This is a genomic window from Nocardia aobensis NBRC 100429, from assembly GCF_000308375.1.
GTDB classification, from domain to species: Bacteria; Actinomycetota; Actinomycetes; order Mycobacteriales; family Mycobacteriaceae; genus Nocardia; species Nocardia aobensis.
The window spans coordinates 1-55,792 of record NZ_BAFQ01000073.1 but is presented as its reverse complement, the minus strand read 5'-3'; the positions used below and the strand labels follow the sequence as shown (position 1 = coordinate 55,792).

At 69.0% G+C, this 55,792-nt stretch carries 59 protein-coding genes and 1 tRNA gene (1 of these 60 cut by a window edge); 20 read left to right on the top strand and 40 right to left on the bottom strand.

Going from position 1 to position 55,792, the window contains the following annotated elements; genetic code table 11:
• From RJ03_RS10080 to RJ03_RS10065, 4 genes are all read right to left on the bottom strand, one after another.
• Positions 1–194, bottom strand: partial view of an amino acid ABC transporter ATP-binding protein gene (locus RJ03_RS10080; RefSeq protein WP_036500546.1) — the 5' portion only. The gene continues 595 nt to the left of window position 1, outside the view; the window shows 194 of its 789 coding nt (coding positions 1–194); its start codon is at positions 192–194; the stop codon falls past the left edge of the window.
• Positions 191–1,141, bottom strand: coding sequence for an amino acid ABC transporter permease (locus tag RJ03_RS10075; RefSeq protein WP_036500610.1), 951 nt, complete (start codon positions 1,139–1,141; stop codon positions 191–193). The genes RJ03_RS10080 and RJ03_RS10075 overlap by 4 nt, the downstream gene beginning before the upstream one ends.
• Before the next feature lie 6 nt (positions 1,142–1,147).
• Positions 1,148–2,056: an ABC transporter substrate-binding protein gene (locus tag RJ03_RS10070; RefSeq protein ID WP_245552233.1), complete on the bottom strand. Its 909-nt coding sequence runs from the start codon at positions 2,054–2,056 to the stop codon at positions 1,148–1,150.
• Positions 2,057–2,208: 152 nt separating this feature from the next.
• On the bottom strand, positions 2,209–3,291 hold the full coding sequence (locus RJ03_RS10065; protein ID WP_232329399.1) for an isocitrate/isopropylmalate dehydrogenase family protein: 1,083 nt from the start codon (positions 3,289–3,291) through the stop codon (positions 2,209–2,211).
• Between the two features lie 121 nt (positions 3,292–3,412).
• Between RJ03_RS10065 and RJ03_RS10060 the strand changes: the two genes are divergently transcribed.
• Together RJ03_RS10060 and trxA are read left to right on the top strand one after the other, a co-directional pair.
• Positions 3,413–3,982, top strand: coding sequence for a 2'-5' RNA ligase family protein (locus RJ03_RS10060; RefSeq protein ID WP_232329398.1), 570 nt, complete (start codon positions 3,413–3,415; stop codon positions 3,980–3,982).
• A gap of 76 nt (positions 3,983–4,058) precedes the next feature.
• Positions 4,059–4,424 carry a thioredoxin gene (trxA, locus tag RJ03_RS10055; RefSeq protein ID WP_036500541.1) on the top strand — a complete coding sequence of 122 codons (366 nt, stop codon included), beginning with the start codon at positions 4,059–4,061 and terminating at the stop codon, positions 4,422–4,424.
• A gap of 90 nt (positions 4,425–4,514) precedes the next feature.
• Here the strand turns inward: trxA and RJ03_RS10050 are convergent, their stop codons facing one another.
• From RJ03_RS10050 to RJ03_RS10035, 4 genes are all read right to left on the bottom strand, one after another.
• Positions 4,515–4,943 (bottom strand): 2-isopropylmalate synthase, encoded by a 429-nt coding sequence (locus RJ03_RS10050; RefSeq protein ID WP_036500539.1) that lies wholly within the window; start codon positions 4,941–4,943, stop codon positions 4,515–4,517.
• A 406-nt stretch (positions 4,944–5,349) separates the two neighbouring features.
• Entirely contained in the window at positions 5,350–5,529 is a 180-nt protein-coding gene (locus RJ03_RS10045) for a hypothetical protein (RefSeq protein ID WP_036500537.1), read from the bottom strand.
• Between the two features lie 7 nt (positions 5,530–5,536).
• The gene (polA, locus tag RJ03_RS10040) at positions 5,537–8,347 is read right to left on the bottom strand and encodes a DNA polymerase I (protein WP_083870722.1); all 2,811 of its coding nucleotides are present in this window, start codon (positions 8,345–8,347) and stop codon (positions 5,537–5,539) included.
• A 169-nt stretch (positions 8,348–8,516) separates the two neighbouring features.
• On the bottom strand, positions 8,517–9,143 hold the full coding sequence (locus RJ03_RS10035) for an ANTAR domain-containing response regulator (protein ID WP_036500534.1): 627 nt from the start codon (positions 9,141–9,143) through the stop codon (positions 8,517–8,519).
• Between the two features lie 197 nt (positions 9,144–9,340).
• Here RJ03_RS10035 and RJ03_RS10030 point away from each other — a divergent pair.
• The 5 genes from RJ03_RS10030 (at position 9,341) to RJ03_RS10010 (ending at position 13,101) form a co-directional block, all read left to right on the top strand.
• Positions 9,341–9,427: transfer RNA gene (locus RJ03_RS10030), tRNA-Leu, on the top strand.
• Positions 9,428–9,714: 287 nt separating this feature from the next.
• On the top strand, positions 9,715–11,133 hold the full coding sequence (locus RJ03_RS10025) for a DUF1254 domain-containing protein (protein ID WP_174372285.1): 1,419 nt from the start codon (positions 9,715–9,717) through the stop codon (positions 11,131–11,133).
• 97 nt (positions 11,134–11,230) lie between these two features.
• Entirely contained in the window at positions 11,231–11,812 is a 582-nt protein-coding gene (locus tag RJ03_RS10020) for a phenylacetaldoxime dehydratase family protein (RefSeq protein WP_051024519.1), read from the top strand.
• A gap of 147 nt (positions 11,813–11,959) precedes the next feature.
• A complete protein-coding gene (locus RJ03_RS10015; protein ID WP_036500531.1) occupies positions 11,960–12,589 on the top strand; it encodes an arsenate reductase/protein-tyrosine-phosphatase family protein in 630 nt (209 codons plus the stop codon).
• Positions 12,590–12,696: 107 nt separating this feature from the next.
• Positions 12,697–13,101 (top strand): hypothetical protein, encoded by a 405-nt coding sequence (locus RJ03_RS10010; protein ID WP_036500529.1) that lies wholly within the window; start codon positions 12,697–12,699, stop codon positions 13,099–13,101.
• 11 nt (positions 13,102–13,112) lie between these two features.
• On the opposite strand, the gene RJ03_RS10005 is transcribed toward RJ03_RS10010, so the two are convergent.
• From RJ03_RS10005 to RJ03_RS09965, 9 genes are all read right to left on the bottom strand, one after another.
• A complete protein-coding gene (locus RJ03_RS10005; protein WP_051024518.1) occupies positions 13,113–14,021 on the bottom strand; it encodes an acyl-CoA thioesterase in 909 nt (302 codons plus the stop codon).
• Position 14,022: 1 nt separating this feature from the next.
• A complete protein-coding gene (gene pyk, locus RJ03_RS10000; RefSeq protein ID WP_083870718.1) occupies positions 14,023–15,444 on the bottom strand; it encodes a pyruvate kinase in 1,422 nt (473 codons plus the stop codon).
• A 102-nt stretch (positions 15,445–15,546) separates the two neighbouring features.
• Complete coding sequence (locus tag RJ03_RS38940) at positions 15,547–16,026, bottom strand: TM2 domain-containing protein (RefSeq protein WP_036500527.1); 480 nt, start codon at positions 16,024–16,026, stop codon at positions 15,547–15,549.
• Between the two features lie 31 nt (positions 16,027–16,057).
• Positions 16,058–17,335 carry a prolipoprotein diacylglyceryl transferase gene (lgt, locus tag RJ03_RS09990; RefSeq protein ID WP_083870716.1) on the bottom strand — a complete coding sequence of 426 codons (1,278 nt, stop codon included), beginning with the start codon at positions 17,333–17,335 and terminating at the stop codon, positions 16,058–16,060.
• Between the two features lie 50 nt (positions 17,336–17,385).
• Positions 17,386–18,177, bottom strand: a complete 792-nt coding sequence (gene trpA / locus RJ03_RS09985; RefSeq protein ID WP_036500525.1) for a tryptophan synthase subunit alpha — start codon at positions 18,175–18,177, stop codon at positions 17,386–17,388.
• Positions 18,174–19,448 (bottom strand): tryptophan synthase subunit beta, encoded by a 1,275-nt coding sequence (trpB, locus tag RJ03_RS09980; protein ID WP_036500523.1) that lies wholly within the window; start codon positions 19,446–19,448, stop codon positions 18,174–18,176. Before trpB ends, trpA begins: the two co-directional genes overlap by 4 nt.
• A complete protein-coding gene (gene trpC / locus RJ03_RS09975) occupies positions 19,445–20,269 on the bottom strand; it encodes an indole-3-glycerol phosphate synthase TrpC (RefSeq protein ID WP_036500521.1) in 825 nt (274 codons plus the stop codon). The genes trpB and trpC overlap by 4 nt, the downstream gene beginning before the upstream one ends.
• Positions 20,270–20,420: 151 nt before the next feature.
• A complete protein-coding gene (locus RJ03_RS09970) occupies positions 20,421–21,218 on the bottom strand; it encodes a TIGR02234 family membrane protein (protein ID WP_083870715.1) in 798 nt (265 codons plus the stop codon).
• Positions 21,215–22,792, bottom strand: coding sequence for an anthranilate synthase component I (locus RJ03_RS09965; protein ID WP_373281688.1), 1,578 nt, complete (start codon positions 22,790–22,792; stop codon positions 21,215–21,217). Before RJ03_RS09965 ends, RJ03_RS09970 begins: the two co-directional genes overlap by 4 nt.
• Positions 22,793–22,891: 99 nt before the next feature.
• Between RJ03_RS09965 and RJ03_RS09960 the strand changes: the two genes are divergently transcribed.
• From RJ03_RS09960 to RJ03_RS09950, 3 genes are all read left to right on the top strand, one after another.
• The gene (locus tag RJ03_RS09960) at positions 22,892–23,368 is read left to right on the top strand and encodes a peroxiredoxin (protein ID WP_036500592.1); all 477 of its coding nucleotides are present in this window, start codon (positions 22,892–22,894) and stop codon (positions 23,366–23,368) included.
• A gap of 129 nt (positions 23,369–23,497) precedes the next feature.
• On the top strand, positions 23,498–24,094 hold the full coding sequence (locus tag RJ03_RS09955) for a hypothetical protein (RefSeq protein ID WP_036500519.1): 597 nt from the start codon (positions 23,498–23,500) through the stop codon (positions 24,092–24,094).
• A 150-nt stretch (positions 24,095–24,244) separates the two neighbouring features.
• Entirely contained in the window at positions 24,245–24,769 is a 525-nt protein-coding gene (locus RJ03_RS09950) for a MarR family winged helix-turn-helix transcriptional regulator (RefSeq protein ID WP_232329396.1), read from the top strand.
• A gap of 5 nt (positions 24,770–24,774) precedes the next feature.
• Here the strand turns inward: RJ03_RS09950 and hisI are convergent, their stop codons facing one another.
• The 4 genes from hisI to priA all read right to left on the bottom strand — a co-directional run bounded on the left by hisI (position 24,775) and on the right by priA (position 27,529).
• The gene (hisI, locus tag RJ03_RS09945; RefSeq protein WP_036500517.1) at positions 24,775–25,122 is read right to left on the bottom strand and encodes a phosphoribosyl-AMP cyclohydrolase; all 348 of its coding nucleotides are present in this window, start codon (positions 25,120–25,122) and stop codon (positions 24,775–24,777) included.
• A gap of 61 nt (positions 25,123–25,183) precedes the next feature.
• On the bottom strand, positions 25,184–25,957 hold the full coding sequence (gene hisF, locus RJ03_RS09940) for an imidazole glycerol phosphate synthase subunit HisF (protein ID WP_036500515.1): 774 nt from the start codon (positions 25,955–25,957) through the stop codon (positions 25,184–25,186).
• Positions 25,954–26,796: an inositol monophosphatase family protein gene (locus tag RJ03_RS09935; protein WP_036500513.1), complete on the bottom strand. Its 843-nt coding sequence runs from the start codon at positions 26,794–26,796 to the stop codon at positions 25,954–25,956. Before RJ03_RS09935 ends, hisF begins: the two co-directional genes overlap by 4 nt.
• A gap of 1 nt (position 26,797) precedes the next feature.
• On the bottom strand, positions 26,798–27,529 hold the full coding sequence (gene priA, locus RJ03_RS09930) for a bifunctional 1-(5-phosphoribosyl)-5-((5-phosphoribosylamino)methylideneamino)imidazole-4-carboxamide isomerase/phosphoribosylanthranilate isomerase PriA (protein WP_030514642.1): 732 nt from the start codon (positions 27,527–27,529) through the stop codon (positions 26,798–26,800).
• A gap of 231 nt (positions 27,530–27,760) precedes the next feature.
• Here priA and RJ03_RS09925 point away from each other — a divergent pair, with 231 nt between their 5' ends.
• Positions 27,761–28,237, top strand: coding sequence for a hypothetical protein (locus RJ03_RS09925; RefSeq protein WP_036500511.1), 477 nt, complete (start codon positions 27,761–27,763; stop codon positions 28,235–28,237).
• A gap of 2 nt (positions 28,238–28,239) precedes the next feature.
• Here RJ03_RS09925 and hisH read toward each other — a convergent pair whose 3' ends face one another.
• The 6 genes from hisH to RJ03_RS09895 all read right to left on the bottom strand — a co-directional run bounded on the left by hisH (position 28,240) and on the right by RJ03_RS09895 (position 33,477).
• Positions 28,240–28,869: an imidazole glycerol phosphate synthase subunit HisH gene (gene hisH, locus RJ03_RS09920; RefSeq protein ID WP_036500510.1), complete on the bottom strand. Its 630-nt coding sequence runs from the start codon at positions 28,867–28,869 to the stop codon at positions 28,240–28,242.
• Complete coding sequence (gene hisB / locus RJ03_RS09915; protein ID WP_174372284.1) at positions 28,866–29,498, bottom strand: imidazoleglycerol-phosphate dehydratase HisB; 633 nt, start codon at positions 29,496–29,498, stop codon at positions 28,866–28,868. The genes hisH and hisB overlap by 4 nt, the downstream gene beginning before the upstream one ends.
• On the bottom strand, positions 29,495–30,628 hold the full coding sequence (locus RJ03_RS09910; RefSeq protein ID WP_036500508.1) for a histidinol-phosphate transaminase: 1,134 nt from the start codon (positions 30,626–30,628) through the stop codon (positions 29,495–29,497). Before RJ03_RS09910 ends, hisB begins: the two co-directional genes overlap by 4 nt.
• Positions 30,625–31,962 (bottom strand): histidinol dehydrogenase, encoded by a 1,338-nt coding sequence (hisD, locus tag RJ03_RS09905; RefSeq protein ID WP_036500505.1) that lies wholly within the window; start codon positions 31,960–31,962, stop codon positions 30,625–30,627. Before hisD ends, RJ03_RS09910 begins: the two co-directional genes overlap by 4 nt.
• Positions 31,963–32,125: 163 nt before the next feature.
• Complete coding sequence (locus tag RJ03_RS09900) at positions 32,126–32,413, bottom strand: putative quinol monooxygenase (RefSeq protein ID WP_036500589.1); 288 nt, start codon at positions 32,411–32,413, stop codon at positions 32,126–32,128.
• A gap of 29 nt (positions 32,414–32,442) precedes the next feature.
• The gene (locus tag RJ03_RS09895; protein WP_036500502.1) at positions 32,443–33,477 is read right to left on the bottom strand and encodes an aldo/keto reductase; all 1,035 of its coding nucleotides are present in this window, start codon (positions 33,475–33,477) and stop codon (positions 32,443–32,445) included.
• Between the two features lie 143 nt (positions 33,478–33,620).
• On the opposite strand from RJ03_RS09895, the gene RJ03_RS09890 reads away from it, so the two are divergent.
• Positions 33,621–34,472, top strand: a complete 852-nt coding sequence (locus RJ03_RS09890; RefSeq protein ID WP_036500499.1) for a helix-turn-helix transcriptional regulator — start codon at positions 33,621–33,623, stop codon at positions 34,470–34,472.
• 126 nt (positions 34,473–34,598) lie between these two features.
• Here RJ03_RS09890 and RJ03_RS09885 read toward each other — a convergent pair whose 3' ends face one another.
• From RJ03_RS09885 to RJ03_RS09865, 5 genes are all read right to left on the bottom strand, one after another.
• A complete protein-coding gene (locus tag RJ03_RS09885; RefSeq protein ID WP_036500497.1) occupies positions 34,599–35,204 on the bottom strand; it encodes a maleylpyruvate isomerase family mycothiol-dependent enzyme in 606 nt (201 codons plus the stop codon).
• A gap of 93 nt (positions 35,205–35,297) precedes the next feature.
• Entirely contained in the window at positions 35,298–36,863 is a 1,566-nt protein-coding gene (locus tag RJ03_RS09880; protein WP_036500495.1) for a serine/threonine-protein kinase, read from the bottom strand.
• A 230-nt stretch (positions 36,864–37,093) separates the two neighbouring features.
• The gene (locus RJ03_RS09875) at positions 37,094–38,863 is read right to left on the bottom strand and encodes a penicillin-binding transpeptidase domain-containing protein (protein ID WP_036500587.1); all 1,770 of its coding nucleotides are present in this window, start codon (positions 38,861–38,863) and stop codon (positions 37,094–37,096) included.
• An 82-nt stretch (positions 38,864–38,945) separates the two neighbouring features.
• Positions 38,946–39,812, bottom strand: coding sequence for an arylamine N-acetyltransferase family protein (locus tag RJ03_RS09870; protein WP_036500494.1), 867 nt, complete (start codon positions 39,810–39,812; stop codon positions 38,946–38,948).
• Between the two features lie 102 nt (positions 39,813–39,914).
• Positions 39,915–40,391, bottom strand: coding sequence for a MarR family winged helix-turn-helix transcriptional regulator (locus RJ03_RS09865; protein WP_036500492.1), 477 nt, complete (start codon positions 40,389–40,391; stop codon positions 39,915–39,917).
• 41 nt (positions 40,392–40,432) lie between these two features.
• On the opposite strand from RJ03_RS09865, the gene RJ03_RS09860 reads away from it, so the two are divergent.
• Entirely contained in the window at positions 40,433–41,344 is a 912-nt protein-coding gene (locus RJ03_RS09860) for an alpha/beta hydrolase (RefSeq protein WP_036500491.1), read from the top strand.
• A gap of 9 nt (positions 41,345–41,353) precedes the next feature.
• Positions 41,354–42,523: a winged helix DNA-binding domain-containing protein gene (locus tag RJ03_RS09855; RefSeq protein WP_036500489.1), complete on the top strand. Its 1,170-nt coding sequence runs from the start codon at positions 41,354–41,356 to the stop codon at positions 42,521–42,523.
• A gap of 31 nt (positions 42,524–42,554) precedes the next feature.
• Here the strand turns inward: RJ03_RS09855 and nadC are convergent, their stop codons facing one another.
• The 3 genes from nadC to nadA are packed head-to-tail and all read right to left on the bottom strand — an operon-like array spanning position 42,555 to position 46,286.
• Positions 42,555–43,415: a carboxylating nicotinate-nucleotide diphosphorylase gene (nadC, locus tag RJ03_RS09850; RefSeq protein WP_036500585.1), complete on the bottom strand. Its 861-nt coding sequence runs from the start codon at positions 43,413–43,415 to the stop codon at positions 42,555–42,557.
• A gap of 28 nt (positions 43,416–43,443) precedes the next feature.
• The gene (locus tag RJ03_RS09845) at positions 43,444–45,180 is read right to left on the bottom strand and encodes an L-aspartate oxidase (RefSeq protein WP_036500582.1); all 1,737 of its coding nucleotides are present in this window, start codon (positions 45,178–45,180) and stop codon (positions 43,444–43,446) included.
• A gap of 44 nt (positions 45,181–45,224) precedes the next feature.
• A complete protein-coding gene (nadA, locus tag RJ03_RS09840; protein ID WP_051024517.1) occupies positions 45,225–46,286 on the bottom strand; it encodes a quinolinate synthase NadA in 1,062 nt (353 codons plus the stop codon).
• A gap of 95 nt (positions 46,287–46,381) precedes the next feature.
• On the opposite strand from nadA, the gene RJ03_RS09835 reads away from it, so the two are divergent.
• Positions 46,382–47,158, top strand: coding sequence for an NUDIX hydrolase (locus tag RJ03_RS09835; protein ID WP_036500486.1), 777 nt, complete (start codon positions 46,382–46,384; stop codon positions 47,156–47,158).
• A 129-nt stretch (positions 47,159–47,287) separates the two neighbouring features.
• Complete coding sequence (locus RJ03_RS09830; protein ID WP_036500485.1) at positions 47,288–47,932, top strand: DedA family protein; 645 nt, start codon at positions 47,288–47,290, stop codon at positions 47,930–47,932.
• A gap of 506 nt (positions 47,933–48,438) precedes the next feature.
• On the opposite strand, the gene RJ03_RS09825 is transcribed toward RJ03_RS09830, so the two are convergent.
• The 3 genes from RJ03_RS09825 to bioB all read right to left on the bottom strand — a co-directional run bounded on the left by RJ03_RS09825 (position 48,439) and on the right by bioB (position 50,386).
• Positions 48,439–49,065, bottom strand: coding sequence for a DUF2567 domain-containing protein (locus RJ03_RS09825; protein ID WP_051024516.1), 627 nt, complete (start codon positions 49,063–49,065; stop codon positions 48,439–48,441).
• Positions 49,065–49,289, bottom strand: coding sequence for a biotin synthase auxiliary protein BsaP (gene bsaP / locus RJ03_RS09820; RefSeq protein ID WP_036500577.1), 225 nt, complete (start codon positions 49,287–49,289; stop codon positions 49,065–49,067). The genes RJ03_RS09825 and bsaP overlap by 1 nt, the downstream gene beginning before the upstream one ends.
• Positions 49,290–49,372: 83 nt before the next feature.
• Complete coding sequence (bioB, locus tag RJ03_RS09815; protein ID WP_030514661.1) at positions 49,373–50,386, bottom strand: biotin synthase BioB; 1,014 nt, start codon at positions 50,384–50,386, stop codon at positions 49,373–49,375.
• 172 nt (positions 50,387–50,558) lie between these two features.
• Here bioB and RJ03_RS09810 point away from each other — a divergent pair, with 172 nt between their 5' ends.
• The 4 genes from RJ03_RS09810 to RJ03_RS09795 all read left to right on the top strand — a co-directional run bounded on the left by RJ03_RS09810 (position 50,559) and on the right by RJ03_RS09795 (position 54,203).
• Positions 50,559–51,143: a TetR family transcriptional regulator gene (locus RJ03_RS09810; RefSeq protein WP_036500482.1), complete on the top strand. Its 585-nt coding sequence runs from the start codon at positions 50,559–50,561 to the stop codon at positions 51,141–51,143.
• 188 nt (positions 51,144–51,331) lie between these two features.
• Positions 51,332–52,363, top strand: a complete 1,032-nt coding sequence (locus tag RJ03_RS09805) for a FecCD family ABC transporter permease (RefSeq protein ID WP_036500481.1) — start codon at positions 51,332–51,334, stop codon at positions 52,361–52,363.
• The gene (locus RJ03_RS09800) at positions 52,360–53,175 is read left to right on the top strand and encodes an ABC transporter ATP-binding protein (RefSeq protein WP_083870713.1); all 816 of its coding nucleotides are present in this window, start codon (positions 52,360–52,362) and stop codon (positions 53,173–53,175) included. Before RJ03_RS09805 ends, RJ03_RS09800 begins: the two co-directional genes overlap by 4 nt.
• A 5-nt stretch (positions 53,176–53,180) precedes the next feature.
• Positions 53,181–54,203, top strand: a complete 1,023-nt coding sequence (locus RJ03_RS09795; RefSeq protein ID WP_036500478.1) for an ABC transporter substrate-binding protein — start codon at positions 53,181–53,183, stop codon at positions 54,201–54,203.
• 13 nt (positions 54,204–54,216) lie between these two features.
• Here RJ03_RS09795 and RJ03_RS09790 read toward each other — a convergent pair whose 3' ends face one another.
• Both RJ03_RS09790 and RJ03_RS09785 read right to left on the bottom strand, forming a co-directional pair.
• A complete protein-coding gene (locus RJ03_RS09790; RefSeq protein WP_051024515.1) occupies positions 54,217–55,362 on the bottom strand; it encodes an alpha/beta fold hydrolase in 1,146 nt (381 codons plus the stop codon).
• A gap of 73 nt (positions 55,363–55,435) precedes the next feature.
• Entirely contained in the window at positions 55,436–55,774 is a 339-nt protein-coding gene (locus tag RJ03_RS09785; protein WP_036500475.1) for an MmcQ/YjbR family DNA-binding protein, read from the bottom strand.
• Positions 55,775–55,792 lie beyond the last annotated feature (18 nt).

Sequence of the window (55,792 nt, the reverse complement as noted above, 5' to 3'; positions counted from 1 at the left end):
ACCCGTTCCAGATGGTTGATACAGCGCAAGAAGGTCGACTTGCCGGAGCCGGACGGGCCGATCAGGCACATCACCTGCCCGCGCGCGACCTCGAGCGACACCCCCTGCAACACCTGCAGCGCACCGAAGTTCTTGCACACCCGCTCGGCGCGGATCATCGGGACATCGGCCGAAGCCGCCGTGGCGCTGCTCATTTGCCGGCCTCCGTGGTCTGCTGGGTGGTGGCCAGTGCGCGCAGCTGCCTGCCGGTCAACTGCCGCGTCACCCCGCGCGAGTAGTACCGCTCGAGATAGAACTGGCCGACCATCAGCACACTGGTGATCGCCAGATACCAGGTCGCGCTGACCAGCAGCAGCGGGATCGGCTGGAAGTTGATGCCGTAGATATCGCGGGCGCGGCCGTACAGATCGGTGGTCAGCGGGATCGCGGTGACCAGTGAGGTGGTCTTCAACATGGAGATCAGCTCGTTGCCGGTGGGCGGGATGATCACCCGCATCGCCTGCGGCAATACCGTGCGCCGCATGGTCTGCCCCCACGACATGCCCAGCGCCACCGACGCTTCGCGCTGGCCCTCACCCACCGAATTGACTCCGGCACGCACGATCTCGGCCATATAGGCGGCCTCGTTCAGGCCCAGGCCGATCATGGCGAAGATGAACGGCTGCGACCAGTCCTGCACATCCCACTGCACGAAACTGGGCCCGCCGAACGGGATTCCGAGTTGAATCGATTTGTACAGCGCCGGGAACAGGCCCCAGAAGACGAGCTGGATGTAGACCGGGGTGCCGCGGAAGATCCACAGATACACCCACGACACGGACCGCAACACCGGATTGGGCGACAGCCGCATCACCGCGAGGATCACACCGAGCACGACGCCGATCGCCATCGCCAGCACGGTCAGTTCGAGGGTGACCACCGCACCCTCGGATATCCGCCGATCGAACAGATACTTCCCGTAGGTGTCCCAGCGATAGGCCGGGTTGGTGGCAGCACCGTAGACGAACAGGCCGAGCAGGATCAGCAGTACCGCCGCGGCGATCCAGCGTCCCGGCCGCCGCAGCGGTACGGCCTCGATCGGCTCCGGCATCGATGCCTCGGGCGGCCCGGCCTGCGAGCCGGCGGGGGGTTGCGCGGACATGTGCACTCAGCCTTTCGCGCCGTTGATGACCGACGTGGTGATCGCACCGGCCTCTACGCCCCAGTTCTGGGCGATGGTGCGATAGACGCCGGTATCGATCAGATGCTGCAGCGCCGCTTGCAGCACCGGGGCCAGCGGCGACCCCTTCGGCACCGGCCAGCCGTAGGGCTCGGCCTCGAACACCGGGCCCGCGGCCTCGATGGTGTCGGCATTGCGCTTGATCGCGTACGCGGTGACCGGGGAATCGGCGGACATGGCGTCCACCTGGCCGAGGACCAGGGCGGTGGCCGCCGCACTCTGTTCGTCGTAGGACATCTTGTGGATCTCGGGCTTGCCGGCATCGGTGCAGGCCTTCGATTTCGCCGGGATCTCGTCGATGTCCTCGGTAGTGGTGCGCTGCACGGCGACCTTCTTGCCGCAGGCGTTGTTCGGATCGATGGGACGACCCTTGCGCTGGGCCCACTGGATGCCGGCGGAGAAGTAGTCGACGAAGTCGACGGTCTTCTCCCGCGTCAGGTTGTCGGTGAACGACGACATGCCCACATCGACGGTGCCGGCCTCGATCGCGGGGATGATCTTCTCGAAGTCGGCTTCCTGATAGTCGGCGCGCACACCGAGTACACCCGCGACCGCGTCCATCAGGTCGACGTCGAATCCGATGATCCGTCCCGTGTGCGGATCCCGGTACTCGTTGGGCTGATACGGAACGTTCACACCGACCACGAGCCGTCCGGCCTGCGCGATCTTCGGCGGCAGTTGCGCCGCGATCGACTCGACCTCGGGCACCGGCACCTTGGGCACCTTGGGCGATTCGTCCTCGGTGTTGTCCGCACATCCCGCTGCCAGCACCGCCGCACCGACGATCACGCACGCGGCTCGCAGGATGTACCCGCGGGCGCCGAGTCGAACTGACACGCGGCCCTCCGTATTCGCGCGATCCGCCACCGTGGGCGGGTCGCCGTGTAGCAATGCAGCCATTCGAAAATCTAGGCGATCGGCACGGGATGCGCCGGTCGGTTACCGAAGGTTAATGCGCGCCGCGACCGGCGGCAGGGGTACACGCCGATTCACCGGCGATGCACCCGCGCCCGGACCTGCTCGGTGAATTCACTGGTCGAGGCCAGTCCGCCGAGGTCGGCGGTGGCGATGCCGGCCGCCAGGGTCGCCGCCACCGCACGCTCGATCCGGTCGCCGGCGCCGAGCAGCGCCGGATCGCCGTCACGGGCGCCCAGCCAGCGCAGCAGCATCGCGGCCGACAGTTGCAGGGCACCCGGATTCGCCCGGTTGCGTCCCGCCAGCGCGGGAGCCGCGCCGTGCACCGCCTGCGCCATCGCCTTGTCGGCCGAGCAGTTCAGCGAGGCCGCCAGGCCCAGCGAACCGGCGAGTTCCCCCGCGAGGTCGGAAAGTATGTCGCCGAACAGGTTCTCGGTCACCAGGACGTCGTAGTCACCGGGCGCCCGGACCAGATGGGCCGCCGCGGCGTCGACATGTTCGTCGTCGACCTCGACGCCCGAGTACCCGGCGGCCACCTCCGAACACACGTCGCGGAACAGACCCATCGTCATCGGCAGCACATTCGCCTTGTGCACGATCGTCAACCGGCCGCGCCGGGCCGCCGCGAGCGCGCAGGCCTGATGCGCGATGCGTGCGCAGGCGGCTCGGGTGATCACGGCCACGGCCATCGCCACATCGGCGGTGGGCCGGAATTCGCCCGAACCGGCGAACATGTTGCGGTCGGCGTAGAAGCCCTCGCTGTTCTCGCGCACGATCACCAGATCGATGTCCTGCGCGGCCGCCCGCACGCCCGGAAAGGTCCGAGCCGGGCGGATATTCGCGTACAGGCCGAAGCGTTTGCGGATCGCCCCGCCCGGCGGAGCCCCGATGCGGTGATGCGGCGCGTAGGAGACGTTGTCGTGCGGACCGAGAATCCAGGCGTCGAGGTCGGCGAGAGCGGACAACGTGGTCTCCGGGAGGGGTTCCCCGCATTCGGCGATGGCCGCATGCCCGATCGGCAGTTCGACCCATTCCGGCGTCGGCGCGCCGGCCGCGGCGAGCGCCTCGTCCACCACTGCCCGGGTCGCCTGTACCACCTCCGGTCCGATGCCGTCGCCCTCGATCAGCCCGAGCCGCACCACCCGCCGCGAATCCACCGCGTTCACTCCTCTGCTCGCACCCCGTCCCGGCCGGTCCGCGGCCCGGCACACCGGGTCACCCTATGGGGTGGCGCGTCACCGAGCCCACCGCGGGCCCTGGACCGCCGGCCGAAGTCGGGTGATCGACGCACCGCACGCGATCCCCGCGCGTAAGTTGGCCCGCATCATGGTGCAGTCGGTGGAACTGGTACTCGACGAGGCGGCGGAGGCCGAGATTCGCCGGCAGTGGCGCATGCTGGCCGAGGCCGGAATGCACAGTCCCACACCGGAACACCGGCCGCACATCACCGTCGCGGTCGCCCGCGAGATCTGGCCCCGGCTGGACCGGACGCTGGCCGCCCTCCCGTTCCGCCCGCTCCCGATCCGGCTGGGCGGGCTGCTGATATTCGGCGCCCGCCATCCCATTCTGGTACGGCTGGTGGTGCCCACCGAGGACCTGCTGACGATGCAACGGCGCATCGCGGCGGTCGTCGACGGCTGCCCCGGCGTTCCGGCGAACATGTGCCCGGACGCGTGGACCCCGCACGTGACGCTGGCACGGCGGCTGAGATCGGAGCACTGGCCCGCGGCGATCGAGGCGGTGGCCGCCGAACGGGATTTTGCGGCTACCGTGGTGGGTATTCGGCGGTGGGACGGTGATCGGCGGATCGAGTGGCCGATCGCCCCAGGGGGTGAGGCCCACGGTTGAGCCGCGGACGCCGGCCGCACGGAAGATATGCGCAGCGTCCCGCGTTGCACCGCAGACAACGACACGAGAGGAACCCATGGCCACCCAGACCCTGACCGCGCAGAACTTCGACGAGATTGTGACCGGAAACGACGTCGTCCTCGTCGATTTCTGGGCCGATTGGTGCGGGCCCTGCAAGGCGTTCGCGCCCACTTTCGAGGCGTCCTCGGAACAGCATCCCGATGTCATCCACGGCAAGGTCGACACCGAGGCCGAGCAGAGCCTCGCCGCCGCCGCCAACATCCGCTCCATCCCCACGATCATGGCCTTCCGCGAGGGTGTCCTGGTCTTCGCGCAGCCGGGCGCACTGCCGCCGGCCGCGCTCGAGGATCTGGTCTCCCAGGTGAAGGCGCTCGATATGGAAGAGGTGCGCAAGCAGCTCGCCGAACAGCAGCAGAGCTGACCCGCCCGAACCGGTGCCGCATCCCGATTCCTCACGAAACGGGATGCGGCACCGGCGTTTTCGCGTGTCGGCTCGGTTGCCGAGCTGGGCTCAGTTCCCGAGTTTGTTGATGCCGGCGATCATGGCCCGGACGGTCGACTCCGGCCCGTCTCCGGCGAGCGCGGCGCCCCAGCCTCGGCGGCCGTTGCATTCGCACTGCACGAAGGTGGCGGTGCCGCTGCCGGTACGCCGCTGGTGGAACTGCAGAATCTCCACCGGATAGCCCTCGTCGTAGAGCGCCGAGGTCAGCGCGGCGACCGGGCTACCGGCGGACACCACGGTCCGCGCATGTCCGGCCAGTTCGATGGTGGCGGTATAGGTCGCCCGCTGTTCGGCCCGCGCCCAGTCGCTGAGCTTGACCGGGCCGGTGTGCGCACAGTAGCGGTCGTAGAACTCCGCGGGCGTCAGGTCGGCGGATTCGGCGCGCAGCCCCTTGGGCGCGGCCGCGATGAAGTCATGTGTATCGATAGTGATCGTCATTGGACTAGGTCTTCCCGAAGCTTTGTCGTTGGTCGGATGACAGAGGGGACCAGCGCAAACACTTGTCAACGGCCGCAGCGAGGGGGCCGGTCCGAATCAGCTCCCGCTACGGCGAGGTACTACGAGAAGTCGCGCCGCAGCCACCATCGCGGTAAGCGGAAGGAGCACCACGCGGTCGCGGTCGGCGACGTTGCGCGCGGCGCTGTGGCTTGCGGCGGGATTCGGCACGGCTTCGAGAATATGGACTCGTCGCGACGATGGCAACAATATTGCGGCGGAACCAACGAGTAACTTCGTCACATTTTCGAGTGAACGGTATGCCAACGGACAGTGCCGTGGTGAGCGCCGCATTCGCGCAGGCCACAGCGGGTCCACAGGATGTGCCACGGACCGGTTCGGCGTGTCGTCACCGGGGTTGCGCGGGTTTGCCCCACCGCAACAGATAGCGCCGGAACACCAGTCGGCGCACCCGCGCGCTCGGCAGGATGCCGCGCGCCCGCCGGGCGACCTCGCGCGTGGCGAGTGGCGGATCGCGGACATCCTCGTCCGCGGCGCGGGATGCCGTGCGAGACCGGGCTCGCTCCAAGCCCTGATCAGTGCGCGGCGGAGTCCCAGCTGCGGCCCACGCCGACGGAGACCTCGAGCGGCACCGACAGGTCGATGGCGCTCGACATCTGTTCGCGGGCAAGTGATTCCAGTGCCTCGCGCTCACCCGCGGCGACCTCGAAGACGAGTTCGTCGTGGATCTGCAACAGCATGCGCGAACGCAGGCCCGCCTCCGCGATGGCGGCCTGGGTGTTGATCATCGCGACCTTGATGATGTCGGCGGCGGTGCCCTGGATGGGCGCGTTGAGCGCCATCCGCTCGGCGGCCTCGCGACGCTGGCGGTTGCTGGAATCCAGGTCGGGCAGGTAGCGGCGACGGCCGAACAGCGTCTCCGTGTAGCCGACCTTGCGCGCCTGATCCACCGCGTCGCGCAGATAGTCACGAATCGCGCCGAAACGGGAGAAATAGACCTCCATCTGCGCCTTCGCCTCCTCGGCACTGATCCGCAGTTGCTGCGAGAGCCCGTACGCGGACAAACCGTAGGCCAGGCCGTAGGACATCGCCTTGATCCGGCGGCGCATCTCCGGGTGCACATCGGCGATCGGGATGTCGAAGGCCTTGGACGCGACGAAGCTGTGCAGGTCTTCGCCGGAGTTGAACGCCTCGATCAGCCCGGCGTCCTTGGACAGGTGCGCCATGATCCGCATCTCGATCTGGCTGTAGTCCGCCGTCATCAGCGATTCGTAGCCGGGGCCGACGACGAAGGTGTCGCGAATGCGCCGGCCCGTGTCGGTGCGGATCGGGATGTTCTGCAGATTCGGCTCGGTCGAGGACAACCGGCCGGTGGCGGCGATGGTCTGGTTGAACGTGGTGTGGATGCGGCCGTCGTCGGCGACCGACTTCAGCAGCCCGTCCACGGTGACCTTGAGGCGGGTGGCGTCGCGGTGCGCCAGCAGATGTTCGAGGAAGGGATGTTGGGTCTTCTCGAACAGCGACTCGAGCGCGTCGGCGTCGGTGGTGTAACCGGTCTTGGTCCGCTTCGTCTTGGGCATATCCAGCTCGTCGAACAGCACCACCTGCAACTGTTTCGGCGAACCCAGGTTGATCTGCTTACCGATCACCTCGTAGGCGGCTTCCGCGGCCGAGGCCACCCGGTCGGCGAATTCACGCTGCAACCCGTCCAGTTTGTCGCAGTCGACGGCGATGCCAGCGTGCTCGAGTTCGGCCAGCACACCCAGCAGCGGCAGTTCCATCTCGGTGAGCAGCGGCACGGATTCGATGTGGTCGAGTTCGGTGTCGAACGCCTCGGCCAGATCCGCCACCGCGCGGGCGCGCAGGATCTCGGCCTGAGCCAGTTCGGTGTCGACCTGGTCCTCATCGTCGAGCAGCGACAGCTGGGCGTCCTCGGCGGCTTCGACCCGCAATTCCCGCGAGAGGTACCGCAACGACAGATCGTCGAGGTTGAAGGTGCGCTGTCCGGGGCGGACCAGATAGGCCGCGAGCGCGGTGTCGCTGGTGAGCCCGGCCAGCCGCCAGTTGCGCCCGCGCAGGGCGTGAATGGCCGCCTTGGCCTCGTGCACGGCCTTGGGGGTCTCGGCGTCGGCGAGCCAGCGACCGAGGGCGAGTTCGTCCTCGGGGGTCAGCGCGACCACGTCGAAGTAGCCGCCCTCCCCGTCGGCGGCGGCGATCGCGATCGCCTTCACATCACCCTGCACGGGCGTGGTCGTCCCCACGATCGAAACGCCGTGGCGTGCACCGGCTTTCGCATGCTCGGCCAGCCAGTCCGCGGCGGCGCCGGGCGCGACCGGGCCGCCGCTGATCTCGAAACCGCTCTCGGCCTCCGGCTCCGGCGGCGCCAGCGTCTCGAACAGCCGGTCCCGCAGCACCCGGAACTCGAGATCGTCGAACAGGCGGTGGATCTTGTCGCGATCCCACGGCTGCTGGGCCAGCTGCTCCGGGGTGTACGGCAGCGGAACATCCTTGACCATCTCGGTGAGCTGCCGGTTGAGCACCACGCTGGACAGGTTCGCGCGCAGTGCGTCGCCGACCTTGCCGCGCACCTCGTCGACCCGCTCGACCAGGGACGGCAGATCGCCGAATTCACGTATCCACTTGGTCGCCGTCTTCTCCCCCACGCCCGGAATGCCGGGCAGATTGTCACTCGGGTCGCCACGCAGGGCCGCGAAATCCGGATACTGGGCCGGGGTCAGGCCGTACTTCTCCTCGACCGCCTCCGGTGTGAACCGGGTGAGCTCGGAGACACCCTTCTTCGGGTACAGCACGGTGACATCGGGATTGACCAGTTGCAGCGAATCCCGGTCGCCGGTGACGATCAGCACCCGGAAACCTTGCGGCACAGCCTGAGTCGCGAGGGTGGCGATGATGTCGTCGGCCTCGTAGCCCTCGATGGCCATCACCGGGATGCCGAGCGCGCCGAGCACCTCCTGGGTGATCTCCACCTGTCCGCGGAATTCGTCAGGAGTGGTGATGCGGTTGGCCTTGTACTCCGGATAGGCCTCGACCCGGAAGGTCTTCCGGCTGACGTCGAACGCGGCCGCCACATGGGTCGGCCGCTCGTCACGCAGCAGGTTGATCAGCATGGCGGTGAAGCCGTAGACGGCGTTGGTGGTCTGCCCGGTGACGGTCTTGAAGTTCTCCGCCGGTAGCGCGTAGAAGGCGCGGTAGGCCAGGGAATGGCCGTCCAGCAACAACAGCGTGGGACGCTCGCCGGGGGCACCCGCCACCGTACTGCCGGCTTTCGGCGCTGCCGCTGCGGCGGTGGTGGACGACACACTGCCCTGACGCTGATCGGTGGAGGCTGGAGTCACGGCACAGAGTCTAGGGACAAGCACCGACATCCCCGGCCACCGGGCACGGACCGGCATGTGTCGCGCTCGGATTCGCCCTCACCGATCTGCCCGCCGCTGTCACGCAGGCCACACCCGCCCCACGGACCGGCAGCTGTCTCGTGCCCACGCTCGACCGTCGCGGGCCGGCACACGAGGCGCGGCCGGCCGCGAGCGGCGATCAGGACTTCGGCGCGAGATTGTCCAGGACGACCTCCGCGACCGCCTTCATGGTGGTGCGGCGATCCATCGCGGTGCGCTGGATCCACTTGAACGCCTGCGGTTCCGACAGTCCCTGCGTCTGCATCAGCACGCCCTTCGCGCGCTCGACCAGTTTGCGGGTCTCCAGGCGGTCGGACAGGTTCGCGACCTCCTGTTCCAGCGCCGAGATCTCGTGAAAACGGCTGGCCGCCAACTCGATCGCGGGCACCAGATCCGATTTGGTGAACGGCTTCACCAGATAGGCCATCGCACCCGCGTCACGCGCCCGCTCCACCAGGTCACGCTGGCTGAACGCGGTCAGGATCACCACGGGCGCAACACGTTTGGACGCGATTTCACCGGCGGCATCGATACCGTCGCGCCGCGGCATCTTCACGTCCATGATGACCAGATCGGGGCGCAGTTCCACGGCCAGGTCGACCGCCTGCTGGCCGTCACCGGCCTCGCCCACCACCTGGTAGCCCTCCTCGGAGAGCATCTCCACAAGGTCCATCCGGATGAGCGCCTCGTCCTCGGCCACCACGACACGCTTCGCGGCAGCCGGCGCGTCCTGCTTCGCGCCCGCGCCCCCTGCATTCGTTCCCATAGACAGACCCCTCGATATTCCGATGCCGATGCCCGATGTGCGCCTCCGGTCCCACCCTGTCACCGGCCACGCACAGCCGAGTGTCCTAAAGCGTACCGTTCAACTTCGCTCACAACCCATCTACCCAGCGGGAACCCGCCCGCGCGGGACCGATTCGGTAACCTGGGCACCCACCGGCTATCATTTCCTCCCGGTGCGCCGAGTTGGCGGAACTGGCAGACGCGACGGTCTCAAAAACCGTTGTCCTCACGGACGTGTGGGTTCGAGTCCCACACTCGGCACCAAGTCGGGCAGGTCCCGACGATTCTCCGGGCATCGGCCGATCGACCTCGATATGCGCCTCGACACCGACAGGCGGCGACGAGGGCGCCGGAGGCCGTGCGGAACAACATCTTCGAGGTGAGTCGTCTCCCCCGGACACGCAGGGTATCGGCCCGAGCCGCGAGGCATGCCGGTCGAAGCCGGTGAGACCGGTGCGCCTGCATTTCACCTCATGCGGGTGAGGTGGTGCCCGCGATCTCGTTCGTATCTTGGCCGAAACGGAGACCACCAGCGGCGCCGAGGAGCGGACATGGCCGATTCGCACGATCAGTTGGCGGCGGCGTCGAACCGGATCGGTGTCCCCGACCGGGTGAAGACGCCCTTGGGAACCTTCGATTTCTTCGACGGCGTCCCGAAACCGGAATCGCTCACCGCGCTGTACGAGGGCCTGGATTTCCTGCGCGGAGTCGAGGTCTTCCTCAACTCGGTACCGGGCGCCTCCCTGGTCGCCATGCGGCGCGGGTTGCGCAGTGTCGGCATCGACGGTGTGTCGACCATGGCGATCACCGAACCGCGCGCCAACTCCGGCAGCTTCTTCCTCACCCCGAACACCGAAACCACGTACGGCACTTCGTTCTTCGATCTGCGGGGCGGGCCGGTCGTGATCGAACCACCCACCGACTCGCTCTGTGTGGTCGACGACTTCTGGTTCCGCTATGTCGCCGATCTGGGCATCGCCGGTCCCGATCACGGGCAGGGCGGGAAATACCTGTTCCTGCCGCCGGGCTACGACGGCACGGTCCCCGACGGGTATTTCACCTACCGGCCGCCGACCTACACAAACTGGGCGGTGTTGCGCGCCCTCGGCGGCGTGGAGGCGATCCGGCAGGCCCGCGTCTACCGTCTCGCCGACGCCGACGCCCCACCGGAGATGGCGTTCGTCAACGTCGCCGACCGGATCTTCAACACCGTCCACTCCAACGACTTCTCCTTCTACGAGGAGGTCGACGAACTGATCCAGGAAGAACCACCCGGCTCACTCGATCCCGAACGCGCCGGTCAGCTCGCCGCGATCGGAATCCGGCACGGCCACCCGTTCGCCCCCGGCCCGCGCCTGCGCGCGATTCTCGACACGGCCGCCCGCACCGCGGCCGGGATCAGCCGGGCGCTCGTCTACTTCCCCCGCGACACCGACGGCCTCGTCTTCGAGGACCGATCCTGGAAAGAAGCCTTCGTCGGCGGCAGCTACGAATTCCTGCGCGACGGGGCACGCCTGCTCGACGCGCGCACGCTGTTCCACTACGTCGCCACGGTCATCACCCCGGCCATGGCCCATGCCCGGCCCGGCGCCGGATCGGCCTACACCTACACCGCGCAGGACGCCGAGGGCCGGATCCTCGACGGCGGCAAACACTATCGGCTCGTCCTGCCGCCCGACCCGCCGGCGAAGAACTTCTGGTCGGTCGACATTTACGACACCCAGACCCGCTCCCTCCTGCAGACCGACAACCCCTACCCCAGCCTCATGAGCCTGTCCGGCACGGTCCGGACCGAATCCGACGGCTCGATCGTCCTCTGGTTCGGCCCCACCGCGCCCGACGGGCGGGAATCGAACTGGATCCAGACCCTGCCCGGCAAGAGCTGGTTTCCCATCCTGCGCCTCTACGGGCCGCTGCAACCGTGGTTCGACAAGGATTGGAAGCCCGGCGAAATCACCGAAACCCACTGACGAAACCGGCCGTACGAAATCGAACCGAATCGGTAGGACGGCCCGTGAATACGCGTAGAGTGGGGCACACGACCCCGGGCAGGAGGAGGTCGCGCGTATGCGGGTGAACCGGCTCACCGCTGATCTTTCGGGATATCCCGATCTGGTGGTGATCTATCTGGGGATGCGGGTGCGGACCCCGCGGGGGATGCTGCGTCTGCTCGGCCTCGGGCCGAAACTGTATCGCTCCCATCATGATCGGCCCGACGGGCTGCTGCGGCACGAGGACATCATCTGGTCGCTGTTCCCACCACACTGGGGCGCCCGCCAATACTGGCGTGACCTGGACAGCCTGGAGCGCTGGACCCGTTCCCAGCCGCACCGCGACTGGTGGCAGCGGTTCCTGCGCGACTCCGGCGGCACCGGATTCTGGCACGAGGCCTACTTCCTGCGCGGCGGCATCGACACCATGTACGACGATATGACCACGCCCACCGGCCTGGGCGCCGTCGCCCCGACGCGGGCGATGCGCGGACCGCTGTTCAGTGCGCGCGGCCGGGCCCACGACAACGCCGCCCGCGCCGGCGCGGACAGCGCGCACCTCGGTGCGGAGCCGACGGTCGCGCCCGTCGTCGAGGAAGCCTCCTACTATCGAAACGCTTCCGGCGCCGAGGGTTCCGATGCGGACCGGCAGCCGTAGCGCCACACCCGTCGCGCAGCCGGTCAGCGAAAATCCGGCAAACGGTCGGACGCGACCCGCTACGGGCAGTTGAACATCGCGTAAAATCAGCGGTTTTCGGCCGTCCCCGGCTTCTGCCGCGGGGCGCGGCCACCTACCGTAGCAGTCATGCACGTCCTGTTCGTCTGCTCCGGCAACGTCTGCCGCTCGGTGATCGCCGAACGTCTGACCCGCGCCGTCGCCGCCGAACACGGTCTCGACGACCTGACCGCCGAGAGCGCCGGCACCCGCGCACTCGTCGGCTTCGGCGTCGATCCCCTTGCGGCACAGATCATCACGGGCCTCGGCGGCGATCCTGGCAACTTTTCAGCACGCAAGGTGAAACCGGAGATGGTCGCGCGCGCGGATCTCGTGCTCGCGATGACCGAGCAGATCCGCGACCACATCATCGACCTGGTTCCGAATGCCCGGTCCCGGACCTTCACGCTGCTCGAGGCCTACCGGGTGGCGAAGGTCTCCGGCGCTCGCACGATCGCCCACATCGACAGTGCCCGAAACGATCTCGCACTGGTGGGGCGGGAGAACATCGCCGACCCGGTCGGGCTGTCGAGCGAAAAGTACTGTGCCGTCGGCGATCGGATCGCCGAGACGCTGGTCCCGCTGCTGCTCGCGCTGCACGCTCATCGTGACCCGGGTCGCACGGAGTCCGGCCGGCCCCGGCTGGTCCTGCTACCCGGCGGGCGCATCGAGACCCCGCCGTGGGGTATCGAGCCCGTGCGAATCGGCCGTCACGCCTGAACAATCCGGCGCCGGGCATGCCGCTCTCCCGCGGATCGGGATCCGGGGTTAGACTCCCCGCGGAAACTGCCGACGCCGATGGTTCGACACCGGAACAGGACACAGGCATGCCGAAACGAATTTCGGATGTTTCACTCCATGTTTACGTCACACCGGAAACGCTCGACCGCGTCGTGCACGCCGTGCGCTGCCTGGTCGACGACCACCTCGCCGAACACGATGTTTTCGCCTGGCGCTTCACCCTGCCCGTCGACGCCGATCAACCCGATCACACGGTGCTGGAGACCCAGTGGCGCCTGGAACACCCCCACCGCGACCCCGGCTCGCGGCGCACCTACGAGATCGCGCTCAGCCTGGTGGGCGATCCCGATCAGCTGACCGAATCCGGCCTGGCCGCACTCGAGCATCGACTGGTCCTCGGGATCGCCACCACCGCCGACGCCGTTCCCTACACGATTTCGGCTCTCCATCGCGACAGCTACGACTTCGACGAGAACCGCGAACGCCTCTAACCGCCGCTGGGCTATTTGCCGCGCGCCGGGAAGTGCCTGATCACGCCTTCCTGCACCACGGTGGCCAACAGCTCACCGGCCCGCGAGTAGAAGTGACCGGTGGCCAGACCGCGCGAACCGGCGGCCACCGGTGACTGCGTCGCGTACAGGGCCCAGTCGTCGAAGCGGAACGGACGGTGGAACCAGATCGAGTGGTTCACCGTGGCGGCCACGATCCGGTCGTGACCCCACGACAACCCGTGCGTGGTGATGATCGAATCCAGCACCGTGGTGTCGGACGAATACCCCAGCGTCGCAACGTGGATCAGCGGATCGTCGGGCAGTTCGCCGTCGGCCTTCATCCACACGCGGTTGTGGTTGAGGGTGCCGCCGGTGCCCTTGAGGATCCACGCCGGATCGTTGGTGTAGCGCATGTCGATCGGATGCGGCGCCTGCACGAACATCTGCAGTTTGTCCTCGAGCCCGGAAAAAGACTCCTCCACCCGGGGTAGCCCGTCCGGATCGGGCACCTGCGGCTGCGGGCTGGCGTGTTCCAGGCCCTTGGCCCAGTCCTGGAACGCCGCCAGCATCACGAACAGTTCCTGATCGCCCTGATACGCCGTCACCGTGCGATTGGCGAAGGCACGCCCGTCACGATGGCGTTCGACCCGGTATTCGATCGGTTTGCGCACATCCCCGCCGCGCACGAAATGCGCGTTGACCGCATGCACCGGGCGCCCCGGCCCGACCGTGCGACCGGCCGCGATGATCGCCTGCGCCACCAGCTGGCCGCCGAAGGTGCGACTCCACACCTTCTCCGGATGGTGACCGAGGAAAACGTCCTCGCCGATCTCCTCGAGTTCGAGCAGGCCGAGCAGGACGGCGAGATCGCCCCCGCTCTCGCGGCCGGTGCCGACCGATTCGCCCAGTGATGCACTCACCTCAGTGGTCCTCCTCGCCGATGCGATGCACGTGGATCAGGTTCGTGGAGCCGACGGTTCCCGGCGGAGAACCGGCCACGATCACCACGAGGTCGCCCTTGGCGTAGCGATTCAGCGACAGCAGTTCCTTGTCGACCTGGCCGATCATCTCGTCGGTGGTACCGACCGGCGGGACGATGAAGGTTTCCACACCCCAGGTCAGCGCCAGCTGACTGCGCACATCCGGCAGCGGGGTGAACGCCAGCAGCGGCAGCGTGGTGTGCAGGCGTGCCAGCCGGCGCACGGTGTCACCGGATTGGGTGAACGCCACCAGCGCCTTGGCGTTGAGCCGCTCGCCGATGTCGCGGGCCGCATAGGAGATCACGCCGCGCTTGGTGCGCGGGACGTGGGTCAGCGGCGGCACCCGGGTCGAGGATTCGGATTCCACGGCGTGCACGATGCGCGCCATCGTGCGCACCGTCTCGATCGGATACTGGCCGACCGAGGTCTCACCGGAGAGCATGACCGCGTCCGCGCCGTCGAGCACGGCGTTGGCGACATCGGAGGCCTCGGCGCGGGTCGGGCGGGAGTTGCCGATCATCGACTCCAGCATCTGGGTGGCGACGATGACGGGTTTCGCGTTCTCCCTTGCCATCTGGATGGACCGCTTCTGCACCAGCGGCACCTGCTCGAGCGGCAGCTCGACGCCGAGGTCGCCACGGGCCACCATGATCGCGTCGAACGCGAGCACGATCGCCTCGAGATTGTCGATGGCTTCGGGCTTTTCGAGTTTGCCGATCACCGGCACCCGGCGGCCTACGCGATCCATGATGTCGTGGACCAGCTCGACGTCCGACGGCGACCGCACGAACGACAGGGCGATGAAGTCCACGCCCAGCCGCAGGGCGAATTCCAGATCCTCGATGTCCTTGTCGGACAACGCCGGAACCGAAACGTCCATACCCGGCAGCGAGACGCCCTTGTTGTTGGAGACCGGACCACCCTCGGTCACACGGCACACCACGTCGTTGCCCTCGACGCGGATCACGGTCAGGCCGACCTTGCCGTCGTCGACGAGCAGCCGGTCACCGGCCTTGGCGTCCTCGGATAGTTGTTTGTAGGTGGTGGAGACGCGATCGTGGGTGCCTTCCACGTCGTCGACCGTGATCCGCACCTCCTCGCCCGTCGCCCACACGGTGCGGCCGTCGATGAATCGGCCCAAGCGGATCTTCGGTCCCTGCAGGTCGGCGAGAATGCCGACCGCACGGCCCATCTGCTCGGCGGCGTGCCGCACCTTGTGATAGTTCTCGGCGTGATCGGCGTGTTCTCCGTGACTGAAATTCAACCGGGCCACGTCCATGCCACTGTCGACAAGTTCACGGATCCGGTCCTCGGTGGCGGTGGCCGGCCCGAGGGTGCACACAATCTTTGTCCGTCGCATCACGAGCCGAGCCTAGTCCTGCCGCCGCGGTGGCGCTGATCGGCACTCCCGCCACTGTCAATCGACGAAAATATGACGCACATCACATATTCCCCGGCATGGTCGTCACTCCTGCAGCGGACGGTTGTACGGGTCGCGAACTTTGCCGGTGAGGATCATGATCGCGTCGATGAACGGCCAGATGCCGCCCAGACCGCAGGTGAACAGCGTGACCAGCAGCTGGGCGACGCCGATACCGGTGTAGCCGAGGTAGAACCGGCCGATCCCGAGGCCGCCGACGAACAGTTGCAGCAGCCCGGCGGTGAGCTTCGACTTGTCCGAGAACGGTTCGCCGTACATGTTGCGCCCGTACGGCGCTTCCGGATCCATGCCGTACGGCGCGGGCGGGTAGCCCGGGGCGGGAGCGTAGGGCTGGGCATACGGGTCGACGGGCTGGCCGTAGGGCTGGCTGTAGCCGTAGGGGCCGGATTCGGCACCGGTTCCGTAGGGGCCAGCTGGGCCGTAGCCGCCCGGATTCCCCGGTCCGGTACCCGGTGCACCGTACTGCGGGCCGTAGCCGGGCTGCGGCTGATAGGGGTCGGTCACGAAGTCCTCCTGGTTCGAGCGGTCGGCCCGCTCAGTTCTTGTCCGCCTTCTTCCGGCCCGGCTTACCCGACTTGCCCTCGGCCCGCCGCTCACTGTCCCCGGCGCTGGTGACACCGGCCGCATCCTTGTCATCGGCGGGCGGATCCAGTTCGTTGCCGGTCGACGCCGAATCGGAGGGGCCGGCGGTGGACTCGTCCGATTCGCCGGATACGGAGCCGGCGGCCGCGGGGTCGGACTCGTCGGCCTTCCCGGCCGGGCTCACATCATCCGTGGGTTTCGCGGCGTCGCCGGAGTCGTCGCCGTCGGCGGATTCATCGGCCGCGACCGCCGCTGCGCTCTCGGTCGCAGCGGATTGCTGTCCGGCGGCGCCGTGCCGGCGCAGGGCGCCGATCTGCCAGGGCCAGGGGCGCTCGCCGCCGGCGGCGAGCTGGGCGGCGGTTTCGCGGCCCTTGGTGGCGAGGGCGAAATACGCCAGGGCACACAGGAATACGATCGCCGAAGTGTAGGAGTTGACCCGGATGCCGAAGATGTGGGTGGCCTCGTCGTCGCGCAGCAGTTCGACCCAGAAGCGGCCGAAGGTGTAGATCGCCACGTACAGCGCGAACAGGCGGCCGTGGCCGATCCGCCACCGTTTGTCGACCATCACCAGCACCAGGACGCCGAGCAGATTCCAGATCAGCTCGTAGAGGAAGGTCGGCTGCACGACCTTCTCCACCACGCCGGTGGAGACGCCGTTCATCATGTCGAGCCGGCCGTCGGAGTCGAACCGCAGATAGATCTCGAGGCCCCAGGGCAGATCGGTCTTGCGGCCGTAGAGTTCCTGATTGAAGTAGTTGCCGAGGCGGCCGATGGCCTGGGCGAGCAGAATCGCCGGGGCGATGGCATCACCGAAGGCGGGCAACGGAATTCGATACACGCGGCAGCCGATCCAGGCGCCGATGCCGCCGAGCAGCACCGCGCCCCAGATGCCGAGGCCGCCCTCCCAGATCTTCAGCGCGTTGATCGGATGGCCGCCGGCGCCGAAGTACTTCTCCCAGTCGGTGGCCACGTGGTAGAGCCGGCCGCCGACGAGTCCGAACGGCACGGCGAACATCGCCACGTCGAGCACCTTGCCCGGCTCGCCGCCGCGCTCGCGCCAGCGCCGCTCACCCCACCAGATCGCGACGATGATGCCGATGATGATGCAGATCGCATAGGCACGCAGCGGGAACGGCCCCACATCCCATACGCCTCGCGGCGGACTGGGAATATAGGCCAGTACCGCCCCACCGTGCACGTCGACGCCGTCTGCCAGGACTGGAAAAGTCACGGGCCCCACCGTAACGGAGGGTGCGCCCGCCGCCCAGTTCGCGTCGGCGATCAGCTGGTGACGGTCGCCGACCGCACGCCCTCGGCGAGTTCCGCGGTGAGCGTCCGGACCTGGTCCAGACCCCGTCCCGCGGCTGTCACCAGCGCCGAGCCGACGATGACTCCGTCGGCATAGGAAGCGATTTCGGCCGCCTGCGCACCGCTGCGCACACCCAGGCCGACACCGACCGGGATATCGGAGTGGGCACGCACCCGCGCGCACAGTTCCGGGGCCGCCGAGGACACCGCGTCGCGCGCGCCGGTGACGCCCATGGTGGAGGCGGCGTAGAGGAATCCGCTACTGGCCTCGATGGTCTTGACCAGACGCTCCTCGGTGGAGGACGGGGCGACCAGGAAGATGCGGTCCAGATCGTGGGCGCGGGAGGCGTCGAACCACTCCCCCGCCTCCTCGGGAATGAGGTTGGGGGTGATCAGCCCGAGCCCGCCGGCCGCGGCCAGATCGCGGGCGAAGCGGTCGACGCCGTACTGCAGCACCGGATTCCAGTAGGTCATCACCACGGCGTTGCCCCCGGCGGCCGTGATCGCCTCGACGACGGTGAACACGTCACGCACGCGCACCCCGCCGCGCAGGGCCTGCTCGGTGGCGGCCTGGATGGTGGGGCCGTCCATCACCGGATCCGAATAGGCGATACCGACTTCGATGATGTCGCAACCGGATTCGACCATCGCGGTGCACACGTCGATGGATCCGGCCAGGTCCGGGTAACCCGCGGGCAGATATCCGATCAGCGCGGCGCGGCCCTCGCCGCGGCTGGCCGCGAAGGTCGATTCCAGACGGCTCACGAGCGATTCTCCTCCGGGGCGGCGGCGTCGTCGAACAGGCCGAACCAGCGCGCCGCGGTATCCATGTCCTTGTCGCCACGTCCGGACAGATTCACCAGAATGATTGCGCCCGGACCCAATTCGCGCCCCAGCTGCAACGCGCCGGCCACCGCGTGCGCCGATTCGATGGCCGGGATGATGCCCTCGGTACGCGAGAGCAGCAGCAGCGCGTCCATCGCCTCGACATCGGTGATCGGCCGGTACTCGGCGCGGCCGATGTCCTTCAGGTAGGCGTGTTCGGGCCCGACGCCGGGATAGTCCAGACCGGCCGAGATGGAATGCGATTCGATGGTCTGGCCGTCCTCGTCCTGCAGCAGGTACGAGTAGGCGCCCTGGAACGCACCCGGCCGGCCGCCGGCGAAAGTGGCTGCGTGCCTGCCGGTTTCGACACCGTCACCGGCCGCCTCGTAGCCGATCAGGCGCACGCCCTCGTCGTCGAGGAACGGGTGGAAGATGCCGATCGCGTTCGATCCACCACCCACGCACGCCACCACGGCGTCGGGAAGGCGCCCGGTCTGCGTCTGTACCTGCACCCGCGCCTCCAGGCCGACGACGCGCTGGAAATCGCGCACCATCAGCGGGAACGGATGCGGGCCTGCCGCGGTGCCGAAGCAGTAGTAGGTCTCCGAGGCATTGGTGACCCAATCGCGCAGCGCCTCGTTGATCGCGTCCTTCAAGGTCTGCGAGCCGGTGGTCACCGACACCACGTCGGCGCCCAGCAGCCGCATCCGCGCGACGTTGAGCGCCTGGCGCGCGGTGTCGACCGCGCCCATGTAGATCACGCATTCGAGGCCGAGCAGCGCACAGGCGGTGGCGGTCGCGACGCCGTGCTGACCGGCGCCGGTCTCGGCGATGACGCGCGTCTTGCCCATCCGCTGGGCGAGCAGCGCCTGGCCCAGCACGTTGTTGATCTTGTGCGAACCGGTGTGGTTCAGATCCTCGCGCTTGAGCAGGATGCGGGCGCCGCCGGCGTGCTCGGAGAGCCGCTTGCATTCGAAGACCGGCGAGGGCCGGCCCGCGTAATCGCGCTGCAGCCGGTCGAGTTCGGCCAGGAAATCGGGATCCAGGCGCGACTTGTCGTATTCGGCGGAGACCTCCTCGATCACCGCCATCAGCGCCTCGGGCACGTGCCGGCCGCCGTAGACGCCGAAGTGGCCGCCGATATCCGGTTCGTGGCTGCGATGGGTGACGCCCTCGCTGGCCTGAGGCAGCTGCTCGTGCACGCCGGTCATCGGGTGACACCCCGCCGCAGCGGACGCGGGCAGGACGGATGGGTGCCGGCGGTCACCAGCTCGGAGACGGCGGAACGCGGATCGCCACTGGTCACGAGGCTCTCGCCGACCAGCACCGCATCGGCGCCGGCGCCGGCGTAGGCGAGCAGATCGGCGGTGCCGCTGACGCCGGATTCGGCGACCCGGATGACCTCGGTGGGTAGTCCGGGCGCGATGCGCGCGAAGACGTCGCGATCGACCTCGAGGGTCTTCAGGTTGCGGGCGTTCACGCCGATGACCGAGGCGCCGGCGGTCAGTGCGCGGTCGGCCTCCTCCTCGGTGTGCACCTCGACCAGCGCGGTCATACCCAGCGATTCGGTGCGATCGATGAGCGAGGCCAGGACGTCCTGTTCCAGGGCGGCCACGATCAGCAGGATCACGTCCGCGCCGTGGGCACGGGCCTCGTGGATCTGGTACGGGCCGACGACGAAGTCCTTGCGCAGGATCGGCACGTCGACGACCGCGCGGACCGCGTCCAGATCGTCGAGCGAGCCGTGGAAGCGGCGACCCTCGGTCAGCACGCTGATGATGCGCGCGCCCCCGTCCTCGTAGGACTTCGCCAGGCTGGCCGGGTCCGGGATGTCGGCGAGCTCACCCTTCGAGGGGCTGGCGCGCTTGACCTCGGCGATGACTCCGATCCCGTCCGCGTGCAGCGCGGCGAGCGCATCGCGCGGCGAGGGTGCCGCGGCGGCGGCCTTCTTGACGGCCTGGAAATCCAGGAGGGCTTCCCGAGCGGCCACATCCGCGCGGACCCCGTCGAGAATCGAGTCGAGTACCGTCATCTGGCTCGAATCCTTTCTGGGGAGACGGACTTGCTACCTGAGAATCCCCCCAGGTGCTGTCTCACCGATGCTGATAAAGAGTAAATGGAGGTGTTCACCGAGCCGACGGCGGGGTGTGACGCCTGCCGCCCGGCGCGCCGTGATAAAGCGCTCATCGGCCCGCCTCGTCGTCGGTCGGGTCGGCGCCCGCGTCGAGCGCGTCCCACAGCACACGCTGCGAGAGTTCGCCCGACTCCGGCTCCGGGGCGTGCGGGGCTGACGCCGGCGTCGCCGGGCGCGGTGCGTCGGCGACCTTCGCGGCCGACTCCGTCTCACCCGTGCGGCGCAGTTCGGCGACCTGTTCGGCGGCGGCGGCCCGGCGGAACACCGGGTTGTCGTACTTACCCGACATGCGGGCCGTCGTTTCGGGCATGCGGGCCAGCAGCACTCCGGCGGCGAAGGCCGCGAGCGCACCGGCGACGCTGAGCGCGGCCGGGAAGGTGGCCGCCGTGGCGGCGTCGACATGCGCGCGGGCGGGCAGTTCGGCGAGCCGGGCGGCGCGTTCGGCGAGCTTGCCGTGCTGGGTCAGCAGGGCCAGGCCGGGCACCGCGGCGACCGCGGCGACCAGCGCCACCACCACACCGATCAGCCGGCGCAGCCAGCCCTTGGTGGCGAACACGGCCGCGATCGACGCCAGTAGCACCAGCGCCAGCGGTGTGAGCGCGCCGAACCAGAGACCGCCGTCGAGATGCTGGGTGCGCGGTTCGGTCAGACCATCGGAGGACCGCAGTGTCACCCAGGTCATGCGCGAGGAGCCCCACAGCGCGGCCGCGCCGACCGCGAGCAGGAGGACCGGCAGCACCGGACGGGCGCGTTTCGTGGACGACGTGCCGTTCGTGCCCGGCGCGGACGTGCTCTCCGGCTGGTCCGGCGAATGTCGTTGGGCTGGATCGGATTCCGAGTTGCTCATAGCAGGGTGCCGTCGGGTTCAGGGGTGAAGGTGCGCACGGTGCGCGCGGCGGCGACGGCCTTGAGGACGGCCATCGCCTTGTTGCGCGACTCCTCGTCCTCGTAGTCGGGCTGGGAGTCGGCGACGATGCCGGCACCGGCCTGCACATAGGCGATGCCGTCCTTGAGCAGCGCGGTGCGGATCGCGATCGCGGTATCGGCGTCGCCGGCGAAGTCGAGGTAGCCGACGACCCCGGCGTAGACGCCGCGGCGGGTGGGCTCGTTCTCCTCGATCAGCTCCATGGCCCGCACCTTCGGCGCACCGGAGAGCGTGCCGGCCGGGAAGCAGGCGCGCACGGCGTCGAGGGCGATGCGACCCGCCGCCAGCCGCCCGGTGACCGTGGACACCAGATGCATCACGTGGCTGTAGCGCTCGATGTGGCGGTATTCGGTGACGCGTACGGTGCCCGGTTCGCACACCCGGCCCAGGTCGTTGCGGCCCAGGTCGACGAGCATGAGGTGTTCGGCGTTCTCCTTCTCGTCGGAGAGCAGATCCTTCTCGAGCAGCACGTCGTCCTCCTCGGTGGCGCCGCGCCACCGAGTGCCGGCGATCGGATGTGTCGTCGCCACACCGTCTTTCACCGTCACCAGCGATTCCGGACTCGAGCCGACGATGGAGAACGCGGTGCCGCCCGCGCCGTCGGGAATGTGCATCAGATACATGTACGGGCTCGGATTCGAGGCGCGCAGCATCCGGTACACATCGCGCGGTTCGCCGTCGAAGTCCATTTCGAACCGCTGCGACAACACCACCTGGAACGCCTCGCCGGCCTCGATCTCGCCGACCAGCCGCCGCACGCCCGCACCGAAATCCTCGCTGGTGCGGCGGCGGATGTAGTCCGGCTCGGGACGGTCGAATACGGAGACGGTCGATTCGGCGGGCGCGGCCAGCGCCGCGGTCATCCGGTCGAGCCGGGCGACGGCGTCGTCGTAGGCCTCGTCGACGCGTTCGTCGGTGCCGTTCCAGTTCACCGCGTTGGCGATCAGCGTGATCGCGCCCTCGTGATGGTCGAAGGCGGCCAGATCCGCCGCGAGCAGCATCACCATCTCCGGAACCCGCAGATCGTCGATGGTCAGCTCCGGCAGCCGCTCGATGCGGCGCACGATGTCGTAGCCCAGATAGCCGACCAGACCACCGGTCAGCGGCGGCAGGCCGGGCAGGCGCTCGGTGCGCAGCAGTTCCAGGGTGTCGTGCAGCGCCTCCAGCGGATCACCCCCGGCCGGTGCGTCGGCGGGTGTGGCGCCCAGCCACGCCGCCTGGCCGTCGACGACCGTCAGCGCGGTCGGGCTGCCGGCGCCGATGAACGACCAGCGCGACCACGAACGACCGTTCTCGGCCGACTCCAGCAGGAAGGTGCCGGGCCGGTCCGCGGCCAGCTTCCGGTAGGCGGACAGCGGGGTCTCCGAATCCGCCAGCACCTTGCGCGTCACCGGCACTACGCGGTGCGCGGCCGCCAGCACGCGGAACTGGTCCCGGGTGGTGGTGGTTGCGGTTTCCGGACGGTCGAATGCGGCGCCGTGCATATCGCTCATCATTCCAGTCGGCCGCAACCGAGATTCCCTGGCCCCGTCGCGACCCCACACGTGGTCCGCGACGGGTACCGGGCGAGGGTGCCGACCGGTACCCTCGCGATTGTGAAAAAAGGCCAGCGCGCACCCGGGTTCGAACTTCCCGATCAGACCGGCACCGTCCGGTCGCTCGATTCGTTGCTGGCCGACGGACCGCTGACGCTGTTCTTCTTCCCCGCCGCCAACACCCCCGTGTGCACCGCGGAGGCCTGCCACTTCCGTGATCTGACAAGCGAATTCGCGGCTCTGGGCGCCAGTTGCGCGGGAATCAGCACCGATTCGGTCGACACCCAGGCCGGTTTCGCACAGTCGCAGACCCTCGGCTATCCGTTGCTGTCCGATCGCGACGGTGCGGTGGCGGAACGGTTCGGCGTCAAACGTTCCGGGGCGATCGGCGGGCTGCTCGGCAACTTCCTGCCGGTGAAGCGGCAGACCTTCGTGATCGATACCGACCGCACCGTCCTCGCGGTGATCTCGGGCGAACTGCGCGCCAACGTCCACGCCGACGCCGCGCTGGCCGCCCTGCGCGAGCACCAGGCCTGAATCGACCGCTGGACACACCCCGGGCCGCCCCGGATGCGCCCCTCGTTTTCCCTGGTGAGAGCGCATGGACGACGTGACACGACCCGATTCTCCCGGCGTCTGCGCGGGCCCCGCGCATACGCTGGATTCATGACATCGACGAGCTCCCTCACGAACTCCGGGACCAAACCCCGAGCCACCGTGTGGCGGAATCGAGCCCTCGGCCTGCTCGCGGTCATCATCGTGCTGGTCGTCGCCTATTTCGTGCTGTCGGCCTTCATTCCGCGCTGGTGGGCGCAGCGGATCGCCGGCATGTCCGGACACGGCAGCTTCGCCCAGGGCATCTGGTCGGGCCTGGCGGTCGGGTTCCTGTGCACGCTGATCCCCCTGGTGCTCCTGCTGGGCGCGGTACGGGTGTGGCGCACCCGAGCCGGCAAGTTCGCCGCCGGCGCCGCGGCGGTGCTGGCGTTGATCGTGGCGCTGCCCAATCTGATGACGCTGACCATCGTGCTGGGCGGCAACAGCGCCGCGCACGCCGGGGAACGCGTCCTCGACGTCGATGCGCCCGGCTTCCGCGGCGCCTCGCTGGTCGGCGCCATCGTGGCGGCGGCGATCTTCGTGATCCTGCTCGTGCTACTGCTACGCAAACAGTGGCGGGCGCGTTCGGCCCGCCGCGCCGAAGCCGGCGTGGTCACCGCACCCGACACCGCTAACGCCACGCGGCCACCAGGCGATATCAAGGAGTGAACCCGACAGCGTCGCGATCGCGCCCCGGCGTGATAGCTGTCACGTCACCGGCAACCGGGCTGACCGTCGAGCGAAGTCGTGGCAAACTTGTTGGTCGCGAGTGACGGTGAACTGCGATTTACGTCACTGGGCTGCAAGAGAGGGCGCGAAGTGACGGAATGGCTCAATCCCACCGAACGGCGAGCGTGGCGGACTCTGGTCGCGCTGACCACGCGATTACCCGCGGCGATGGATACCCAGCTGCAACGCGAAGCCGGTATGACGCATTTCGAGTATTTTCTGATGGCCCTGCTGTCCGAGGAGCCCGGACATCGGCTGCAACTCAGCGAACTGGCGAATAGGGCAAACGCATCGCTATCACGGTTGTCGCATGTGGTGACGAAGCTGGAACGGCTGGGCTGGGCGCGCCGCGACGCGGTGCGCGGCCGCCGCGGCGCCTATGCCGTGCTCACCGACGAGGGTTTCGAACAGGTGCAGAAGGCCACTCCCGCCTATCTGGAAGGAGTGCGGGGGCTGGTCTTCGACGGAATCGACGATGAGCAGGTCGACCAGCTGCTCACCCTCGGAGAGGCCCTCGTGGCGCAACTCGACGCGGGCCTGTCCCGGGGTATCGGCCGCGCCGACGGACTGCCCGACCCCCCGTCCGCCGAAGCCACGGCCGGCGCCGCCGGCTGACCGGTTCAGGTCGCGTCGGCGAGCAGCAGATCCCCGTCCCAGCAGGTGTGGGTGCCGGTGTGGCAGGCCGCGCCCTGCTGGTCGACGATCAGCAGCACGGCATCGCCGTCACAGTCCAGCCGCACCTCGTGCACGTACTGCGTATGCCCCGACGTCTCGCCCTTGACCCAGTACTGCTGCCGCGAACGCGAGTAGTAGGTGGCCTTGCGGGTGGCGAGGGTGCGGGCCAGGGCCTCGTCGTCCATCCACGCCATCATCAGCACATCGCCGGTGCCGCGTTCCTGTGCGATCGCCGCGACCAGGCCCGCCTCGTTGCGCTTGAGCCGGGCGGCGACGGCGGGATCCAAACTCATACCCATCGTTATACCTGTCCTGTCGGTGCCGTTCGCCCTCTGCCGAGGGTGCCGTTCGCCCTCAGCGGACGGTGATGCCCTCGGTTCGCATCGCGTCTTTGACCTGCGGAATCGTCAGGTCACCGAAGTGGAAGACGCTCGCGGCCAATACCGCGTCGGCGCCGGTCCGCACCGCGGGCGCGAAATGGTCGACCTCTCCGGCGCCGCCGCTGGCGATGATCGGCACCGAGACGGCGGCACGCACCGCGCTGATCATCGGCAGGTCGAAACCGCCCTTGGTGCCGTCGGCGTCCATCGAGTTGAGCAGGATCTCGCCGACCCCCAGTTCGGCGCCGCGCACCGCCCACTCGACCGCGTCGATGCCGGTGCCGCGTTTACCGCCGTGGGTGGTCACCTCCCACCCGGACGGGGTCGGCGAGCCGGTGTCGGGCACACGCCGCGCATCCACCGACAGCACGATGCACTGCGAGCCGAAGCGCTGCGACATCTCGCGCAGGATCTCCGGATTCGCGATCGCCGCGGTGTTCACCGACACCTTGTCCGCGCCCGCGCGCAGCAGCCGGTCCACATCCTCGACCGTGCGCACGCCGCCGCCCACGGTGAGCGGAATGAAGATCTGCTCGGCGGTGCGGGTCACCACGTCGATCATGGTGCCCCGATCGCCGCTCGACGCCGTGACGTCGAGGAAGGTGAGCTCGTCGGCGCCCTGGGCATCGTAGGCGGCGGCCAGTTCCACCGGGTCGCCGGCATCGCGCAGATTCTCGAAGTTCACGCCTTTGACCACCCGGCCGGCGTCGACGTCCAGGCACGGGATCACGCGTACCGCCAGAGTCATTGCGTCCCTTCCGAATTCTCGTTGCGCTCGGAGGCGCGGTCGACGGCGCTGTCGATCATGTCCAGGAGTTCTTCGTGCACCCCGGGCGCGGCGGCCAGCACCGACCGCGAGGTGATCGACCATTCTTCGCCGCGCAGATCGGTCACCACACCGCCCGCGGCGCGCACCAGCGCCACTCCGGCGGCGTTGTCCCACGGATGGTGGCCGAAGACGACCGCGCCGCCCAGCACCCCGGAGGCGGTGTAGGCCAGGTCGATGCCGGTGGATCCGTGCATGCGCACCCGGCTCGACAACCGGCTCAGGGCACCCAGCAGGTCGAAGCGGAACCGGCCCGGGATCCGGCCGTGGGCGTCGATGTTGAACGCGCCGAAGCCGATCATCGACTCCGCGAGACGGCCGTGTTCCAAGGGCGGCAACGGTTTTCCGTTGAGCAGCAGCGGGCCACCGGCCGCCGCGGCGTAGCGGCGGTCCAGCAGCGGCAGCCAGGTCAGACCGAGGACGGGCTGTCCGTCGGCCACCAGCGCCAGCAGCATCGCCGACAGCGGATGGCCCGCGGAGTAGTTGAAGGTGCCGTCGATGGGGTCGAGCACCCACGCGGTGCCCGAACTCAGTTCCGGCCCGCCGAACTCCTCGCCGTGCACCGGAATTCCGGTGCGCTCGGCCAACTGCTGCGACAGTGTGCGCTCGAGTTCCAGATCCAGGGCGGTGGCGAAGTCGCCGCGGCCCTTCTGGACCGCGCTCGGCGCCCCCAGCCCTTCGACGAAACGCGGTGCCGCACCGTCCAATATCTCGCTCGCCGTCGCGAGCAGCGCGGCCGGGTCGGAGACGGCGGCGGTCACGTCAGCGAACCGCGTCCAGCGCCTCGGGCAGCGTGAAACGCCCGGCGTACAAGGCTTTTCCGACGATCGCGCCTTCCACTCCGTCGGACACCAGCCCGGAGATGGCCCGCAGATCGTCGAGGGTGGAGACGCCGCCGGAGGCGATCACCGGTGCCTCGGTGGCCGCGCACACCTGCCGCAGAATGTCGAGGTTGGGGCCCTGCAGGGTGCCGTCCTTGCTCACGTCGGTGACCACGTAGCGGGCGCAGCCGTCGCGTTCCAGGCGCTCGAGCACCTCCCACAGGTCGCCGCCGTCGCTCACCCAGCCACGGCCCCGCAACCGGTAGTCACCGTCGATGATCCGCACGTCCAGGCCGACCGCGACCCGGTCGCCGTATTCGGCGATGGCGCGGGCGCACCACTGCGGATCCTCGAGTGCGGCGGTACCCAGGTTGACCCGGGCACATCCGGTGGCCATCGCGGCCTTCAGCGAGTCGTCGTCGCGGATGCCGCCGGACAGCTCGACCTTCACATCCAGCTCACCGACGACCTCGGCGAGCAGTTCGCGGTTGGAGCCGCGTCCGAAGGCCGCGTCCAGGTCGACCAGATGCACCCATTCGGCACCCGCCTCCTGCCAGGCCAGCGCGGCATCGCGGGGGGCGCCGTAGCTGGTTTCGCTGCCGGCCTCCCCCTGAACCAGGCGCACGGCCTCACCATTGGCGACATCGACGGCGGGTAGCAGCACAAGACTCACGTGTGCAGCCTACTGGCTACCGGTTGGCGTCGCGGTGCCGGGATGGCGCATATGGGACGCCGGTCACTGCCTGCGGGGACGAGCATCACACGTTTGAGCTGGACAACGGCGGGCAATCCGAAGTCTGCGTGTGTCACTGTGCGCAGGAGGTCCAGACCGGCGGCTTCCGCGTACGTACCCTGGGTCGGGGGCACGTACTGCCATCGTTGTCGACGAAGAGGACCTTCATCCATGTCGCGGATCACGTTGCGGCCCATCATGTTCGCGTTGTCATGCGGGGCGGCCGGCGCCGCGACGCTCGTGCCACCCACGGCGACGGCAACCCCCGCCGACCCGATTCAATTGGCCGCCTGCGATTTCGGGCGCCAGTTCACCACCTACGACTGGGCCGGTTACGACGACTACGACCGACGGGTCCTGGAGTTGTCCACCGGCGAGTTCCACGACCAGTTCGCCGCGTCGGCGCCCGATCGGCGCGCACACGTGACCTCGGTGCACGTCCGCTCCGAGGCCAACTCGGTGGAATGCCGCACCGATGTGGCCGACCCCGAACATTCGCAGGTCGTGGTGACCGTGGACCGGTCCGAACGCAGCGATGCCACACTCGGCCTGCCCCGGCCCGAACGGTCCCAGCTGCGGGTGTTCCTCGACAACGTCGACGGCCGCTGGCTCGCGGGCCGGGTCGACACGCTGGCGCCGCAGACGTAGTCCTACAGCGAGCCGACCCAGTTGCGCAGCAGCTGCGCACCGGCGTCGCCGGACTTCTCCGGGTGGAACTGGGTGGCGCACAGCGGCCCGTTCTCCACCGCGGCGAGGAACGGCCCGCCGTGTTCGGCCCAGATCAGCTTCGCCGGGGCGATGGTGCCGTTGTCGTCCCATTCCCACTTCTGCGCCGCGTAGGAGTGCACGAAGTAGAAGCGCGTCTCGGGATCCATCCCGGCGAACAGCACGCTGTCGGCGGGAGCCTGCACGGTGTTCCAGCCCATGTGCGGAAGTACCTGCGCCGGAAGCCGTTCCACCGTGCCCGGCCACTGGCCGCAGCCCTCGGACTCGACCCCGAATTCGACTCCACGCTCGAACATGATCTGCATGCCCACGCAGATGCCGAGCACCGGCCGGCCCCCGGCGAGGCGGGTGCCGATGATCCGCTCGCCGCGCACCTGCGTCAGACCTGCCATACACGCGGCGAACGCGCCGACGCCCGGCACGACCAGACCATCGGCGTCGAGCGCGGCCTTCGGATCGGCGGTGACGGTCACCTCCGCGCCGGTGCGAGCCAGCGCGCGCGCCGCGGAATGCAGATTGCCGGAGCCGTAGTCCAGCAGCACAACCGATTTCACAGCGTTCCCTTCGTGGACGGCACACCGGTGACCCGGGGGTCCGGTTCGACGGCGGCGCGCAGAGCCCGTGCGACGGCCTTGAACTCGGCCTCGGTGATGTGGTGCTGGTCGCGGCCGTACAGCACCCGCACGTGCAGTGCGATGCGGGCGTTGAGGGCGATCGACTCGAAGACGTGCCGGTTCAGCACCGTGGAATACGACGCACCGGGACCGGCGCTGGGGATCACGGTGTGCAGCAGCCGCTCCGGCTCGCCGTCGTGCACGCAGTACGGCCGCCCCGACACGTCGACGGCGGCGTGGGCGAGGGTTTCGTCCATCGGGATGTAGCAGTCACCGAAGCGGCGGATGCCCTTCTTGTCCCCCAGCGCCTCGCCGAGCGCCTGTCCGATGACGATGGCGGTGTCCTCGACGGTGTGATGCGCCTCGATCTCGATATCGCCCTTGGCCTGCACGGTCAGATCGAAGCTGCCGTGCTGGCCGAAGGCGGTGAGCATGTGGTCGTAGAACGGGACGCCGGTGGAGATGTCGGTCCGGCCGGTGCCGTCGAGGTTCAATTCGACCACGATGCTGGATTCGCGGGTGGTGCGTTCCACCCGGGCGGTTCGATTCATACTCGCTTCCGTGCTCATCGGGAGATCACCTCGGTGGCCACCAACTTCTCGCTCACCCGCAGGAATTCGTCGTTCTCCGCGGCCAATCCGATGGTGGTGCGCAGATAGCCGGGAATGCCGACGTCGCGAATCAGCACGCCCTCGTCCAGATAACGCTGCCAGGTGCGCGGCGCGTCGGCGAAGTAGCCGAACAACAGGAAGTTCGCGTCCGAGGTGACCACCTCGAAACCCATGTCCCGCAACCCCTCCGCCACTCGTTCCCGCTGCGCGGCGAGTTCGGCGACACTGGCCAGAGTTTCGTCGGCATGGCGCAGCGCGGCGCGAGCGGCGGCCTGGGTGACCACCGACAGGTGGTAGGGCAGCCGCACCAGCAGCATCGCCTCGATCACCGCGGGCGCGGCGACCAGATAGCCGAGCCGCCCGCCGGCGAAGGCGAAGGCCTTGCTCATGGTGCGGCTGACCACCAGCTTCGCCGGATACCGGTCGATGAGCCCGAGTGCGCTGGGTGCGGCGGAGAACTCGCCGTACGCCTCGTCGACCACCACGATGCCCGGCGCCGCCTCGAGCAGACGCTCCAGATCGGCGAGGGCGATGGAATGCCCGGTCGGATTGTTCGGGCTGGTCACGAACACCACATCGGGGCGGCGGTCGGCGATCACCGCGGCCGCGTAGTCGATGTCGAGGGAGAAGTCGCTGTTGCGCTTGGCCTCGATCCATTCGGTGTCGATGCCCTCGGAGATGATCGGGTGCATCGAATACGAGGGCACGAAGCCGAGGGCGCTGCGGCCGGGCCCGCCGAAGGCCTGCAGCAGCTGCTGCAGAATCTCGTTGGATCCGTTGGCCGCCCACACGTTCGCGGTCTGCACGGTGACTCCGGTCTGGCGGGTCAGGTACGCGGCCAGATCGGTGCGCAGCGCCACCGCGTCCCGGTCGGGATAACGGTGCAGGTCGGCGGCGGCGGCCCGAATGGATTCGGCCACGTCGTCGATCAGCGCCCGGCTCGGCGGATGCGGATTCTCATTCGTGTTCAGCTGCACCGGCACCGCCAATTGCGGTGCGCCGTACGGGCTCTTGCCGCGCAGGTTCTCGCGCAGCGGCAGATCGTCGAGGGTCGCCGCGGCGCCCGGGACATCGGCGGTCGCGGTCATGACAGGGCCTCGAAACGCACCTGCACGGCCTGGCCGTGGGCCGGCAGATCCTCGGCGTTGGCCAGGGAAACGACGTGGCCGGCAACGTCTTTCAGCGCGGCTTCGCTGTATTCGACGACGTGGATACCGCGCAGGAAGGTCTGCACGCTCAGCCCCGAGGAGTGGCGGGCGCACCCGGCGGTGGGCAGGACGTGATTCGATCCGGCGCAGTAGTCGCCGAGGCTCACCGGCGACCACGCGCCGACGAACACCGCACCCGCGCTGCGGACCCGCCCGGCGACCGCGGCCGCGTCGGCGGTCTGGATCTCGAGGTGTTCGGCGGCGTAGGCGTTGACCACCCGCAGCCCCTGCTCGATATCGTCGACGAGCACGACACCGGACTGCTTGCCGGACAACGCCTCCGACACCCGCTCCCGGTGCTTGACCACCTCGAGCTGGGTCGTGACCGCGGCGTCGACCGCATCGGCCAGCGCCACACTGTCGGTGACCAGCACACTCGCGGCGAGCACATCGTGTTCGGCCTGCGAGATCAGATCGGCGGCCACATGTGCCGGATCGGCGGTGGCGTCGGCGAGGATCGCGATCTCGGTGGGACCGGCCTCGGCGTCGATGCCGACCAGGCCGCGGCACAGTCGCTTGGCGGCGGTGACGTAGATGTTGCCCGGACCGGTGATCATGTCGACGGGGGCGAGCTGCGCGCCGTCGGTGTCGGTGCCGCCGTAGGACAGCAAGGCGACCGCCTGGGCACCGCCGACCGCCCACACCTCCTCGACGCCGAGCAGTTTCGCCGCGGCGAGAATCGTCGGATGCGGCAGTCCGCCGAACTGGGCCTGCGGCGGCGAGGCCACCACCAGCGAGTCCACGCCCGCGGCCTGCGCGGGGACGACGTTCATGACGACACTGGACGGGTAGACGGCATTACCGCCGGGCACGTAGAGCCCGACCCGCTCGACCGGCACCCAGCGTTCGGTGACGGTGCCGCCGGGCACGACCTCGGTGGTGGTGTCGGTGCGGCGCTGATCGGCGTGCACCTTGCGGGTGCGTTCGATGGCCACCTCGAGCGCCGCCCGCACGGCAGGCGCCAGCTCGGCGAGGGCCTTGTCGAGTTCGGCGGACGGGACGCGCACGCTCGCCGGGGTGATGCCGTCGAACTTCGCGCTGAACTCCTGCGCGGCCTCGACCCCGCGATCACGGATCGCCTCCACCACCGGCCGCACATGATGCAGCACCGAGTCCACGTCCACTCCCCCGCGCGGCAGCGCCGCGCGCAGTTCGGCAGCGGAGGGCGTACGTCCGCGCAGATCCACGCGGGCGAGCTCGATGCGGCTAGTCATAGCGGTGTGAAATCCTTGTCTGTCCGGCCGGTCTGTGCTGGTCATCACATCGAAGCGAATGCTCCGGACCGCCTACCAGCCTATCGGGTCGGCGCCAGTCGATATCCGCCGCCCGAGCCGGACGCGGCGTCACGCTCCCGCGTCCGGCCCGGGGCGCGACGGCTCATTCCGGCACCAGGCGGGACACCGTCATAGGCGTGGCGAGAATCAGGTCCAGGACCTCGGCGATATGACGGAAGTGCGGGGTCACGAAATGAGCCTCGAGCGCGTCGGGCCCGTGCCAGCGCTCCATCACCACCATGCGAGCCGGATCGTTGGGGTCGGCGTAGGGCCGGTAGTCCAGGCATCCGGGTTCGGCGAGCGACGGTTCGATCATCGCCTCCAGGGCTGTGCGCAACCGATCCTCCTGGCCGGGGCGGGCGTGCAGTTCGGCGACGACGTGCAGGACCACGGTGTTCTCCTTCGATGGTTCGGACGGATTCACGGGCGGACCGGACCGGTACCGGCCCCGGTGGCGACCAGTGCGGCGGTGATCTCGGCCTGGTCGGCGGCGGTGAGCACGAGTTCACGAGCGCCGGCCCATCCGTCGATCTGTGCCGGTGTCCGGGCGCCGACGATCGCCCCGGTGATGCCGGGCCAGCCCGTGACCCAGGCCAGCGCCACCTCCGCCACCCCGACGCCGCGCCGGGCGGCGATCGGGCGCAGCGCGTCGACGAAGGCGAGGTTGACGGGCAGGTCGGTGGTGAACTCGGCGTAGCCGCGGCGCCAGTCGTCGGCGGCGAGCACGCGGTCGGCGGTGAACGCACCGGTGAGCAGGCCCGACTGCAGCGGCGAATAGGCGATCACACCGGTGTCGTGCGCGGCCGCCCACGCGATCTCCGGTGCCGCGGCGCGGTTGAGCGCCGAGAACGGTGGCTGGATCGCGTCGACGTGTGCGATGGATTCGGCGATACCCAGTTGCCGCACATCGTGATTGGACAGCCCGATGGCACGCACCTTGCCCTCCTTGCGCAGGTCCGCCATCACCTGCCAGTACTCCTCGAGCGGTGTCGCGTCGCCGGTCGGCTCGCCCTCGGCGCCGTAGACGAAGCGGGCACCGGTATCGGGCCAGTGCACCTGGTACAGGTCGATATGGTCGGTGCCGAGGCGGCGCAGCGAATTCTCCAGTTCGCGGCGGACGGACTCCGGTCGCATCACCCGCAGCGGCGGCCCGTTCGGATCGTCGCCCTCTTCCCAGATCAGGCCGGCCTTCGTGAAGATGTACGGCCGATCCCGCTCCGGGATGCCGGCCAGGGCGCGGCCGACGAGTTCCTCGGCGTGACCGAGCCCGTAGGCGGCCGCGGTGTCGATCCAGTTGAGTCCGGCGCCGACGGCGTGCCGGATCGCGCCGACCGAATCGGTGTCGTCGGTGCTGCCCCACGAGTACTGCCAGCCGGGGCCGGAGATCACCCAGGTGCCCAAACCCAAGGGGGTGATGTCCATTCCGGTGCTGCCGAAGCGGCGGGTGGTGCTCATCGATGTGTCTCCTTCGCTCGCGCCGCCCCGGTGGCGGCGCCGCTTTTCGAGAGTCGTCGGCGGTGGCGCCGGCTACCAGTGCGTGCCGAGCCTGGGCATGCCGTGACCAGACTCGACGGCGCCGGACGCGCGATACTGGCCGCATGAGCCTGGATCGACGCGCCGAACTCGGAGAATTCCTGCGCTCGCGCCGCGCCCGTCTGCGTCCGGAGGAGGTGGGTCTGGTCGAGCACGGCACCCGCCGCCGGGTGCCGGGACTGCGCCGCGAGGAACTGGCGCTGCTGGCCGGAGTGAGCGTGGATCACTATGTGCGCCTGGAACAGGGCCGCACCCTGCACTTTTCGGAATCGGTGCTGGATGCGGTGGCGCGGGCGTTACGACTCGACCCGCTCGAACGCGACCACCTGTACCGGCTGGCACGACCGTGGTCGGGTACCGAACCCGTTGCCGCACAACGGGTACGGCCCGGGTTGCGCCGACTGCTCGAGACCGCCGACGTGCCCGCCTACATCGTCGGCCGCGGGACCGACGTGCTGGCCTGGAACCGCACGGCCGCCGCGCTGATCACCGACTTCGGTGCGTTGCCGCCCGGGCAGCGCAATCTGGCGCGGCTGGTGTTCTTCGACGAGGGAATGCGCGAGCTGTACGAGGACTGGCCCGGCAAGGCCGCCGACGTCGTCGCCTATCTACGGCTGGACGCCGCCCGCAATCCCGGCGACGACCGCATCGCGGCGCTGATCGACGAACTGCGGCGGCGTGATCCGGATTTCGAGCGGCTGTGGTCGCGCCATGCGCTGAAGGACAAGACTCACGGCCGCTACGTCTACCGGCATCCGGTGGTCGGGCGACTCGACCTGGGCTTCGAAACGCTGCGACTGCCCGACGACCCCGATCAGGCGTTGATCGTCCACACAGTAGAGCCCGATTCGCCGAGCGCGACCGCGCTCCGCCTACTCGCCGACTGGACCGCCGACACCGAAACCACTACGCGATAGCGGCTTTCGCGTCCCAGCTCGCTTCGGCCCGACACTGTTCTCGCCGACGTACGGCCCGCGACGGTAGCCGGGCCCGCACCCAGGCGGCAGGGCTACCGTCGTGAAGTTCCGGTCGCGGTGGCGCGATCACACTCCGTGGCGCCGGCGCAGTGTCTCCATACCCTCACCGGTGAGGTCTTCCAGGGCGGCGGGGCGGCCCACCGCGGCCAGCGCCAGCGCCTCGCCCGGCCCGCGGACTTCCGGGCCGGTGCCGGCGGACCACTCCACGTCGGTGGCGACGAACCGCAGGCCGCGGGTGTATCCGCGCGGGCCGGCGAACGGGTCGGGATGGCGCAGCACCGCGACCAGGCGGTCGGCCGGGATGGTACGGGGGCGGCCGAGGGGACGGCGGATGTCCTGCTGATGCACCAGGATGTCGGCCAGGCCCAGGCTCGGCCACGTGCCGGTGATGCGCTGTCCGGAGTTCTCGAATCGCTCGATGAGCTGCGCCGTGGTGAGGTCCCGAGCCCGGTCGACGAGACCGTTGTTGACGCGGTCGGTGTTCAGCCGGTAGCCGAGGGCGAAGCGCGCGTAGCCCAGCAGGGACATCTCGTCGTAGAGCAGGTGCCCCACCACATCACGTACCCGCCACCCCGCACACAGCGAGGGCGCCTCCCATTCGTCTTCGCTCAGATCACGCAGCAGCGTAATCAGTTCGGCCCGTTCGTCGTTCAGCAGCTGCCGAGTGCTCACGGCCCGAGACTACCGGGGGCATAGCGGTCGCGACAGCTACCGCGGACGGATCGACGCCTCCGCCCGTGGGCGGAGGCACCGGGTGCAGCCGGATCAGTGCGTATCGCTGTCGATCAGCAGCTTCCCGCTGCTGCCCACCACGACGCGCAGTTCGATCGACTTGTTCTGGCCACCGTAGGTGATGCTGGCGACCGACATATCCACCGAGCCATCGGAATTGGCGCTGCTGCCGCCCCCGCGTGCGCCCTCGATGGTGTTGTACGCGGTGATCTGGTTCTGCTTCCAGTAGGTCGCGAACGCCTGCTGACTGCCGTACACCTGCTGGGCCGCGGGAGTGAGCAGATTCCATGCGGTGCCGGTGTTCTGGTCGACGAGGGCGTCGTAGAAGTTCTGGATGACACCGGCCGCCGAACCGACGTCCGTCTTACCGGCGCTCTTGGTCTGGCCCACGGCCGCGACGCTCTGCGTCGAGGTACCCGCCTGCGCGGTGGCGGTCGCCGCCGGCGAATTCGCCTGCGAACCGGGCGATTCCGTCTTCGCGCCGCCGAACATCAGATACAGCGCCGCGGCGACGATCACCAGACCGGCGGCGAAACCACCGGCGAACACCCACGGTTTCGCGTTGCGGGTGGGTGCCGGCGCGACGGCGGGCACCGGATTGGAGCGGGTGGGATGCGCGGCGGCCGCGGCGGGCCGCACCGGCTGCATCTCCGGTTCGGACAGTACCGCCGCGGTGGCCATCATCTCCGCGGTGGAGATATCCGCCTGTGCCGCACGGCGATCCAGGGTGCGCGTGGCCTGGCGGCGCGCGCCCCCGCGGTGGGTGGCCAGCATCCGGGTCGATTCGGCATCGGCGGCCTGATCCGCGAAATCGGCCAGCTGATCGCGCACGTCGGTCATGCTCGGCCGGTCCTCCGGCTCGAAGCTGAGCAGATCCAGCAGCAGATCGGTGAGCGGGCCGGCGTTGCGCGGCTGGCTCAGCTGACCGTTGGCCGCGGCGTACAGCAGCGCCAGGGGATTCGGATTGGTGCCGTAGGGCGGTTCGCCCTCGAGTGCGTGGAAAAGCGTTGCGCCCAGGGCGAAGACGTCGGCGGCCGGGCTGGGTTCAGCGCCGCGGGCGACCTCGGGGGCCAAATAGGCCGCCGTGCCGGAGATCAGGCCGGTGGCGGTGAGGTTGACATCTCCCTTGGCCTTGGAGATACCGAAGTCGGTGATCTTCACGGTGCCGTTGTCGCCGAGCAATACGTTGCCGGGCTTGATGTCTCGGTGCACGATGCCCGCGCGATGGGCGGCCACCAGCGCCGAGGCGACCTGCTCGCCGATGCGCGCCACCTGCGGCAGCGGCAGCGTCCCCTGCGAGGACAGCACCACGGCGAGGCTCTGCGACGGCAGATACTCCATGATCAGGCAGGGATCACCCTCGTGCTCGGTGATGTCGAAGACCACGATCGCATTGGGGTGCTGGAAGCGTGCCGCGTTGCGGGCCTCCCGAGACGCGCGCTGACGCACGATCTCTTTCTCACCCGGCGGCAGACTGGGCTGGGTGAGGATCTGCTTGATCGCGACCGACCGTTCGAGTCGTTCGTCGACGGCACGCCAGACGACGCCTGTGCCGCCGCTACCAATCCGCTCGACCAGGCGGTAATGCCCTGCGATCACTTGGCCGGTTTCGATGGCACTACTCCGAGTTTCTCCGCGATCCGTGACTTACCGCGCGCGGGGTCATGTCCCGCGCGTGTTCCCGGACGAGTGTAGCGGGCCTGACGGGCCGCTTTGACGCCGGAGCGAGATCTATGCGGAATATGTGTGACCACCATGCGATGCGGTCGAGATCAGTTCGCTATACAGCGAGAGTATGTGTGACGAAGTTCACTCCACTGGGCGGCGGGCTACTGCTGATTCCGAAGGAAACGTCCGGCCGCCTCGACCGCCGGCGTCGAGCTCCCGGCATCGCCGACGAACACCGCCAGCGCCAGGTCACCGTCGATGCCGACGAACCAGCCGTGCGCGTGCGTGTCGTCGATGTATTCGGCCGTGCCGGTCTTGCCGAGCATGCCCGGAATGTCGGCGAGGCTGGTGGCCGTGCCGCTCGTAATGGTCTCGCGCATCATGGATTTCACCTGATCCAGCACCGGCGCGGGCACGGGATCCGGGGTCCGGTCCGCCTTTCCGGGGGATCCCGCCACGACGGTGGGCGCCGGCACCGAACCGCGGGCGACGGTCGCGGCGACCAACGCCATGCCGAACGGCGACGCGGTCACCCGGCCCTGGCCGATCCCCTCCTCGACCCGCAGCGCGGAAGTGTCTGCGGTGGGCACCTTTCCGGTCACCGTGGTCATGCCGGGGGCGGTGAAATCCACACCGAGGCCGAGCTGAGCGGCCGCGCGGGTCAGCCCGTCGGGCGGCAGGTTCACCGCGAGCCGTCCCATCGTGGTGTTGCAGGACCGTGCGAACGCGGTGTGCAGGGGCACGGTGCCGAGATCGAAGTGGTTGTCGTTGGGAATCTGCCGGCCCTCGATGTTCTCGGTTCCGGGGCAGGCGACCATGGTGTCGGCGGTGACCTGCCCGGCCTGCAACGCGGCCGACACCGTGACCGTCTTGAAGGTCGAACCCGGTGGGTACAGCCCGGTGAGCGCGATCGGGCCCTGGGCGTCGGCGGGCGCGTTCTGCCCCACGGCGAGTACGTCACCGGTGGACGGTCGCAGCACCACCATCGCGGCCGGAGTGGGGATCGGCGCGAGCGCGGCCTCGGCACGCCGCAGCATCCCGGTGTCGAGCGTGGTCCTGATATCGGCGACGGGTTTCGGATCCTGTCCGCCCACCGTATGGGCGCCGTCGGTGCCCTGCGCGCGCACCGCCCAGCCGGCCGCGGCGTCGGTGCTGTGCTGCCACAGGTCGCTCACCCCGGACAGGGCCGGGGAGGTCAGTGCCTTGTCGACGGTGAGCAGCCGGGTCTGCGGCGCCAGCGTCACATTCGGCAACGCGGCGAGCCGATCCTGCACGGGGGCGAGATCGCCGGCTCGCAGCGCGATCGCGGTGACGGGTTTGCCCTGGGCCTTGTCCATGTCCTGGCGCAGGCTCGCCGCGGAGATACTCGGGTCGATCGGACCGAGCACGGCCGCAACGGCATTCGGGTCGGCGCCGGGCGCCAACTGGACCAGGGTGACGACCTGCTGGGTCATCAATTCCGCGCCGTCGCGGTCGAGCACGCGCGCGGCCGGCTGCGGGGCGACGGTGTCGTAGGACAGCGGCCCGGTCTCGAGGCCGGGCGCCACGGTGGCCGGATTCCATCGGACCTTCCAGTCGTCCCCGGATTCGTCGGCCGTCCCGGCGGTGGTGTAGGTCCACTGATTTCCGGCCGCGCCGAAGGTCCACGTGGTGGCCAGGTCGAACGTCGCGTGGTGGTCGGACCGATGTACGGAACGCACGTCGACACGGACCTTCTTGCCGAGACTGTCGAAGAGGGCGCCGAGGGTGGTCGTCGCCTGTGCCGGATCGCTCGTGACGGCGGCCGCGGCGGCGGGATCGCCGTGGCTCAACGCATCGGCGAAGGTGTGCACACTGCGGTCGAGCCGATCGGCGGAACTGTCTCCGGAACACGCGGCGGCAGCGAGAATCGGGGCGGCGAGCAGGGCGAACAACTTCGATCCGGTGCGCACGCGGCCGACCCTACCGCCGCGAGCCGCCGCGGCGGGGTAATCGGCCGTCGCGCGCGGGCCGCCGGTCAGCGCACAGCCGTCGTCAGTGTGGCAGCCAGACCCCTGCCGCCAGTTTCGCCGCATCGGCGTCGGCGAGTTCGATATCGAATTCGGCCGCCAGGATCTTCGGCAGATCGGCCGGCGGCAGGTCGCGGCTGTGCGCGGTGCCGTCCGGATATTCGGTGATCCAGGTGGTGTTGTCGACGATGTCGTGCCGGTCCGGCCGGAACCGCTGCACATACGGCCGGGTCACGAACGGTGAACGCGGAAATGTGGAGACGAAGTGATTGCCGACCGCGTAATCGATGCGGTACTGCGGATTCATGGTGAAGCTGTAGCGATCGATCCAACCGTCGCGGGCGAAGTGGTGCAGCACCCACAGCTGCGAATCGAGTTCGCCGCGTGTGCGTTCCAGCCGGAATCGCCAGTCACCGGCGCGCACCTCCCCGACATCGGGATTCAGTTCGAGCGGGGCGAGCGGCCCGGAACCGAAACCGACATCGCACAGCCACACCCGCTCGTCGTCGGCGGTGGTCACACGCAGCAACGCGTGCGTCGCCGGGCGGATCTCACCGCGCGCGCCCATACTCACCCGTCCGTGTAATCCGGTGACGCCGAAGCCGATCCGCTCCAGTGCGGCAGCGAACAGGCCCACGTTCTCGTAGCAGTAGCCGCCACGCCGGGATCGGACGAGCTTGTCCTGCAACGACGGAAGGTCCAGCAGCACCGGGCGTTTCAGCACCGGCTCGATGTTCTCGAACGGGATGGTGGTGGTGTGCGCGTACTGCAGCGCGCGCAGGGTGTCGAGCGTCGGCGCCGGCTCTCCGGTGAAGCCGATGCGGGCGAGATACGCCGGCAGATCCAGTGCCGCGCCGTCCCAGTTCGAGACCGGGGCCGGATTTTCCGTCATGACTTCTCCTGTCTTGTCACCGTCGTTCGCCCCCCATGATCAACGACCGCGCGTCCCGCATCCTTCCCACCACTGCGACCGGCCGTGTTCACCACGCGGCAATCACCCCGCCGGCATGCCGATCCGGCCCCGTTCGAGTTCGCCGCGCAGCCGCGCGAGCGTGCGCGCCACGGTCGGCAGGGACGCATCGGGCGCGATGGCGCCGAACAGTTCGGTGAGCCGCTCCGCGAAGCTCTCTTCGGCCGCGGTCACGAGCCGGGCACCGTCCTCGGTCAGGGCCAGCACCGACGAGCGGCGATCCGACGGATGCGGCCTGCGCACGACCCATCCCCGCGCCACCAGCCGGTCGACACCCTTGCTGATCGCCCCGATACCGGCCGCGAATTCGGCCGCGAGATCGGCCACCCGAGCCTCCGGATGATCGCGCAGGAAACGCAGGGATTCGAACTGGGACGCGACGATGCCGTGCCGGTCCCGGAGCCGGTCGTTGACGGCGTTGTACATCCGCGTCTCGCACCGGACGAGATCGGCGAACAGCGTCGGCAGATCCACGGCATCCGGGCCGGAACTACATTCCATGGCATATACTGTACAGGAATATAGTTCCCAGGAAGGTGTATATGAGCGCACAACAACGCGCGCAGGTCGATGCGATGCTGCGTCGGCCACAACCCGCGCAGCCGCGATCCGTGGCCGAGATACGGGCCGAATTCCGGACGCTGATGGCGCGGATGGCCGTCCCGTCCGGAATACGCACGCGGACGACCACACTGGGCACTCGGCCCGCAGTGCTCGTCGAACCGCCGGAGCCGGCCGGAGCGGGAACGATCCTGTACTTCCACGGCGGTGGCTTCGTTTTCGGTTCCCCCGATACGGCGATGACGCTGACCGGAAACCTGGTGCGCAAGACGGGTTTCCGGGCGCTTTCGGTTGACTACCGGCTCGCGCCGGAACATCCGTTCCCGGCCGCGATAGCGGACACCGTCGGCGCCTATCGCGCGCTGCTCGACAGTGGCACGCAACCGTCGGCGATCGCCTTCGCGGGCGACTCCGCGGGCGGTGGCCTGACCATCACGACGGCTCTCGCCGCCCGCGACGCCGGCCTGCCGCTGCCCGCCGCGATCGTGGCCTTCTCCCCCGGCCTCGATATGACCCGCACGGGGGCGAGTATGGAAACCAAAGCCGGCATCGACCCGGTGTTCACCCGCGCGAGCCTGGACCACACCGGCGCCATGTATCTCGCCGGGCAGGATGCCGAGCAGCCGCTGCTCAGCCCCGCGGTCTCGGCCGATCTCACCGGCTTTCCGCCGATCCTGCTCCAGGTGGGGACCAACGAAATGCTGCTGGACGATTCCACTCGCCTGGCCGCCCGCGCGCGGGACGCCGGCGTGGACGTCATCCTCGACGTGACCGCCGATGTGCCTCATGTCTTTCAGTCCTTCACCGGCATTCTCGACGAAGCGGATGAAGCTCTGGACCGGGCGGCGCATTTCCTCGTCCAGCGCATCCGGAAGGGGGACCGCGCAGGCTAGGATTCGACCATGCGTTCGATCACGGTCGCTCAGCGACGCGCGCGGCTGGCCCGTCGGCATCGGCTCGCCCACGAATTCCGTGGTACCGACCCTGCCGATATCGCCGAGTCGATGGTCGCTCTGCACGCCACCGATCCCGCGACGGTGTACCTGTCGGTGTGCGCCCGCACCCGCGACCTGGCGCCCACCGACGTGGAGCGCGCCCTCTACGACGATCGGTCGCTGCTGCGGCTGCTGGCGATGCGCCGGACCATGTTCGTCGCGCCGGTCGGCCTGGTTCCCGTGCTGCAGGCCGCGGTGGCCGACGCGCTCGCGGTCAAGCAGCGCCGCAACTACGGGAAGTACCTGGCCCAGGCCGTCGAGGGCGATATCGACGCCTGGCTGGCCGAAGTGGCCGACGAAACCCACCGCGAGTTGCTGGCCCGGGGCAGCGCGACCGGCGCGCAACTGTCGGCCGCCGTGCCCCGGCTGCGCACCCAGGTCGATACCGCGCCCGGGAAGCCGTATTCGAAACCGACCAACATCACCACCTGGGTGCTGCTCATCCTCGGATGCGACGGGCTCATCGTGCGCGGGCGCCCCAACGGCAGCTGGACCAGCAGCCAATATACCTGGGCGCCCCGGGAGGCATGGCTGCCCGATGCCGCGCCGATCGCGCTCGACGCGGCGCGCGCCGAGCTCGCCCGCCGCTGGCTGCGCGCCTTCGGACCGGCTCCCGTGGACGATCTGGTCTGGTGGACCGGGTGGACGAAAACGGATGTGCGCAAGACACTGTCGAGTCTCGACCTGACGGAAGTCGACCTTGACGGCAGGCCCGGAGTGATCCTGTCCGACGATACGGACCCCGAACCCGAGTCCGGACCGTGGGCAGCGCTGCTGCCCGCCCTGGATCCGACGCCGATGGGCTGGCAGTCGCGCGATTGGTTCCTCGGCCCGCACACCCCGGCGCTGTTCGACACCAACGGCAATATCGGCCCGAGTATCTGGGTGGACGGCCGCATCGTCGGCGGCTGGGCGCAGCGCGCCGACGGTGAAATCGCCTGGCGGCTACTGGAAGACGTCGGCGCCGACGCGAAGGCACTGATCGATGCCGAGGTCGAGCGCACCGCCGCCTGGTACGGCGACGTGCGCGCCATCCCCCGCTTCCGGACTCCGCTGGAACGCGAACTCACCAGCTGATCCGCCCGGATCGCCCCGGTGACGGCTGACCCTACATATCCAGGCCCAGGTCCAGCACCCGCACCGAATGGGTGAGGGCGCCGACCGCGAGGTAGTCGACTCCGGTGCGCGCGTAGTCGGCGGCGGCCTCGAGGGAGAGCCCGCCGGAGGATTCGAGTTTCGTGCGCGGCGAGCGGCTGTTGCGGCGCTGGACGGCGGCCTGGGTGGCCCACAGCGGGAAGTTGTCCAGCAGTACCAGTTCCACGTCTTCGGCGAGGACGGCGTCGAGCTGGTCGAGGCTGTCCACCTCGACCTCACATTCGATGTCGGGTTTCAGTTCGCGCACCGCGCGCAATGCGGCGACCACCGATCCGGCGGCCACGACGTGGTTGTCCTTGATCAGGGCGGCGTCGCCGAGGCCCATGCGATGGTTCACGCCACCGCCGACACGCACCGAATACTTCTGCAGCGCACGCAGACCCGGCAGCGTTTTACGGCTGTCGCGGATCCGGCAGTTCGTGCCCTCGACCGCGTCCACCCAGGCGGCGGTGGCGGTGGCGATTCCGGACATGTGGGTGACCAGATTGAGCATGGTGCGTTCGGCGGTGAGCAGCTGCCGGGTCGGCGCGACGACGGTCAGCACCGCGTCGCCGGGGCCGACCCGGGTGCCGTCGGCGACGCGATCGGTCACCTCGTAGTTTCCGGCGCCGATCACCTCGTCGAGCACCAGCAGCCCGACATCGATGCCCGCGACCGTGCCCGGCTGCCGCGAGACCATCGCGGCCTTGACGGTCGCCTCGTCGGGAACGGTTGCCGCCGAGGTGACGTCGGGCCCATAGCGCAGATCCTCGTCGAGGGCCGTGCGGATCAGGGTGCGCAGTTCCCCGGGGTCGAGTTGCGGGTCCAGTGCCATCATCTACTCCTCGGCATGTGCGTGGGGGTCATCGGGCGCTCACCGCCGGCAGGGGGTCGGCGGTGGTGAGTGGATCGGCGACGACCTGCGGGCGGCCGTCGTCGCCGAGCCGGATCGCGACGCTGCGCCGCAACTCATCTCGTGGATCGGGATAATCGGATCGGGTGTGGCAGCCGCGGCTTTCGGCGCGGGCGGTGGCCGCGAGGAGCAGGGTCCGCGCCGCCAGTGTCAGGGCGGCGTCCTCCACCGCGGCCAGCACTCCGGCCTGTTCGCCGTGCAGCCGCGAAACCGCCTGCGGCGAGGGCATTTCCGCCGGCGCGGCATCGGAATTCGCCTGCCCGGGCGCCGATGTCGTACCGGTATCCGTTTGTGCCGCAGCGTCTTCCGGCGCATCCGCGGTCCCGGACTTCGCCGTGCCGCTGCCCCGCAGATGCAGTACGCGCAGCATCGCCCCGCGCAGCCCGTCACCGTCGCGCACCACGGCGGCATGTGCCGACATCAACTGCTGCAGCGCGGTGCGATCGATACGCGGCAGCGACATCTCCGGCACCGACGTCACCTCCGGGGCGGAAGCGACCCGCTCGGCCGCGGCGGCCCCCGCCCGCTCGCCGACGACCAAACCCTCGAGCAGGCTGTTCGATGCCAGCCGGTTCGCGCCGTGCAGACCGGTGCGCGCCACCTCACCGGCCGCGTACAGGCCGGGGACGGCGGTGCGCCCGTGTGTATCGGTGACGACGCCGCCGCACTGGAAGTGCGCGGCCGGCGCGACCGGGATCAGATCGGTGCGTGGATCCAGGCCCGCCGCTCGGCACGAGGTCGTGATCGTCGGAAACCGTTGTGCGAAACCGTCGATCGCGCGGGCGTCGAGATACACGTGATCGGTGCCGAGCTGTCGCATCCGGGCGGCGATGGCCTTGGAGACGATATCGCGCGGCGCCAGATCGCCCCGCGGATCGACACCGGCGGTCACCGAATCACCGTTCGAGTCGACCAGTACCGCGCCCTCCCCGCGCACCGCCTCGCTGATCAGCGGCCGCCTGCCCAGCCCGCCGGGGCTGAACAGCACGGTGGGGTGGAACTGCACGAATTCCAGATCGGCGACCAGCGCACCGGCCCGCAGCGCCAGCGCGATGCCGTCGGCCGTGGCCCCGGGCGGGTTGGTGCTGCAGGCGTAGAGCTGTCCGAGGCCGCCGGTGGCCAGCAGGACGGCCGGGGCGTGGACGACCCCGAAACCCTGATCCGACACCACGATCACACCGCGTACCCCGTCGGGCCCGGTGACGATGTCGAGGGCGGCGGTGCCGAACAGCACCGGCAGTCCGGCGGCGTTCAGCGCGCGCTGCACCTCGGCGCCGGTGGCGTCACCACCGGCGTGGATGATGCGGCGCGTGCTGTGCCCACCCTCGCGGGTGCGCGACACCTGACCGTCGCGGCCGAGGTCGAAGACCGCGCCCAGATCGGTCAGCGCCGCGACGGCATCCCGGCCGCCCGACACGATGGAGCGCACCGCCTGCGCGTCGCACAGTCCGGCTCCGGCGTCGACGGTGTCGGCGACATGGGAGTCGACGGTGTCGCCGTCCGGCGCGACCACCGCGATCCCACCCTGTGCGTATTGCGTGGAGGTATCCGTCGGGCCACCCTTGCTCAGGGTCAGGACCCGCAACCCCCGCAGCGAGGCGGTGCGGGCCGCGGTCAAACCCGCGACACCGCCACCGATCACCACCAGATCAGCTTCGGCTTCCCAGCCGATCGAAGGCGTCATCATCATCGATCGAACCTTTCCGGCCCGCCCGCAGGCGGGTGCCGGTGCTATTCGCCGCCGCCGGGATTGCCGATGGCGATCATGCGCTGCACCGAATTGCGTGCCAGCGCTGCGGTTTCCGGATCGACGTGCACCTCGTCGAGTTCGTCGGTCAGGCAGCGCAGCAGCGCGGCCGGCGTGATCATCTTCATGTACTTGCAGGACGCGCGATCGTTGACGGCCTGGAAGTCGATGCCGGGGGCGGCCTTGCGCAGCTGATGCAGCATGCCGACCTCGGTGGCGACGAGGACCTGGTTGGACTGCGCGGCCTTCGCGGCGTCGATCATGCCGCCGGTGGACAGGATGTGGACCCGGTCGGCCGGGAACGCCCCCTCCCCCGCGAGGTACAGAGCCGAGGTGGCGCACCCGCATTCGGGATGTACGAACAGCTCGGCATCGGGATGGGTGCGGGCCTGTTCGGTCAGTTCGTCGCCGTTGATGCCTGCGTGCACGTGGCATTCACCGGCCCAGATGTGCATGTTCTGCCGACCGGTCACCCGCTTCACGTGGGCGCCGAGGAACTGGTCGGGCAGGAACAGCACCTCGCGGTCGGGATCGATGGAGGCGACCACGTCGACGGCATTGGACGAGGTGCAGCAGATGTCGGTCAGCGCCTTCACCGCGGCGGTGGTGTTCACATACGACACCACGAGGGCGCCGGGATGTTCGGCCTTCCACGCGCGCAGGTCGTCGGCGGTGATGGAGTCGGCCAGCGAGCAGCCCGCGCGCTGGTCCGGAATCAGCACGGTCTTGTCCGGGCTGAGGATCTTCGCGGTCTCGGCCATGAAGTGCACACCGCAGAACACGATGGTGTCCTCGGGCGCCTCGGCGGCGATCCGCGACAGGGCCAGGGAATCGCCGACGTGATCGGCCACATCCTGAATCTCGGGTAGCTGGTAGTTGTGCGCCAGGATGGTGGCGTTGCGCTCGCGCGCCAGCCGCTTGATCTCCTGCGCCCACTCCGGTGTGGCCTCGACTCCGCCGAACCCGGCCGGACCGTCGATGACCTGCGCTGCGAATGCCCGCGTCGTCGGACCAGTGGTCGCTGTCGTCAGACTCGTTGACGCCATGGCATGGCTCCTTCCTCATGCGCGCGGCACTCGCGCCACGCGCATCACCCCGGGCCGATTCGCTTCAACCCGGTTTTCGACTTACAATCGAAAACGTGGCCCATAGTAGCACCATTCACGAATCGCTCACCGCGGTGTTCCAGGTTCGTCGCTTCATGGACACCGTCACCGCAGGTCCAGAGGGTGATCACTCGGTGATCGCGAGCGAACCGGTGGATCCGCAGAGCCCGCGCGGCAATCACGGCCTCCGCACCGAACTCGGGGTGTTGCTGTGGCAGCGGGCGATGGAACCCCAGACCGGCACCTGGTCGCTGCCCGGCGGCCGGCTGCGCGACGACGAGGATCTCGACACCTCCGCCCGCCGTCAGCTGGCCGAGAAGGTCGATGTACGTGAGCTGTGGCACATCGAGCAGCTGTCGGTCTTCAGCAATCCACATCGTGTGCCCGGGGTACGCCGCATCGCCTCGGCCTATCTGGGACTGGTGCCACTGACCGCGGACCCGCAACTGCCCGCCGACACCCGCTGGCATCCGGTGTCGGCCCTGCCGAACATGTCGTTCGACCACGGCACCGTCGTCCACCACGCCCGCACCCGGCTGGCGGCGAAGCTGTCCTACACCAATATCGCCTTCGCCCTGGCGCCTTCGTCGTTCACCATGTCGACGTTGCGCGAAATCTATTGCACCGCACTCGGTTACGACGTCGACACCACGAACCTGCAACGAGTGTTGAGCCGCCGCAAGGTGATCACGCCGACCGGGGAGACCGCCGCGCCGGGAAAGTCGGGCGGACGGCCCGCGGCGGTCTATCGGTTCACCGACGACGAGATCCGCGTGACCGACGAATTCGCGGCGTTGCGGCCCCCGGGGTGAGCGGCTCGCGCGGTGTGTTCCGGGCTGTGCGTGATGGGGTCCGCTTCCACCGGTTCGTGAGCCGACGCCCAGTGGCCGCTGCTCGGGACGGGCGGACGCCCGCGGTCGGCGCACGGTAGCGTCGGCGGAATGGAATCGCTGATGCACCGGATTCTCGATATCGCGCCGGTGTGGATCTACCTGACGGTCGGTCTGCTCGTTTTCGCCGAGGACGCGATTTTCGTCGGCTTCGTGATTCCGGGCGAGACGGCGGCCGTTCTCGGCGGTGTCGCCGCCAGCCAGGGGCATGTCCTGCTGTGGGCGATGATCCTGCTGGTGGTGGCCGCCGCGATCATCGGCGACTCGGTGGGCTACGAGGTGGGCAAACATTTCGGCAGCCGCCTGCTCGCCGCCTCCTACCTGGACAAACACCGCGGCCGCCTGGACAACGCTCAGGACTTTCTCGCCCGCCGCGGCGGCTGGGCCGTCTTCCTCGGCCGCTTCACCGCCTTCTTCCGCGCGGTGATGCCGGCCCTGGTCGGCGCCTCCCGTATGCCCTACCCGAAGTTCCTTTCGTTCAACGCCATCGGCGGCATCGTCTGGGGAACGACCTTCGTGGTCCTCGGCTACGTCGCCGGCAATTCCTACGAGAAGGTCGCGAAAACCGTCGGCCGCGATATGGCGATCGCGGTCGTGGTGATCGTCGTCCTGGCGCTGATCGTGTGGAAGCTGCGCGAACGGCGCCAGGAGAAGAAGATCGAATCCGAATATCACGCCACCCACGACGGACGGTGAATCTCTACCCCCGCCGATTCATCCCCGCCGATTTACTCCGGCCGATTCACCACAGCCGATCCCGATGCTTGACCGTGCGCCGATAGGTGCGCTTGTTCGCCACCGGCTGCGCCGCAGCCGATCTGCGAAGTTCGTGCCGCCGCCGCCACGCACCGAGATCGGGCCGCTCACTCGGTTCGATTGCCGCACAATCACTTTCCGATCGCGCCCGCAGTCCTGCCATTCCTACACCTCCCCTCCTGACCGATCGGCGCAACGGTAACGACCGTGAGCCTGGATCGCCATCGAATAAATGGCGATCCGGGGTTCGAGGACGGTCATCCACACGGGGGGCCGATACGCCATCTGCGATAGTCGTTCCCGCCACTCGATGCCAGCCGATCGAGCAGGGCACTTCGGTTCAGCAGACGGTGCCGGAACACCACAGCGTGCAGACCGGCTTGCTACCGGCTAGGGCAGCGCACCACGGCATTGTCCAGTGGCGCAACGCCCGCGGCGCGAACGACTCAGCGCTGTGAGTCGGCGTTCTGATACGACCCGGGCCGATGGTAGGGCCCGTAGGTCACCTCGGACAGCGGGGTATGCGGTGCGGGTTCCGGCGGTTCACCGCGTCCGCTTCCCAGGTCCTCGGAGGTGCTCAGCGCCGAGAGCAGGAGCACGACCAGGCCGGCGACCAGCGGTTGCAGCAGCAGCGCGGTCCAGCCTTCGACGGTGGGCGCGAGCTCCACGACGGTGTGCACGGGCGGGTTGTGGGAGCGGGGGTGGATCCAGCGCGCGACCTGTTCGCCGAACCACGACATCACCCAGGCTCCGGCCAGCGAACCGATCAGCAGACTCACCAACATGATCGGCCCTCGGATCGCGCGCCGACGCCACACCGCGGCGGCACTCAGCAGTCCGGTCACCAGGCCGACGCACGCGAAGATCGCCACCGCGTCGAAGCGATGCGCGCTTTCCCCGGTGAGCGCCATACCGCTACCGGGTTCGACGACGAAGACCTTCTCGGTCGGTGCGAGCATGGCCCATACTCCGCCGCCGATGATGCTGACCACCAGCACCGCCGCGACGATCCACAGCGCCGCGCGCAGCTCGCGCGGTGCGGGAGAGGCTGCGGCGGCGCCGCGGGAGGTCATCAGCGATGGTCCAGGCTGTGGGAATCGATCACCCCGTGCCGTGAGCATTTCGCCCACCAGCCGTCCGGACTCACCTGCACGATCATCCGGCGGCCGCACTGCTCGCAGAAGCGCGGCGGTTCCAGGCCCAGGGCCGCGGCCGCCGGCACCGGATCGTCGAGGCCCACGACGATCCGCTTCCCGGTGTACGGGTTGTAGCGCTCTTGCATATCAGGCTGTGGCATCTGGACCACCATTCGCGAAACCCCTCATGAAGTGCAGCTCTCCAGCTGCTCGACAATACCCGAACCGCCTCGGCCGCGGGAGCTCAGAGGGTCTCGTTGAGCGCCTTGATCGGCATCTTCAGATCGGTGAGCAGGTCCAGGTCCGCTTCGGCGGGGCGGCCGAGCGTGGTCAGGTAGTTGCCGACGATCACGGCGTTGATGCCACCGAGGATGCCCTGCTTGGCGCCCAGGTCGCCGAGGGTGATCTCCCGGCCGCCCGCGAAACGCAGGATGGTGCGCGGCAGCGCGAGCCGGAACGCGGCGACGGCGCGCAGCGCATCGGCCGCGGGCAGCACCTCGAGGTCACCGAAAGGGGTGCCCGGGCGCGGGTTGAGGAAGTTCAGCGGAACCTCGTCGGGCTCCAATTCGGCCAGGTTGGCAGCGAATTCGGCCCGCTGCTCCAGGGTTTCACCCATGCCGAGGATGCCGCCGCAGCACACCTCCATACCGGCCTCGCGCACCATGCGCAGGGTGTCCCAGCGCTCCTCCCAGGTGTGGGTGGTGACCACGTTCGGGAAGTGCGAGCGCGAGGTCTCGAGGTTGTGGTTGTAGCGGTGCACGCCCATCGCGGCGAGCTGATCGACCTGTTCCTGGTTCAGCATGCCCAGCGAGCAGGCGACCTGGATGTCGACCTCGTTGCGGATGGCCTCGACGCCGGCGGCGACCTGCGCCATCAGCCGCTCGTCCGGACCGCGCACGGCGGCGACGATGCAGAATTCGGTGGCGCCGGTCTTGGCGGTCTGCTTCGCGGCCTCGACCAGGCTCGGGATGTCGAGCCAGGCGGCGCGCACCGGCGACTGGAACAGGCCCGACTGCGAGCAGAAGTGGCAGTCCTCCGGGCAGCCGCCGGTCTTGAGCGAGATGATGCCCTCGACCTCGACCTCCGGGCCACACCATTTCATCCGCACCTCGTGCGCGAGCTCCAGCAGCGCCTCGAGCTGGTCGTCGCCCAGGCGCAGCACCTCGAGGGTCTGCTCCTGAGTCAGTCCGACGCCACGTTCGAGAACCTGCTCGCGCGCGGTGGCCAGAATGTCGGTCTTCACGGGTGCCTGCGTCACAGCACGAATCCCTTCGTCCGGCCGGTACGGCCGTGCTTATTGCGGCATGGACTGGGCCCTCCGTGGTTACGCGGGCTGCCGCCTCCAGGCCTGCGCGTCCATACCGTGCAACTTGAACGGTGTTCAGGCTAGGGTAGCGGGGTCAGTGAGTCAAAACACGCGAGGGGTAGAAGTGCAGCTACATCGGGCGGATGTGATCGACGGTGCCATCGCCATCCTCGATCAGTACGGGCTCGCCGATCTGACCATGCGCCGCCTCGCCACCGCTCTGCACGTGCAGCCGGGGGCGCTGTACTGGCATTTCCCGAACAAGCAAGCGCTGCTCGGCGCGGTCGCCGACCGCATCCTCACCCCGATGGAGGAACCGGTCGCCGCCGCGGACTGGCCGGGCCAGATCAGCGAACTCGCGCATCGGCTGCGGTCGTGTCTGCTGGCCTATCGCGACGGCGCGGAGGTGGTCTCGGCCACCTACGCCTCCCGGCTGACCACCAGCAAGGGCCGGGAACGCTTGGCCAGTGCGATGATTCGCGGCGGCATGACCCACGAGGAAGCGGATCTGGCGGCCTACACGCTGCTGTACTACGTCCTCGGCGAGACGGTGGACGAGCAGTCGCGGATGCAGATGGATTCCGCGGGCGCGCTGGCGGAGGAGGATTCCCCGCTCTACGAGAACACCTCGGCCACCGAGCGATTCGATTTCGGGTTGCAGCTGTTCGTGGGCGGGGTGCTGCATCTGCTCGGGAGCCGGGTGCGCTAGCCGGACATTTCGGACGGTAGTATTCGGGACCGTCATCCCCGGCGGCGCGGGAATCCGGTGGAAATCCGGAACGGTCGCGCCACTGTGACCGCGGGCGGGCGCCGATGTGCGGACCCGCTGCGGGAGTCAGACCTCGGTCGCCGGGCACTGCTCTGAAGAGGTCGCGTGATGCCTGTGGAGTTCCGGCGATGAATCGCGTCCGGACAACGATCGTCGTTCCCGTAACACTGGCGTCGCTGCTCATCGCGATGGTGGTGGCGACCGCGTGTGGCGCCGAACCGCTTCCGATCCCGGCGGTGCTCGAGGTGCTGGGCGGACATCTGGGCGGCTCCGGTGCGGTCGATTCCGCCTTCGACACCATCGTGTGGCAGTTGCGGGTTCCGCGCACGATCCTGGCCGCGGTGGTCGGCGCGGGCCTGGCACTCGCCGGGGCCGCCATGCAGACATTGGTGCGCAATCCCCTGGCCGATCCCTATCTGCTGGGTGTGTCCTCGGGCGCGGGGGTGGGCGCCGCGGCCGTGATCACGTCGGGGTGGTTCGCCGGGGCCGGCATCTGGGCGCTGTCGGGCGGCGCGCTCGCCGGCGCGTTGACGGCGGCGGCCACGGTGTTCGCGATCGCGATGGCGCAGGGCGGGTTGACGCCGCTGCGCCTCGTCCTGACCGGAACCGTGCTGGGATCGGCGTTTTCGGCGCTGAGCAGCTATCTCATCTTCCGCAGCGCCGACCCGAAGGCCGCGCAGTCGGTGCTGTTCTGGCTGCTCGGCAGCCTGGCCGGAGCCGATTGGACACGAATCGCGGTGCCCGCCATCGTCGTTGCGCTCGCGGCGGCAACTCTGCTGGCCGTACACGGCTGGCTCGACGCGTTGAGCGTGGGCGCCGAAACCGCCGCATCGGTGGGAGTGCCGCTGCGGGCCCTGCGATACGGGCTGTTCGTCGGACTGGCGATCCTGGTCGGCGTGCTGGTCGCGGTGTCCGGCGGGATCGGCTTCGTGGGTTTGGTGGTACCGCATGCGGCGCGGATGCTGGTGGGCTCCACCCATCGGCGATTGCTGCCGGTCGCGGCGCTGTGCGGTGCGGTGTTCCTGGTCGTGGCCGACGCGACGGCACGAGTTCTCGTGCGGCCCACCGAAATTCCGGTGGGCGTGCTCACCGGGCTGATCGGCGCGCCGGTGTTTCTGCTGCTGATGGGCCGGCGGCACTACCGATTCGGTGCGGCGTGAACGGGTCACTCGCGTCCGGCGCGCCGGAAACCGCCGCCGCGACACTGCGGGTGGAGCGGCTGACATGCGGGCCGCGCGGCAGAGTCGTTCTGACGGACGTCGATTTCGAGGTCCGGCCCGGTGAGATGATCGGCATCGTCGGACCCAACGGCGCCGGGAAGTCGACGCTGCTGCGCACACTGGCCGGACTGCTGCGACCGCGGACCGGCCGGGTTCTGGTCGACGGTGAAGCGCTGCGGGCGATGTCGCCGCGCCGGCGTGCTCGCCTGGTCGCCCTCGTCGGACAGGACGAGCAGCCGCCCGCCGATCTGTACGCCGGTGAGGTGGTCGCGCTGGGGCGGACACCGTATCTGCCGCCGTGGGGCGCCGGCAGTCCGGCCGAACGCCGCGCGGTCGAGGACGCCTTGGCCGCGGTCGATCTCGGCGGATTCGCCGATCGCCCGGTGCGTCGGATGTCCGGTGGTGAGCGGCAGCGAGTGCTGCTGGCCCGGGCCCTGGCGCAGACGAGCCCGCTGCTGTTGCTCGACGAGCCGACCAATCACCTGGACATCACCCACCGGCTCGCGCTCCTGGATCTGGTCCGGGGACTGGGCCGCACCGTCGTGGTCGCACTGCACGATCTGACCCTGGCCGACCGCTACTGCGACCGGGTGCTGGTCGTGCACGACGGATCCGCTTCGGACCTGCGGGCGCCGCGGGAAGCATTGAGTCCGGAGGTTCTCGCCACGGTCTTCGATGTGCGGGCGGCGCGCGTGCGGCATCCGGACACGGGCGCGACACATCTTCTGCTGGAACCGAATACGGAGGCTTAGACGATATGCAACTGCTGCGATGGCTCGCCGTCGGGTCGACTGTCGCGTCCTTGGTGGCGTGTGGCCCCGCGCAGACCTCCGACGGCAATCTGACCCTCACCAATTGCGGTGAGCAGGTGCGCTTTCCGGCTCCGGCGCAGCGCATGTTCGTCAACGACACCAATATGGTCGCGATGACACTGGCCTTGGGCGCCCAGGACTCGGTGGCCGCGGTGGCCGGTCTGCAACAGGACGCCGCGACCCTGCGGCGGCACTACGGTGACGTCGTCGATCGGTTGGACAATGTCGCGCCGAGCTCGCCGTCCCGGGAGACGGTGCTGGCCCGGCGCCCCGATGTGATGGTGGCCGGCTGGAACTACGGCTACAGCGAGGCCACCGATCTCACGCCGGATACGCTGCGCGCCAACGGTATCGCGCCCTACATCCTCACCGAGAGCTGCCGACCGCACGCCGGTCAGCGGCAACGCGGCACCGTCGAACCGTGGGCGGCGCTGCGCGCGGATCTGTCGAATCTGGGCGCGATCACCGGTCGTACCGACCGGGCCACCGCACTCGTCGCCGACATCGATACCCGCCTCCAGCGCTTGCGCGCCGCGCCGCGGGCCGCGACACCGCCGACCCTGTTCGTCTTCGACAGCGCGAGCGAAACCATCTTCTCCAGCGGCAGATTCGGCGGCCCCCAGGCCGTCCTCGAGGCCGCCGGTGCCCGCAACGCACTCGACGATGTGGCCGATACGTGGACGGCGGTGTCGTGGGAGCGACTGGCCGCCGCGGACCCGGACGCCCTCGTCTTCGTCGACTATCCGGGGCAGAGCTTCGCCCAGAAGGTGGACGCGCTGCGCGCCAAACCCGGCATCAACCGGCTGCGCGCGGTGACCGAGCAGCGGTTCCTCAACCTGCCCTATGTGCTCTGGACGTCGAGCCCGCTCAACATCGATGCCGCCGAGCAGCTGCGGGCACAACTCGAGCGGTGGAATATGCTGCCGCCCTCGGATATTCGCCCGGCATTCGACGACGCCGTGCGCTGATCCACGCGCAGGATCACGGCATACCCATGGTCTGCTCGGAGTGCACCAGCCCGATGAACGGCACGATCTGCTGCGCGATCACCGTGTTGTATTCGCGCGGATGCTGCCGCGGATCGGCATGGCCGGTGCTGCGGGTCAGCACCACCAGGAGCGTGCCGTCGACACCGCCGACGGTGTCGATCAGCGCGCGATGGGTGTATTCGTCGTCCACGACGGAATCCCGGTACGGATCGTGCGGGCGGATGAAGACGATGGCCGGCCGGGCTTTGCCGGACGCGGGCTTCGCCAGCGCGTGCAGGTCGTCGATCGCGCCGCTGGCGACGATGGCCTTGAATTGATCCTCGATGAGGCCGTTGCTGGCGGCATCGGTGTTGAAGATCTTCTGCCGCAGCACATCGGTGACCGTGCGGCCCAGCGACGCCGTCCGGATTCCCGGTGGATCGGAGCCGTAGTCGATGAATTGGTCACGGCGGGAATAGGTTTCCGCCAGCAGCCGCAACCCCCGGCTCTCCCGCGTGCCGGGGAACCAGCCGAACCAGCGCAGCAGATCCTCACCCTGGTCGCGGCTTTCCGGCCGTACCGCGGCCAGGTCGACCGGCGTGCAATCCAGGATCACCCCGGACAGGGTGCGCGTGCTGTGGGTGTGGATGTGCTTGGCGATCTCGAGTGCGATCACCCCGCCCATGCTGTGGCCGACCAGCACCACCTTGTGGATGCGAGCGGCCTCGGTGACGCGGATGATCAGATCACTGATCACCTTGGTGTCGATACCGGTGTTGTCGTAGCGCACCGCCCACACCGAACCCAGCTGCCGCAGTGAGGGCAGGGCGCGCGCGGTGTCGGAGGCATCGAGCGAACCCAGGCCGACGAGGTCGAAAACCGCGGTATCGCGGTCGCTCGCGGCGGCCGGGCCCGAGATGGGCAGCACCGCGGGATCGGTGCGCGCCAGCCGTGCCTGCTCGGGGGAAACGTCGTAGTGCCAGTACTGCGCGAACACGACGAGTACGACGATCGGGACCAGCGCCGCCCGCAGCAGCACGCGCCGCGTCCGCCCCAGCGTCCGCCAGCGGTGCCCTGCACGGGTTTCGGTCAGCCGGGCCCGCCGTCGCGCATCGTCGTAATCCGCGACCGTGGAAGGGTGCCGATCTCGCATGGACATCCCTACCCACTGTAAGGGCGTTCGCGACCGGCGCATCCGTTCCGCGGTGCGGCGCGGTGATACCCGTTGTCGATTACCGCTGGTCGTCGAGGAGGTGACGGGGCGCGGCCTGGCGCCACGAATCCAGAATGATCGCCTCCAATTCGGCCCGGTCGTCCAGGGCGGCCAGCCGGGCGCGCACCCACGCGTTACCGGCCTCGTGCGCGGCGATCCAGAATTTCGCGGGCTCGGCCGCGACCAGCTCGTCGCGGTCGATGATCGGGCAGCGCACCGCCATCGAGGTCTCGGCCTCGGGCAGGGTCAGAAACAGCTTGCCCGCGACCCGGAAAGTGGGCATCCCCCAGGCGAATTGCTCCGATGTCTCCGGCAGCGACAGGGCATAGTCGCGGGCATCCTCCCCGGTTGCGCTCATGTCCCGCATCCTGCCAGG

Coding starts and splice junctions, on each gene's coding strand:
- RJ03_RS10075 (WP_036500610.1), bottom strand. CDS start 1,141: ATGTCCGCGCAACCCCCCGCCGGCTCGCAGGCCGGGCCGCCCGAGGCA.
- trxA (WP_036500541.1), top strand. CDS start 4,059: ATGGCCACCCAGACCCTGACCGCGCAGAACTTCGACGAGATTGTGACC.
- RJ03_RS10050 (WP_036500539.1), bottom strand. CDS start 4,943: ATGACGATCACTATCGATACACATGACTTCATCGCGGCCGCGCCCAAG.
- polA (WP_083870722.1), bottom strand. CDS start 8,347: ATGTCGGTGCTTGTCCCTAGACTCTGTGCCGTGACTCCAGCCTCCACC.
- RJ03_RS10035 (WP_036500534.1), bottom strand. CDS start 9,143: ATGGGAACGAATGCAGGGGGCGCGGGCGCGAAGCAGGACGCGCCGGCT.
- RJ03_RS10025 (WP_174372285.1), top strand. CDS start 9,715: ATGGCCGATTCGCACGATCAGTTGGCGGCGGCGTCGAACCGGATCGGT.
- RJ03_RS10020 (WP_051024519.1), top strand. CDS start 11,231: ATGCGGGTGAACCGGCTCACCGCTGATCTTTCGGGATATCCCGATCTG.
- RJ03_RS10015 (WP_036500531.1), top strand. CDS start 11,960: ATGCACGTCCTGTTCGTCTGCTCCGGCAACGTCTGCCGCTCGGTGATC.
- RJ03_RS10010 (WP_036500529.1), top strand. CDS start 12,697: ATGCCGAAACGAATTTCGGATGTTTCACTCCATGTTTACGTCACACCG.
- trpB (WP_036500523.1), bottom strand. CDS start 19,448: ATGACCGGCGTGCACGAGCAGCTGCCTCAGGCCAGCGAGGGCGTCACC.
- trpC (WP_036500521.1), bottom strand. CDS start 20,269: ATGACGGTACTCGACTCGATTCTCGACGGGGTCCGCGCGGATGTGGCC.
- RJ03_RS09970 (WP_083870715.1), bottom strand. CDS start 21,218: ATGAGCAACTCGGAATCCGATCCAGCCCAACGACATTCGCCGGACCAG.
- RJ03_RS09965 (WP_373281688.1), bottom strand. CDS start 22,792: ATGATGAGCGATATGCACGGCGCCGCATTCGACCGTCCGGAAACCGCA.
- RJ03_RS09955 (WP_036500519.1), top strand. CDS start 23,498: ATGACATCGACGAGCTCCCTCACGAACTCCGGGACCAAACCCCGAGCC.
- hisI (WP_036500517.1), bottom strand. CDS start 25,122: ATGAGTTTGGATCCCGCCGTCGCCGCCCGGCTCAAGCGCAACGAGGCG.
- hisF (WP_036500515.1), bottom strand. CDS start 25,957: ATGACTCTGGCGGTACGCGTGATCCCGTGCCTGGACGTCGACGCCGGC.
- RJ03_RS09925 (WP_036500511.1), top strand. CDS start 27,761: ATGTCGCGGATCACGTTGCGGCCCATCATGTTCGCGTTGTCATGCGGG.
- hisB (WP_174372284.1), bottom strand. CDS start 29,498: ATGAGCACGGAAGCGAGTATGAATCGAACCGCCCGGGTGGAACGCACC.
- RJ03_RS09910 (WP_036500508.1), bottom strand. CDS start 30,628: ATGACCGCGACCGCCGATGTCCCGGGCGCCGCGGCGACCCTCGACGAT.
- hisD (WP_036500505.1), bottom strand. CDS start 31,962: ATGACTAGCCGCATCGAGCTCGCCCGCGTGGATCTGCGCGGACGTACG.
- RJ03_RS09895 (WP_036500502.1), bottom strand. CDS start 33,477: ATGAGCACCACCCGCCGCTTCGGCAGCACCGGAATGGACATCACCCCC.
- RJ03_RS09890 (WP_036500499.1), top strand. CDS start 33,621: ATGAGCCTGGATCGACGCGCCGAACTCGGAGAATTCCTGCGCTCGCGC.
- RJ03_RS09870 (WP_036500494.1), bottom strand. CDS start 39,812: ATGACGGAAAATCCGGCCCCGGTCTCGAACTGGGACGGCGCGGCACTG.
- RJ03_RS09865 (WP_036500492.1), bottom strand. CDS start 40,391: ATGGAATGTAGTTCCGGCCCGGATGCCGTGGATCTGCCGACGCTGTTC.
- RJ03_RS09860 (WP_036500491.1), top strand. CDS start 40,433: ATGAGCGCACAACAACGCGCGCAGGTCGATGCGATGCTGCGTCGGCCA.
- RJ03_RS09855 (WP_036500489.1), top strand. CDS start 41,354: ATGCGTTCGATCACGGTCGCTCAGCGACGCGCGCGGCTGGCCCGTCGG.
- nadC (WP_036500585.1), bottom strand. CDS start 43,415: ATGGCACTGGACCCGCAACTCGACCCCGGGGAACTGCGCACCCTGATC.
- RJ03_RS09845 (WP_036500582.1), bottom strand. CDS start 45,180: ATGATGACGCCTTCGATCGGCTGGGAAGCCGAAGCTGATCTGGTGGTG.
- nadA (WP_051024517.1), bottom strand. CDS start 46,286: ATGGCGTCAACGAGTCTGACGACAGCGACCACTGGTCCGACGACGCGG.
- RJ03_RS09830 (WP_036500485.1), top strand. CDS start 47,288: ATGGAATCGCTGATGCACCGGATTCTCGATATCGCGCCGGTGTGGATC.
- RJ03_RS09825 (WP_051024516.1), bottom strand. CDS start 49,065: ATGACCTCCCGCGGCGCCGCCGCAGCCTCTCCCGCACCGCGCGAGCTG.
- bsaP (WP_036500577.1), bottom strand. CDS start 49,289: ATGCCACAGCCTGATATGCAAGAGCGCTACAACCCGTACACCGGGAAG.
- RJ03_RS09805 (WP_036500481.1), top strand. CDS start 51,332: ATGAATCGCGTCCGGACAACGATCGTCGTTCCCGTAACACTGGCGTCG.
- RJ03_RS09795 (WP_036500478.1), top strand. CDS start 53,181: ATGCAACTGCTGCGATGGCTCGCCGTCGGGTCGACTGTCGCGTCCTTG.
- RJ03_RS09790 (WP_051024515.1), bottom strand. CDS start 55,362: ATGTCCATGCGAGATCGGCACCCTTCCACGGTCGCGGATTACGACGAT.
- RJ03_RS09785 (WP_036500475.1), bottom strand. CDS start 55,774: ATGAGCGCAACCGGGGAGGATGCCCGCGACTATGCCCTGTCGCTGCCG.